The following is a 56,199-nucleotide window of genomic DNA, read 5'->3' as shown; positions in this document are numbered from 1 at the left end:
TTGCATTGAGTTACTATCCAGCACGTACCGGTCGTAATCCGCAAACAGGCGCAGCAATTGAAATAGAAGGCGCTAATAAAGCGGTTTTTAAGCCTGCTAAAGCGTTAAAAGATCTACTTTAATTCTATTTAAGGTTTTAAACCCCGTATTGATAGATAAGTTACATGAGCGCGAAGTAAATTCGCACCTACGGGTATATGTTGTAGGTGAGGTTTTACACCTCGCGTTTGGTGGCTTTAAATTATATGAGCTGGAAATAAATTCGCACCTATGTAGATTATTCATAATCTCTAAATGATTTACATGGTATTATAAATCCCACTTACATTAAATCCTTTATTTTCAATTGCTTGCCATCGGCATGCATTATGCTGTTTAACTGTGTGTTTCGAACATATTTTTAAATAATACCAGTCCGCTTATATATGGGGTCTATTGAACGTTAAGAAAATTACGCTAGAACTAGGCAAAAATTTTTCGTATTTAGTTGTTCTAAATGAAAGGTTTTTAACGACGTTATAGTGCGATTTAATTCGTTAAATTGCTCAAAGATTTATGCAGGTTGGTATCAAATAAGGAGATCTCAATGAGTACATTACAAACAAGCACGCGTTTACAAGGCAAAAAAATTGCAATTTTAGCCACTGATGGGTTTGAGCAAAGTGAGCTTTTATCTCCACGCAGCGCATTACTTGATGCCGGTGCAAACATCGAAATAGTATCAATTAAAGAAGGCCAAATTACGGGCTGGGATGAAGACAAGTGGGGCGATAAAGTAACAGTAGATAAACTAGTTACAAACGCAGACCCTGCTGATTACGACGCGCTTATGCTTCCTGGTGGTTTATTTAACCCAGACAGTTTACGCCAAGATAAAGATGCTAAAGCTTTTATTGATGGCTTTTTTGGGGCAGAAAAAAATAAACCCGTTGCTGCAATTTGCCATGCTCCGTGGTTACTAGCTGAAATTAATAAATTGCGCGACCGTACCATTACCTCTTTTCCAAGTATTAAAAGCGATTTAATTAATGCAGGTGCCAATTGGGTTGACCAAGAAGTATGTGTAGATAAAGGCCTAGTAACAAGCCGTAGCCCAGCCGATTTAGAAGCATTTAATGCTAAATTTATTGAAGAGATTTTAGAGGGTAAACACCAAGCTCACTAATTTTTTTAAAACGTTTGGATATTGCTATAGCGTTTGATTTTTAAAAAACAAAAAAGGGCATTTTAAATGCCCTTTTTTAATGCATATAAAACACGCCTTAGTTAGCTTAAAGCGATGTCGCTGTTTTCATATCAGCTACAAATGCTTTTAGCTGAGCGGTCATTGTTGGTAAATCATTAAGGTTAGCTTCAATAATTTTAACCACAGCAGAGCCTGAAATAGCACCGGCTGCTCCTGCATTAAGAGCCGCTTTTACATCATCTGGCGTTGAAATACCAAACCCTAAAAGAGCAGGGGCTGCGTGGTATTCTTTTAATTTAGTAACAATGTTACCCGCTGGCATTTGTGCTTTAGTATCGGTACCGGTAACACCAGCGCGCGATAGTAAATACGTATAACCACGACCGTACGAAGCACACTGGCGAAGTGTGTCGTCATCTGCATTTGGTGTTGCAATAAAAATTGGGTCTACACCGTTATCCATTGCTGACTTTCTAAACATTTTAGATTCATGCAGAGGCACATCGGCCACTAAAATTGAGTCTACGCCTACTGCTTTTGCATCTTTATAAAATGCTTCAATACCACGTTTAAACACAAGGTTTGAATACAATAATAAGCCAATTGGAATATCAGCGTTATACTCACGTATTTCTTTAATAATATCAAAGCAATCTTGTGTGTTAATGTGCACATCGAGGGCGCGAATATTAGCTTTTTGAATTACTGGACCATCTGCAATTGGGTCAGAAAACGGAATACCAAGCTCAAGCGCATCTGCTCCGCCGTCAATTAGACTTTTAACAATCGCAATACTTTGCTCTTTACCTGGGTCGCCAATCGTTACAAATGGTACAAACGCACCTTGTTTTTGCTCGTTAAGCGCTGCAAACATTTTGCCGTAACGATCCGTTTTTACTTGGCTCATAGCTGACCTCTTTCAGTTAGTACATTGTGAACGTGTGCTAAATCTTTATCGCCACGACCACTTAAATTAATCACTATAACACTCTCCTCGGTTAGCTCCTCTGCGTACTTAAGGGCATAAGCTAATGCATGGCTTGATTCAAGTGCCGGAATAATCCCTTCATTTTTAGCAAGCGACTGGAACGCATCAAGCGCTTCTGTATCGGTAATACCCACGTATTGAGCGCGACCAGTTTCGTGTAAAAATGCATGCTGAGGACCAACAGCTGGGTAATCAAGACCCGCTGATACAGAGTAAGACTCTTCAATTTGGCCATCGTCATTTTGCATAATATACGTATAAGTACCGTGTAATATGCCTTTAGTGCCTTTACAAATTGTTGCACCGTGCTCATTTGTATCAAGACCTTTACCAGCAGGCTCAACACCAATTAATTTAACGCCTGGCTCGTCAATAAAGTCAGTAAACATACCAATTGCGTTTGAACCACCACCAACACAGGCAATAACAGCGTCAGGTAAACGACCTTCTGCTTTAAGTACTTGTTGCTTAGCTTCTTCACCAATAATTTTTTGATACTCGCGTACAATTGTTGGGAATGGGTGAGGACCCGCAGCTGTACCTAGTAGGTAATGTGCGTCTTGGTAATTTGCTGACCAGTCGCGCAGCGCTTCATTTACTGCATCTTTTAATGTGCCAGAACCCGCTGTTACCGGAATAACCTCTGCGCCCATTAACTTCATTCTAAATACGTTAGGTTGCTGACGTTCAACGTCTTTTGCGCCCATATAAATACGACATTTTAAACCCAGTAGTGCACATGCAAGCGCGGTTGCAACGCCGTGTTGACCAGCACCGGTTTCAGCAATGACTTGTTTTTTACCCATACGCTTAGTAAGTAACGCTTGGCCAAGTACTTGGTTCGTTTTGTGTGCGCCGCCGTGTAATAAGTCTTCACGCTTTAGATACAGTTTTACTTTTGGGTTTTTAACTAAATTGCGCGTTAAAGTAAGTGGGGTAGGGCGACCCGCATACTCGTTTAATAATTTACTTAGCTCTGCCTGAAACTCAGGATCTTTTTGTGCTTTGTTAAATTCATTTTCTAACTGCTTAAGCGCAGGGACAAGTAACTCGGGTACAAACATACCGCCAAACTCGCCAAAATAAGCTGGATTTTGCATTTTAACCTCAATAATTTCTGATGCTTGTAAAAGCATTATGTAATTTGTTAGGGCACTTTTTACCCGCAGATTCTTCAACGCCTGAGTTCAAATCAAGGCCTAAGGCACCTTTAAAAAGCGCATCTTTAATATTGTCTGGATTTAAGCCTCCAGCGAGCATAAATGGTGTAGTTGCGCCGCTAAGCACCGACCAATCAAATGCTTTACCAGTACCGCCAGCTTGTGTATCACTGTGCGTATCGTAAAGGTGTCGATCAACCCCATTTACAGGCGTTGGCAATGCATCTTTTATTGCTTGGGCTTTCCAAATTTCGCAGCCGGTTGGTAACTGTGTACGCAAAGCGGCGATGTAATCGTCACTTTCTTGGCCATGTAATTGAACTGCAGCTAATTTTAGCACACTTGCGTATTGAGCAACTTGCTCAATGGGGGCATCTACAAATACACCAACAAAGTTAAGTGGTGCGCTTTGGCTCAGCTCTCTTGCACAATCTAAATCGACATAGCGAGGCGATTTAGGATGAAAAATTAAACCACCATAAACAGCACCGTTTTGATATGCCGCTTGTGCATCTTGGCTACGTGTTAAACCACATACTTTATTGTCACCTAAAATAACACGGCGACATGCTTGCTCTAAATCACGCTCGCCCATAAGTGAGCTGCCAATTAAAAAGCCATCGCATAGAGGAGCTAAACGTTTTACGTCTTGATGGGTGTAAATACCCGATTCCGAAATAACCACTTTATCAGCCGGAATAAGCTTTCGTAGTTTTTCAGTAGTGGCTAAGTCGGTGCTTAAATCGCGTAAATCGCGGTTATTAATACCAATAATTTGTGCATCAAGCGCAAGTGCGCGGTGTACTTCTTCTTCGTTGCTTACTTCGGTTAATACCGACATATTCAGAGAATCGGCAACCGCATGTAGAGCTTTGTAGCTTTCGTCATCAAGTACCGAAAGCATCAGTAATATAGCATCACCGCCATAAATACGCGCCATATACACTTGGTACTCATCTATAAAAAAATCTTTACAGATAAGCGGTTGCTCTACTTGGCTGCGCACAAATTCGAGGTAATCAAAACTGCCTTGAAAATATTTAGCATCAGTTAACACGCTCATGCAGGTGGCGTATTTTTTATAAACCGAGGTGATTTCGGTTAAATCAAAAGGCTCTCTAATTAACCCTTTTGAAGGAGATGCTTTTTTACACTCTAAAATAAACTGTGTGCCAGGCGCTGCAAGCGCTTTATAAAAGCTACGGCTGGTAGGCACTGCAAGGTGCTTAAAGCTTTCAAGCGGGCGCGCGGCTTTACGCTCAATCAGTTCTAATTCTTTATCAGCAACAATTTTGTCTAATACGTTAGCCATGACTTACCTCAATAATTGCATTTAATGTGTTCATGGCCTTGCCTGAACTTAATAATGTGTTTACTTGCTGCGCACCTTCTTTTAAAGATTGTGCTTTACCTGTTAGGTATAACAATGCAGCTACGTTAACCACAATGGCGGCATTGTGTGCACCTGTGCCTTTGCCTTGCAAGATGGCGAGGCTAGCATTTGCGTTGTATTGTGGGCCTTCACCAGCGAGTTGTTCAAGTGAATAGTTTGCAAGGTCAAAGTCGCTTGGGTTTAGTGTGTACTGCGTAATCTCGCCATTATTTAGCTCAACTACCGTTGTTGGGCCGTGTAGGGCTATTTCGTCAGTGCCCGAGCCGTGAACAATCATAGCGCGCTTTGTGCCAAGGGTTTTAAGTGTTTGTGCCATTGGCATACACAACGCTTCGTTATAGACGCCGAGTAATTGCACTTCAGGTGCAGCAGGGTTAGCAAGCGGACCTAAAATATTGAAAATAGTGCGTGTTTTAAGCGATGTTCGTACGCCCATCGCATGGCGTACGCCACTGTGATAGTGCGGTGCAAACAAAAAGGTAAAATTGGTTTGCTCAAGACATTTTGCTGCTTGCTCTGGACTCATATCTATATTAATGCCCAGGGCTTTGAGTAAATCGGCTGAGCCTGAATTACTCGATACACTGCGATTACCATGTTTTACCATGTTAATACCGGCAGCAGCGGCAACAATTGCAGCCGTTGTACTTATATTAATTGTGTTTGAGCCATCGCCACCAGTGCCACAGCTATCGGCAAGTTGCGTACTGCTGGTAGTAAAAGCAACGGCGTTTTCGCGCATTGAGGCTGCAGCGCCTGCAATCTCGTCGCTTACTTCGCCTTTAATTTTAAGGCTTATAAGTAGGGCGGTTAGCTCAATTTCACTCATATTACCTTGCATTATTTCATCAAACAGCGCTTTGGCGTCTGCGTAGCTTAATGATTGCCCAGTAATTAGTTGCTCAATCGCGTGTTGAACATTTATGGGTTGTTCTGGTTGTGTACTCATAATGTCCTCTTTTATTTAGCGCGTGTTAAGTAAGCGACACTTTGCTGAAGTAGCATTGCGCCGTTTGGCGTTAGTATTGATTCTGGATGAAACTGGTAACCCAATGCGTTGTCATCATGATGATAAATAGCCATAGGGATATCTTCGTATTGGGCAATAACCTCAATATTATCAGGCACCTTTGTTGCCATTAATGAATGGTAACGTGCTACAGGCATTGTATTGCCCATACCATCAAATACAGGATGCTCGCCTAAATTAATAATTGAAGACTTACCATGTACGGTTTCACCCGCGTGACCGATTACTCCGCCATAGCTTTGGGTTAACGCTTGTTGACCCAAACAAATACCCAGCATAGGGAAGTGGCCTTTAGAGAGTTCAATAAGCTCCATTAAACAGCCTGCATCGCTTGGTGTTCCAGGACCAGGCGAAAGTACTAATAGCACTTGGCCTTGCTCTTGGCGCATTTTGTTAAAAATAACCTCAGCGCTAATGTTGTTTCTGTAAACAACCAGTTCGCAGCCAAGCATCGTCAGCTCATCAACAAGGTTATATGTAAATGAGTCAAAGTTATCTAAAAAATAGATTTTGATAGGATTCGCTTTACTCATTTTATACCGCCTTATACGTAGATTTTATGGCGGTGATAACCGCTTGTGCTTTAGCGCGAGTTTCGTTTGCTTCTGAAATAGGATCTGAGTCAAACACTACACCTGCACCTGCTTGCACATACGCTTTATTATTTTTAACAAAAGCTGAGCGAATAACAATACAGCTATCCATTGCGCCATCACCGGTTAAGTAACCTACTGCGCCGCCATAACTGCCACGGCGCTTCCCTTCAGTTTGACGAACAAGCTCAGCAGCACGAACCTTTGGTGCACCAACAAGCGTGCCCATGTTCATACACGCTTGGTAAGCATGCAGTGCATCAAGCTCGGGTTTTAGTGTGCCAACAACGCGTGACACTAAATGCATTACTTGTGAATAGCGGTCTACTTTTAATAGCTCTTTGGCAAAACGAGTACCTGCAACACTAATACGTGCTACGTCGTTACGGGCTAAATCGACAAGCATTAAATGCTCGGCGCGCTCTTTTTGATCGTTTCTAAGTTCAAGCTCAATGCGGCTGTCTAGGTCTGGATTTATTTGCCCATTAGCAAATTTGCCACGTGGGCGGGTGCCAGCAATCGGGTATACTTCAACTTGCTGAGATTGCACTGTGTATTTAAGTGCTGATTCAGGCGATGCGCCAAATAAAGCAAAGTCTTCATCGCGCATATAAAACATATACGGGCTTGGGTTTTGCTTTTTAAGCTGGCTATAAGCGTGCAGAGGATCAGGACAAGGTAGTGAAAATGTACGCGACGGCACTACCTGAAAAATATCACCGTCTACAATATTCTTTTTAAGCTTAACTACTTGCTCGCAGTAAGTGTCATCGTCAATATCAACGCTTACCTCACATTCGCCACTTTGCATATCCGCACTAAATTCTGAAGCGTTATCGCACAGTGTATTTAATCGCTCTAGCTCTTTGCCTACTTCAAAGCAATTTGCATGTACGTCTGGACCGTTAAATACATTACCAATGAGTTCGGTTGTTTGTTTTTGATGATCAATAACAACTAAGGTTTCGGCTAAATAAAATACGTAATCTGGGCAGGTATTTTCGCCATCTGGTACATCACTTAACTGCTCAAAGTTTGCTACCATATCGTAGGCAAATACACCGCCTAAAAACAACGAAAATGGATTGTTAGTTGTGCTTTTAATACTGTTAATACAAGTACGAAGGGCGCTAAATGCATTATCTGCAACTAGTTTACTTGCTTCGTCAGTATCGCCGCTTGTGTCTAAATAACACAGGGTAAGCGTTGCGCCGTCTAAAGTGGCATCACAGCTTTTAACATTTGCCTGCAAGTAGCTAAGTAGTTGTTGCCCATTATTAGATTGAGCAGTAATAGTAACTGTTTTACCTTGGCATACGATGCGTAGGGCACAGTCGACTAAAATTAAACTTTTTACACTGTCTTTAGAATCAATCTCAGCCGATTCAAGCAGTAGTGAGTTAGGCTTATCAAGTGCCGCGTATAATGCAAGTGGACTACTAATATAGTCGCGTACTTGCGTAATGCTTGTTACTTCGCCTGGTGTGGTAGTTATATGACTAAAAATCAAACCTCATTCCCTCAAAAAATTAAACCCCGCAATGCTTTAGCAATGCGGGGTTTGAATAACGATATCTAAATTACAAACAGATCATTACCGTCCCGCTATATCAGGCGCCACCACCAACGATGTGTAAGAGTAAGACCGTTATTCATGTTTTTCTGCCTCAAAATTTATTAAATATTTTTAACGTATACGTTTCGTAAAATTTAGTTATAAAAAAACCCGCATAGTTGCGGGTTTTGAATTTTTGTTAGACACGACAATTCATCACCCGATAATTACGAGTGCCACCACCAAATAGTGTTTAAGTTTGAATTGATCATTATTGTTAATTCTTAATGTGTCTGAAAGTGGCTACAGTAAAACGTATCTTATGCTTTTGTGTCAAGTGTTTATTTAAAACAATTTAGTCAAAAAAGTTGTTATACTTACATAAACACTAGTAACCCTTAATTTTAAGCAGTTTTCTTTTGATAAAATATGATTTACATAGCCATACCACACATTCAGACGGGCGTTTAACGGTTGAAGAATTATTGCATCGCGCTGTTGATAAAAATATTGATGTGTTTGCTATTACCGATCATGACACTGTGGCGGCTATTAAGCCTGCGCAGCAATTTATTAAAACCGAAAACTTACCGCTTTCATTAATAACGGGTACCGAAGTGTCTACTAAATGGGAAAGCTTCGAAATTCATATTGTAGGTTTAAATATTGATATTAATAATATTGACCTTACCTCTTTATTATCAGCTCAGCAGCAAAAGCGAGAAGAGCGTGCACTAGAGATTGGTGTTCGCCTTGCAAAAAATGGCTTTGATGGCATTTACGAGCAAGCTAAAGAGCTGGCAAAAGACGCGCAAATAACGCGTGCACATTTTGCACGCGCCCTTATTGAGCGCGGTGTTGCTAAAAATTTCCCGGGTGTTTTTAAAAAGTACTTAGGGCGTGGCAAAACAGGCTACGTACCAAGTTGCTGGTGCACCATGCAAACCGCTATTGAGGCCATACATGCCGCTGGTGGTGTTGCTGTACTTGCGCATCCAAGTAGTTATCAAATGTCAAACAAGTGGCTACGCAAATTATTAGTAGAATTTAAAAGTGTAGGAGGGGACGCAATGGAAGTTGCACAACCTCAACAGGCGCCAAGCGAACGTCAATTTTTAGGTGAACTCAGCCGTGAGTACGAACTACTTTGCTCGCAAGGGTCTGATTTTCATTTTCCGACAAGCTATTTAGAGCTTGGCAAAAATTTATACCTACCAAAAGACTGCCAAGGTGTTTGGCAAGCTTGGGAAGGAGAAGGGGCATTAACATGAGTCAATTATTTCATATTCATCCTGATAACCCGCAACCGAGACTAATTAGTCAAGCCGTTGATATTATTAAACAAGGCGGCGTTGTTGTTTACCCAACAGATTCGGGCTACGCCATCGGTTGTAACATTGGTAATAAGCAAGCCAAAGAGCGCATAGAGCGTATTCGTGGTATTGAAAAAAACGATAATTTTACGCTAGTTTGCCGTGATTTATCGGAGTTATCTACTTATGCACGCGTAGATAACCAGCTATTTAGACTCATTAAAAATAATACGCCAGGGCCTTATACCTTTATTTTTAAAGGCACAAAAGAAGTCCCTAAACGTTTATTAAACGACAAGAAAAAAACCATTGGCATGCGTGTAATTGAACACCCAATAGCCTGTGCGTTACTTGCCGAACTTGGTGAGCCGTTAATGTCGTGTTCTTTAATTTTACCAGGTGAGCAGTTTACAGAATCAGATCCTGATGAAATATTGGATCGATTAGATAAACACGTTGATTTAATTATTCACGGTGGCCACTTAGCCGAGCAAGCAACCACGGTAATCGATTTGTCGGAAGATGAAGTCAAGATTTTGCGTGTTGGCTGTGGTGATACAAGCCCGTTTGAGTAATAGCGAGTGAGCGAAAGCAATGCGAATACAAAAAATAGTGAAAAGCCAGTGCAGCAAAAGCTGCCACTGGCTTTTTTGCATGGTAAAGCGGTTGTAGACAAACCAGAAGATTTATACATTCCACCTGACGCGCTCGAAATAATATTAGAAACCTTTGAAGGCCCGCTCGATTTACTGCTCTATTTAATTAAAAAGCATAAGCTTGATGTACTCGAACTTTCTATTTTTAGTATTACAGAGCAGTACGTAAGTTATGTAGAAATGATGACAGAATTTCAACTCGAACTTGCTGGCGAATATTTAGTAATGGCTGCGTTACTTGCGCAAATTAAGTCGCGCTTATTATTACCTGTACACGAAGAGCTTGAAGAGGAAGAAGATCCTCGCGCTGAGCTTATTAAACGCCTGCAAGAGTATGAGCTGTTTAAACAAGCCGCCGAAAACCTCGACGATATTCCCCGTGTTGGTCGTGATATTTTTATAGCGCATGCCGCTATGCCAATAAGTGAAGATACAAGTCAAAATCTCCCCGATATTGAACTTAAAGACTTAATGCTAGCGTTGAGTGAAGTTATGGCGCGAGCAAAAACGTTTGAGCATCATCAAATTACTGCTGAAGTACTCTCAACCCGTGAGAGAATGAGCCAAATATTACAGCAACTATCGCAAGCAAACTCGGCAGTGGTATTTAATGCGCTTTTTACCCCAAATGAAGGGCGAAGTGGTGTAGTGGTTAGTTTTATAGCTATGCTTGAGCTTATTAAAGAAGGACTTGTTACTTGTTTGCAAGTAAGCCCTGAGAGCTTAATTTATGTCAGCTTAAGCGAACAATCCACCCTATAAACTTATCTGTCTAATCATCTATTTGCAAAACTGACTTTAAATAATAAAGTTCTGTGCGTATACGCACGTAAAGTGTTTGTAAATGTTATTTTCATTTACGGCTGTGCACTATATTGTAACGTCATAGCATTATAGGAACTTACACATGTTTAAAAATACACCTTCATCTTACGGACTTGTCGCCATTATTTTACATTGGCTCATGGCGCTGACTATTTTTGGCCTGTTTGGTTTAGGTTTATATATGGTTGAGCTTACTTATTACGATAGCTGGTATAAAGGCTCGCTCGATTTACATAAGAGTATTGGTATTACGCTTGTGGCCGTATTTTTATTTAGAATTTTATGGCGTGCTTTATCTACACAACCAAAACCATTAGGCGAAAGTAAAGGCATGAACCAATTGGCGCATACGGCGCATATTGCTATGTATATTATTTTGGCTGTTATTGTTGTTGCAGGGTATTTAATATCAACCGCAGACGGGCGTCCAATAGAGGTATTTACTTTATTTAATGTATCAGCGCTTGATTTTGCTTTTGATGACCAAGCCGATATTGCAGGAAAAGTACATTATTACGGCGCGTGCACATTAATCGGGTTTGCAGTATTGCATGCACTAGGGGCGTTAAAACATCACTTTATCGATAAAGATAAAACCTTAATTAGAATGATCAAACCATTAAAGGATGATTAAAATGAAAAAATTATTAGTAAGCACAGCCGTTTCGGCTGCAATGATGTTATCGGCAACAGCCGCCAATGCAGCTGATTATGTAATTGATACAAAAGGCGGGCATGCATCTGTTAACTTTAAAATTAAACACTTAGGTTACAGCTGGTTATATGGTCGTTTTAATACTTTTGACGGCACATTTAGCTACGATGCTAAAAACCCTAATACGTCAAAAATTATGGTAAACATTGATACCACAAGTCTTGACTCTAACCATGCAGAGCGCGATAAGCATTTACATGGTAAAGATTTTTTAAATGTAGATAAATACCCAAAAGCGACATTTAAAAGCACGAGTATTAAATTTGATGAAGACGGCGAAGAGGCTGATGTAACCGGTGAGTTTACGCTGCACGGCGTAACTAACACTATTACCTTTGAAATAGATAAAGTGGGCGAAGGTAAAGATCCGTGGGGCGGCTACCGCGTAGGTTTTGAGGGCGAAACCAGCCTTAAACTTACCGATTACGGTATTGATTACAACTTAGGACCTGCATCTACTCATGTTGATATTATTTTATCAATAGAAGGTGTTCGTCAGTAATAGCATTATTAAATATAAAAACGCCACTTACTGTGGCGTTTTTTTTGCTTAACAGAAACTCAAATTAAGCGACTTCGAATTTGCTTATTTTGCGCTATTAATACGTGACTGTAATAGCGGCCTTAAATGCTCGGGCAACCAGCGCATGAGTAAATCATTATAAGCCTGCGTTTTTTTAATAACTTTAAGCTGCTTATTAAGAGTAGCAATGTTTTCTGCGCCTTGCTCGTTTTTAGTACAGCCAATAAAACCATAACTTAACGCAGGTGATTCGGTTAATGGACGCTGCGTTAAGTTCTCTTCAAAGTGCATTGATTTAGCTAAATAGTAATGCTCGCTTGGGTAACCCAGCAAAATATCAATTCGTTTTAGGTTAAGCATATATGTGAGGCTCGCTAGGCTATCGCGAGTGGGTCTAATTACTAAATCTATATTAGGCGTACTGTTTATCAATGTATCTATCTCTTGGCCATAAGAGCGGCTCATAGAGATCCCAAGAGTTAGTTTTTTATCTTGTATTAAATCTAATAGTGATACTTCTTTTGATTCCGCTATATTTAGCGCTTTGGCGAGCCTTTTGTGCATTGCTATTGAAGGCGAGAGGCCCGTTGTTGAGCTTTCGTCTGTAAAATAAATATGCTCTTTTCTGTAATCATTTTTATAAAGCGATAACGCACAAACATTATTTGAAGTATTAGACAGCTCTTGGATTACCTTACCTGAGGGGATAAGCATGCGGTTAAAGGTAATATTAGGAAGTTGTTTTTCAAGTAAATAAATTATGCTTTCGTCACGGCCTTGGTGTTGATATTGACCATTTAAAATATAATAGGGTGCAAAGTCGTGCGCTAGCCAGTTTATGGTTCTAGCATTGCCTATTGAGGTCAGACAGAAAAAAAGTAAGAAAGTTAAAAATATACGGAGCATTACAACAGCTGCCAGTAATTATTATTGTAAAACTATTGTAACCAATAAAGAGCTAAAAAGTAAAATGCCAGCAACGAGGCTGGCATAATATCTTATCAATAATTGCAATAATAAAAGGGCAATTAAAGTTATGTGTTGCTTAGTTAGCTTTTAGCCACTTAACAAACTGGCGTGCATCACTCGCTTTTTGAAACAATGCATTTTTTAAACCTTGTGTATCACTAAAGATTACACGATGTTTGTTTACTGAAATTGATTGCACTGGATGTGCGATTTGGATCATAGACCCATTATATTTATAAGACATAATAAAACTCACTTTATTCTTGTTATTTATTCTGCGCTATATTTTTATAGCAAATTGCAGTTAATAAATTAACGATGTTGTGTTTAGCTTCATTACAGTGTTGACGATCTTTATGACACTTTTGCGATGATAGTAAAAAATCATCTCGGTATTATTCAAGGGGTTCTCGCCGTACAATAACTTAGCTTTCAAATATACGTTTTGCGGGGCTTACTGGATCAGGGTAAATGGTTAACCGCGGCGGTTTCTTTAAACCAGAGAGGGAAGGTAACTTATATATAAATTGTGTGCAAGCTATTTTTGTAAAAATATTTATAATAAATCTTATCAACTGCTTACAAAGCCCGTTTTTAGTTACCAAAGGATAAGTATGAATTACCTAATAGTGAGTGATATTTATGGTTTAACCCCTGCTTTAAGGAGGTTATCACAGGCAATTAGTTCAAATTTAGTTATTGTTGCCCCTTACAATAACAAGTATCAAGCCATTGAAAGTGAACAAGATAGTTACAACAATTTTATACAGCAGTGTGGCTATGATAAATACACCGACAAACTTCAAAAATGCTTTGAGAGTTTAAAATTGCCAACGACGTGTATTGCTTTTAGTGCAGGGGCAAGTGCAGCATGGCGGGCACAGTTATTAACAGGCAATACACACCTTAAAAAGTTAATTGGCTTTTATCCGTCGCAAATTAGACATAACTTAAATTTAAGTGCAAAAGTACCCTGTGAGTTCATATTTCCAGCAAGTGAGAGTCACTTTAATGTTGATGAAGTTATTAAAGCTTTAAGCACCAAAGCGGATGTTAAGTGCTATAAAACCAATTTTTTGCATGGTTTTATGAACGAGTACTCAACCAATTTTAATGCGCAAGGGCTTGTTGAATATAGTAACTATATAAAACTGAGCAGCCGTTAAAGCGTGTTTAGCTGCTCTTTACTAATATCAGGAAAATCGGTGCGGGTATTATATTTTGCATACAGCGTTGTAAAAACGCTACTACCGGATAGCTTATCTAACTCTTTTATAAAGGTTTTCGCACTAGATCGAGCGGGTCTACAGCATACTTGATACTGTTTTATTATACCCGCGACAGATAAACCTTGTTTTTGTAGCTCCAAATCGGCCTGTGCAAAAAAAGCCGCACCTGTCCAATAAACACGTTGCTGGGCTTGTTGTTTCCACATATCAGCAGAGAGCTTATTAAGTGGCTGTGTTTTAGTTTTAGTTTGCAGGCGGGCACGATCAAATCCTGCATTTAAACGTTGTACAAATTGCGGCTGGGTAATTATACCGCTGTCACGCATTATTACGTTTTGCATGTAACTAGCAAAACCCTCGCTTAGCCAAAAACCGGAGTAGGGAAGTAGCGGCAAATATAAATGCGAAAGTTCATGGTATAGCGTCCAATCTTTAGTGAATGCATTTAAACTGGCATAGCGATCTATATGTAGTTCAAGCCCATCGGGGTTATTGCGCTTAACTGTAGCCCAAGGTACAGGCTCAAAAGCAAAGTATTGCGGTTTTAAATAAATAGGCAATGTGGTTTGTTTTAAAGGTCCCAGTGTATTTTGTGTTTTTTCAGCACTTTGATTAACCCATGTAGACACCGTATTTTGAGCATTACTTGAGAGCGAGCTAAGGTTATGTATGACTACTTCAACGGCTAATGCGTTAAAAGAGCTGATTAATAGTAGCAGTACAAAAAAGAATTTCATTAAAATGCTCCACTGTAATTTAATAACTGGTACGAAAATTCTAATATACAAGACCAACTAAATGGATAAATAATCACGCCTAATTCTTTATTTTTTAAAATGATAGTAACTATAAAAGTACAAATACAGACACTCCTAGCTAAGCATGGTTTAATCAATTAATCGTTATTTTAAGTTAGGTTTAGCCATGACGTATCAGCATATTCAAGTTCCTGAGCACGGCCAAAATATCACTATTGATGCACAAGGACACTGGCAAATACCGTTAGAACCTATCATTGCTTTTATTGATGGCGATGGCGTGGGGCTAGATGTTATGCCGGTAATGCGCCATGTTGTTGATAGTGCAATTGAACATTGTTATAAAAGCGCACGGAAAATTCATTGGATGCAGGTTTATAATGGCGAGCAGGCCGCAAAGCTGTATGACGGTGATTGGTTTCCACAAGAAACAATTAACGCGGTACGTGCCTGTAAAATTGCCATAAAAGGGCCGTTAACCACACCGCTGGGTGGTGGCTTTCGATCTCTTAATGTTGCACTCAGGCAAGAAATGGATTTGTTTGTAAATATGCGCACTATAAAAGGCTTTAGTGCGCTCCCTTCTCCTTTAAAAAAACCTTTTTTAACAAACATAACAGTGCTTCGTGATAGCAGCGAAGACGTGTACTCAGGTATTGAGTGGCAAGCAGGCAGTGTAGAAAGCGAAAAAATGCTCGATTTTTTATGTGAGGAAATGGGCGTAACCCGCCTAAGGTTTTCACAAGAGTGCGGAATTGGTATTAAAAATATATCTAAAGAAGGCTCTGAGCGACTAATGTGTTTTGCAATTAACTATGCACTTAAAAACGATAGTGAATCATTAACGCTAGTACACAAAGGTAATGTACTTAAATTTACCGATGGGGCATTTAAGCGTTGGGGGTTTGCACTTGCACAAAACGAGTTTAATGCCACTGCACATGAAAATGGGCGTTGGTTGCAAATAGAGCGAGCACACCAATCGCCCTTAATTATTAAAGAAGTCATAGCTGACAACATGCTGCAACAATGTTTAATGCATCCAGAGCAATTTGATGTAGTGGTGACGACTAATCAAAATGGTGACTTTTTAGCGGATATGCTCAGTGCACAAGTTGGTGGTGTTGGCATAATGCCTGCTGCAAATTTAAATAACGATGTCGCATTTTTTGAGCCTACACACGGCACGTTTGAACGTATAGCAGGGCAAAATAAAGCAAACCCCAGCAGTAGTATTTTAAGTGCGGTATTAATGCTTAAATTTATGGGGTGGGACGAAGCCGCATTACTCATAGAAAATGCGTTAGAGCAAACATTTAAAAGCGGTGAAGTAACCTTTGATTTAGCGCAAGAGCAGAGCGATAACTCAACAACCTTAACTTGTACTGGCTTTGCAAAGAAGGTTATCGAGCACTTTTAAATACATCCATTATTAAGCTGCTGAGGCAGTTTTTACTCTGTGCATACAAGGGCGGTTGGTTAACTGCGCTGCACGATGGTAAATCTCGTGTGCTTGGGGTTCATCGCACTGTGTACCACTAAGCGTATCCATTAACGCAACAACAATAATTGCAGGAACCTGGCAGCAATACTCGTCTAAAACGGCTTCCGTAGTTTGTGCATCAACATGGCAAAGTGGATGATTTTTAAGTTGGTATGCATTTAATAATGTATCAACTTCTAATACATCATCTGGTTGATGCTTTGTTTTACGGCATTTACAACCAAACTCGTCAACTAAAGTAGCTAACGCTTGGTAAGTTTCAGTGGTGTTAGCCTTAGTGCATAACTGCTCTTCAATGAACTGATGCAAGTTAGCATCGATGAATAATCCGTCTTGGCGTGTGAAAGAAGTTGTTGTCATAATAATTACTCTTAGTTTGTTGGCTTAACTTCACTCTAGCGCTAAGTGTATTATTAATAAAATTGTTGTTTTCAATAACTGATATTGATTTTATCAATAGTAAGTTTTAAAACTAAATAAAAAATAGAAAACATATCTAAATAATACTAATTAATTTGGTGCAATGCGGTGAAAGTGTGCACAAAACTGGAACAAGGGGAGGAGTTAAGGAATAAAGAAGGAATTTTAGTTAATTGTTTTTATTGAATTTTAATTATTTTATGAAGTTGGTACTAAGCTTGCTAATAATACGCTGTAGGTAGATTCCTATATCGACGATTTCCAAAAGCGCCACGGTATTTTCCCAAAGTTGAATACCGTGGCGCTTTTTTATTTTTCGCGTGTATTTTATTTAGCCGTCACAATAGCAATAACAATGTTAAATTTTAATAAAGTAGGGAATAGCCACTAAAATAGCGCCTACAATCAACAGCATGCTAACACTGGTCATAAAGTACGGAAAAACCAATAATGACAAACCAATACAAAGTGGCACTACGGCTTTTTTTCTTCGCCCGTAAGTAAGGTAGCCAATACCTATGCCGCCAAACAAAACACTCCACGCAATTATTGATGCACTATCCATTTATAAATTACCTATTTTGAAATACTGATTTAAATTACGACCGACATAGCCAGTTTTTCAATACCATGTGAAGGAGTCCATCTTTTGAATTCCACGAAACCATGCTTTTTATATAAACTTATTGCAGGAGTATTAGCAACTGCAGTCTCAACTCTTGCATGAGATAAATCACCGATTGCTAGAACATAATTTATTAGCTTACTTGCGATACCTTTTTTAAAATAGCTAGGATCAACGGTTAAACTACAAATATCTAAACACTCGTTGTTTGTATCTACTTCAATAACAGCTACTAAACATTCATTTTCGCTGTAGCCATAAAAGGTTGTTTCTGATTTTTTAATATCTTCAGTATTACGTGTTAAAGGAGGGAAGTTATGCGCGCCGATCAGTTTAGCCTCAATAGCATAGGATTTTTGAAAGACAGCAAAAATTTTATTTGCAGTATCGTTATTCTTATTATTAAGTTTGTTTATCATTGTCTTCTTTTTTAGAAAATAAAGCATGAATACCATATGCCGTAATAAAACCTCCGGCACTAATTGTGAAAAAAAGAAATAAATAAAACTTTTTCGGGTTATTTTCTAAAGATGCCACTGCCGGCTCATTGTATCTCTTATAAATAACACCACTTTCGTAATTAAAATAGCTGCGCAAAAGAATAAACAAACCTAGAACAATACACAGGAGCGCTTTACTTGTTTTCTTAGTGTTCTTTTTAGCTATTACTATTTGTTGCGCAGCTTTTGGCTCAGTACGACTTGGTTTAGCTAATTCATCTTTAAGGCGTTTGTAGTTCTCTGGATATTTATGTGAGTCAATACTTTCAATTGCTTCGTTTAATTCACTAAGTGAATAAGCAGAGTAATCAATATTTATAATAATCTTCCTTAAAAGGCTCTTAAATAACACTTACACAGCAAGGTTTTTAAATTGTTGTTATTTAATGGTATTTTTATAATCCGATTAAGTTTATTTTAATGTAGCAAAGACTTGAGGTTAGTCACTTTTACTTTCATATTTAAACTCGAATGAAACTATTGCAGCCAATATACCTCCAGTCGCTAATATAGCAGCGCTAAATAACATCTCCCATAATAATTTTTTCAACAGTAGAGTCTGATGAATATTTGTAAATATTACGCTCCAAGTTTGTTCAAAGTTGTATAAAATAACAACTTCATGAACATCATATAAAAAAGTACCTAACCCATTCAAAAAGTATGCAAGAGCTATATAAACAAAAAGTCGTGCAGTAAATAAGAGGGTTTTTAAATTATCAGTTTCAACTTTAGAGAAAGGAAGAAAGCTAATTTTGGTGACCTTGCTCATTATAAGTGAACACTTCAAATATAGGTATTGGTACATAAAATTCCATTTTTTAATATGTCTTAGGTTATTGATAACGAGTATCTAAAGTTATTGACTTTATATTACTAATTAAGAATAACGCAGTACCTATTTTGATTCAATTCTTCAGCGAACATTGTATTTGAGTTCTAGCTTTTTCATTAGGTAGTTTTTAACTCAATGTATTTAAAATGCTAACCAAGCTATTAGCTCAAAATAAGATGATTCAGTACATAGCACAGGCACTCTCATTAGGCTCTTGAGTACTAATCAAAGGTTTGCTCTTAATTACCTATCTGCAATCGTTTTAGCAAACGCTAATAATTCACGCCTTAACCATTGGTGTGCAGGCGCGTGGTGTAGTAGCGGGCTCCATATCATTTTTACCTCAATAGGCACTATTTGAAATGGCACAGGGCTGATTACTAAATCAGTATGAGAAGTTAATAACTTAGCTTGCCTGCGCGGTAGGGTGGCAATAAGTTGCTCTGATTGGCAAAGCAGGCTTGCGACCATGTAGTGGCGAGTAAAAACACGTATTTTACGGGTTTGCTCTAGTTGCCAAAGCGCTTCGTCTACCCAGCCTAATTTTTGCTTACCTGATTTATTAGTAACAGCGGCCTCTGGTCCCCAGCCTGCACGGTTTACCCAAATATGTTCTTTTTGTAAGTAGTCGTCTAACCCTGAATGTTGTAAAAATGTATTTTTAGGATGCGTTAAACAACAGTAGTTATCGCGCCAAACACTGGCCTGATGAAACGAGCGAGGGAGACCGTTAAAGCGGTTTATAGCTAAATCTATAGTGCCTTTTTCCATGTCTTGTAGGTTTACGTCGCTTGGGCTCAATACATCAAAATTAATACCGGGGTTTTTACTAAGCTGCGCCGTTATAAAAGGGGCTATTAAGGTCGACTCTATATAGTCGTTTGCCATTATTCTAAAGGTAACTTCAGCGGTTGTAGGGTTAAACTGCTCACTAGGCTGCGTAATAGCTTCAGCCATTTTTAATAGGGCCTCAACTTCAGGCTTTAATGCAAGTGCCTTTGCCGTTGGCGTCATAGAGCCTGCGGCACGCACAAGTAGCGGGTCGTCAAATAAATCGCGCAAACGTTTTAGCGCATTACTCATAGCCGGTTGCGTAAGAGCAAGTTTATTTGCAGCTTTTGACACACTTTTTTCATCTATTAACACATTTAAATAAACGAGAAGGTTAAGATCGACATTTCTTATATTCATATGGGCGTGTTGGCCTTTCAGGGTTGAAATTTGTTCAATCTAGGGGCGATTTAATCGCGGCGCGAGGTTTGCCACCTAGTGGGCTAAGTAAAAATCGAGCAAAGCTTCCGCGTCCTGCTCACGCCCCTTACCTACATCCATGTAGGCAACAAAGAGTTAATTGTCCCTAGAAAGAACCCTATGGGCAGTGTGTATTTGGCCTTTATATAGCGTTAAAGTACATTTATGGGGAGTCACAACACTACATGTACTTTGCCTTGCTTAAAAACCAAATACACGGCTGCAAAATTAACCTCGAAAGGTCAATACGCCCAATAAATTCTATTTATATGCTTTATTAATTATCTAAATTAAAGCCTGCTTGCTAAGGTGTAAACCATTAATAAAAAATAACCGCCATAACTGGCATCAATATAAGTGCTGTATTTATGCAAAATAAGCTAACAAATCAATCTAATAATGCGCTACAACACGTTGTAGCCAGTAAGCTTGCACGATCTGTTTTTGCTGGATTTGAGGCGATGTTTTCGCAATTTTTAAATATTACACTGGGTGCACAAAGCCGGTTTGAGCAACGACAGTATCACAGTGTACAAAGTGCTATGCGTGAACGTTTACAGGTGTATGAGCGCGAAGTTAAAAACGTGAGTGAAGCCGTCAGAGTTATTGCTTATGCTGAACTTACTTGCCCGCAAACGTGGCAGTTAGCTAAAAATATTTATGGCGATATGGTAGAAAATCACGAAAATAAACCTATTGCGCATACCTTTTTTAACTCAACGTTTGGCGCAATTTGGGACGATAAAAAAATTCGTACTGTGCATTTGTTTGTATTAAAAGCAAAGTATCGTAGTGAGCCACGCTCTTATGAAAGCTTAGTGAGCAGGGTATCGCTACATAATGGGTTTAATAACGCCGTTAAAACGCTTATCACTAATCAAGTATTTAGAGTGTCGTTTAGTCATTTAGAACGCGATGTAGCCACATTACAAAGTACGTTAATGCAAGGCTCTAAGCAGCAATGCAAACAGGTGTACGAACTTATAAATTTAAACGATGGGTATATTGAATACGCCAACTCATTATTTTTTAGAAACAAAGCCTGTTATTTAATTGGGCGCTGCATTGCTAAAAATGGCGACAATATGCCTTTTGCTATCGCTATTTTAAATACCGATGAGGGACTAAAGCTTGATGCTGTAATGATGGGCGCCGATCAATTAAGTTTATTATTTGGTTTTGCACGCACCTATTTTATGGTTGATACCGATAAGCCCGCTCGTTATGTAGATTACTTAAGTGTGTTAATGCCACATAAACAACGCTTTGAGTTATTTAACGCCATTGGTTTTATAAAGCACGCCAAAACTGAGTTTTATCGACACAAGGTTGATACGACTAAAAATAGTCCAGCCAACTTTAAGTATGTTACAGCACCAGGGACGCCAGGTATGGTAATGCTGGTATTTACTATTGAAGGGCTAGATTACGTTTATAAAGTAATTAAAGACAAATTTAGTGCGCCAAAAACAGCCACCAAAGCACAAGTGAAAGAAAAGTATAACTTTGTAAAACAAGCCGATAGGGTTGGTCGTTTGGTAGACACACACGAATTTAGATATTTAGCGTTTGATTTAAGCCGTTTTAGCGACGAGCTGCTTGAGCAGATGAAAAGCCAAATTGGTAGCAGTATGGTTATATCGGGCAAGGCACTTATTTTAAAGCACGTTTACGTTGAGCGTAAAATGACCCCACTTAATTTGTATATTAACCAATGCGATAACAAAACCTTAGAAAGAGTGATGCATGATTACGGTAAAGCAATTAAAGAGTTAGCCGGCGCTAATATATTTCCGGGCGACATGCTAATGAAAAATTTTGGCGTAACGCGATGGGGGCGAGTGGTATTTTACGACTTTGACGAAATTTGCCCACTGACCGATTGTAACTTTAGAGAAGTGCCACAAACCCAAAATGCACTTGAAGAGCTAAGCAGTCACTCGTATTTTGATATAGCCGAAAACGATATATTTCCGAGCCAATTTAAGGTGTTTTTTAGTGCCAATGAGCTTGCGTTTAACTATTTTAATAACGAGCACAGTAACTTGTTTTTAGCGATATTTTGGCAAGGCTGCCAGCAACAAATACATAATGGCTATCTACCCGATGTGTATCCTTATAAACAAAGTTGGCGCTTTTGAGGTTGTTTGAATCTGTGTTCATCCCCATCTATATGTTATTACAGTTTTTAAACTTGGAGCGACAATGAAATATATTTCTTATGAAGATGGTAATCTTGCATTTAGTGAAACCGAAAAACCGGTTTTAAAGAGCCATGAAGTACTCGTAAAAGTAGAAGCTATAGGTGTGAACCGTGCAGATAGCATGCAGCGTCAAGGAAAATACCCGGCTCCTGCGGGAGATAGCCCAATTTTAGGTTTAGAATGCGCTGGTGTAGTTAGTGATATTGGCGGTAAAGTTGATAGAGTTTGGCTTAATAAACGTGTTTTTACCTTGTGCTCAGGCGGCGCTTATAGTGAATATGTAGCCGTTGATGCAAAGCAGCTTATGGAATTACCCGATGATGTAACAATGGCTGAAGGCGCTGCAATAAGCGAAGTGTACCTAACAGCATTTGGCGCGTTATTTGAGCTTGGTAAATTGCAAAAAGGACAAACAGCACTTATTCATGCAGGTGCGAGTGGCGTAGGCGGTGCTGCAATTCAAATGGCTAAAAGCGCAGGTGCTACCGTTGTTGTTACTGCCGGTACGGATGATAAATGCCAACATGCAAAAGAACTCGGTGCCGATCATGCAATTAACTACAAAACTACCGACTTTGTAGAATACATGAAAGCACATGAGTTAACAGCAAATGCAATTGTAGATCCTGTTTCGGGTAGTTATTTAAATAAAAATGCCGCTATTGCAGCGATGGATTGCCAAATTGTTATGCTTGCATTTTTAGATGGACGTTTTGCAGAAGTGGATTTTGCCGCGCTTTTACGCAAACGTATTTCGTTTCATGCATCAACGCTTAGAAATCGTAGTATTGAGTTTAAACGCCAGGTGCGCGACGACTTTGTAGCGCGTTTTTACAATGATATTGCTACTAAAAAGTACGACTTTAACCTGTATAAAACACTACCATGGGGCGAAGCAAGCGAAGCTCACGCTATTTTAGAGCGTAATGAAAACGCAGGAAAAGTGGTTTTACTTGTAGAATAACCATGAGATGTAACACTGGGACGTGTATTGACGTTGTTAATGCATGGCTCAGCTAATATAATTTAGTAATATAAAATACGTACAAAACACACAAGGTTAAAAATGAACCCAATACTAGCAATACTTAAAGAGCACAATGTAAGCGATGAAAAAGTAAAAGCATTGTTTGAAGCGTTTACTCAAAACCCAATGATGGCAATGGCGCTTGTTCAAGAGCTTGGTATTCCGCCAGAGAAACTACAGCAACTTATGGCAGTCGTAATGACTCAACCGCACCTTATTAAAGAAGCGACTGACGAACTTGGTTTAGATTTTGAAAAAGTAAAAGAAGCGAAAGAAAAACTAAATCAATAATTTTTTATGTGATGAAACAAAAATAAATAAAAGAGCATAAGTATTTACTTATGCTTTTTTATTTGACTTATTCTTTTATGACTACTCTTTTGGAAGTAGTACGGTGTCGATAATATGAATTACGCCGTTGCTTGCTTTTACATCAGCTTTTACAACTTTAGCATCATTTATCATTACGCCCATGCTGTCGGCTTTAACCATAACTGATTGGCCTTGTAGTGTTTTCGCACTGTCTACCTTCATTACATCGGCTCCCATCACTTTTCCAGACACTACGTGATAAGTTAATACCGCCGTTAGCTTGTCTTTGTTTTCAGGCTTGAGTAGCATTTCAACAGTGCCTTCAGGTAATTTAGAAAATGCAGCATCTGTTGGTGCAAAAATAGTAAATGGTCCTTTACCTTGCAGTGTTTCAACTAAACCTGCGGCTTTAACAGCAGCAACAAGAGTAGTGAACGAACCATTTTCAACGGCTACTTCAACAACGTCTTTTTTCATACCATGATGATCAGCATAAGCCATTGTAGTAAATCCAAGGCTTGCAGTTGTAAACAATAATGCAGTAGTAATTTTCTTAAACATTTTATTTTCCTTTAAGTTAATACCCGTTGGTTTCGTTAAATGTTACGACGCTCTAAATTTAATCGATCAATTAAAATTAGTAGTCAACATGTTTTGTTACATCATTGATTGAACTGCAGCTAGTTAGCAAAGTCATATAAATAGTTACTCAATTAAAGACTTGTTCAATTGAAGGGAATAGGCATGAAATTAGTTTATAAGTTTTGGAAAAATAACCGCTCTCTTATCGTATTTATTGCACTGATGAGCGTATTTAGAAGCGCTGTTGCCGATTGGTACGAAGTGCCAACAGGCTCAATGAAACCGACAATTCAAGAAGGTGACAGAATACTTACCGATAAAATGGCCTACGATATTCGCGTCCCATTTACGCACATAAAATTACTTAAATTAGCGGATCCACAAGCTGGTGATATTATTGTTTTTGACTCACAAGCTGCCGATAACCGTTTAATTAAACGTGTAATTGGTGTGCCAGGAGACACCGTTGCGCTTGAAAATAATGAGCTCATTATTAATGGTAAAAAACTTAATTATGCAGATCAGCGAAGCAACATAGACTCGCTTGATAAAATTGAAAATTTAAACGGATTAGAGCATTCGATAAGAGTGGCAAATATTCCTTCACGTTTATCGGGGTTTGATGCAATTACAATTCCTGATGATTATTACTTAGCAATGGGCGATAACCGCGACAATAGCGCTGACTCGCGTGTAATAGGTTTAATTCCGCGTAACGAGTTATTAGGAAAAGCAGAACGCGTTATAGTGTCACTTGATTACGATAATTATTACCTACCAAGAAAAGATCGCGTATTGAAAAAGCTGAATTAATTAGTAGTAATTAATTTTGTATAGCGCCCAATCAAATTTTATGAGCACACATTTGGCTATTTTATAAATAAAATAAACTGCCTATTTAGGCAGTTTACTTATATAGTTTTTTACAAGCTTGGTAAGGTGGCTACGCTCTTGTTCGGTATTTAATACCTTACAAAAATCGCCACTTACTGCCGCGCCACAAGCACCTGCTTCAAACCATTGTGATAAATTATCTAAATTCACACCACCAACAGGTATTAATTGTGCTTCTGAAAATGGACCTGTTAATGCTTTAAAGTAACCAACGCCCATACTGCCCGCAGGAAATACCTTAATAATATCTGCCTTATATTCAATTGCATTTGCTACATCGGTAGGTGTTAGCGCGCCCATTAATACCGGCAACCCGTGCTGGTGGGCAAGTTCGACAACCGATTTGTTGGTATTTGGCGTTACAATAAACTGCGCGCCTGCATCAATTGCTTGCTGAGCAAGGGTGGTGTTAATTATTGTGCCTGCACCAATAAGTGCGTTTTTATGAGCTGCGCGTGCTTTTGTTATTTCTTGCTCAAAGCCAGGCGTGTTTGAAGTGATTTCGAGTGCGTTTATGCCTGCATTAACTAAGCAATCAATTAATGGAGCTACGTCGCTTTGTTGTTTTAAGCGTAAGATTGCGAGTAACTTATATTGCTTGATTAGCGCACTGGTATTTAGTCTTTGGGTATCAAGGTTGCTGGTCATGGTTGTTGATCTAAAAAATATTTTAATACACTGATATTATTTAAATAATGCTTATAAAGCAAATAGGGAAGCCCATAAAAAAACCGCTGGTGTATCAGCGGTTTTTATTGTATGAGTAATATTACATTACGCGCATACCAGGCTCTGAGCCGTCATCTGGGTTAAGAATATAAATTTCTTTTCCGCCAGGACCTGCTGCTAATACCATGCCCTCAGACATACCAAAGCGCATTTTACGAGGCTTAAGGTTAGCGACCATAACGGTTAACTTACCTTCGAGATCCTCTGGTGCGTAAGCTGATTTAATACCTGCAAACACTTGGCGAGTTTCGCCGCCTAAATCAAGTGTTAGCTTAAGTAGTTTATCAGCGCCTTCTACGTGCTCTGCTTTAGCAATTTTAGCTACGCGTAAGTCTACTTTTGCAAAGTCATCAAATTCTATTTCGTCGCTAATCGGCTCTTTTGCAAGTGGGCTGTTAGGGTCAATAGTTACTTTTGGCGCTAAGCTTTCTTTAGATTCTTCAACCATTTTATTTACTTTATCCATTTCAACACGCTGCATTAACGGTTTAAATTTATTGATAGGGTGGCTTACGAGAGCATTTTGAACGCCGTCCCATGCAAGGTCGTCATTTAAAAATGCTTGTACGTTGTCGGCCATTTCTGGTAGCACTGGTTTTAAGTAAGTAATTAAAACGCGGAACAAGTTAAGACCAAGAGAACACACTTCGTGTGCTTCTTGTTGCTTAGTTTCGTCTTTAATTAATACCCAAGGTGCTGCGCCATCAATAAATTGGTTTGCTTTGTCGGCAAGCGCCATTATTTCGCGAATTGCGCGGCTGTAATCGCGGTTCTCATAGTGTGTTGTAATGCTAGGTGCAGCCGCTTGAAACTCTGCTAACAGCTCTGGTTGCATAATAGTGCTGCTTAGCTTGCCATCAAACTTTTTAGTAATAAAGCCAGCACAACGGCTCGCTATGTTTACTACTTTACCTACTAGGTCTGAATTTACGCGTTGTGCAAAGTCTTCTAGGTTTAAATCAAGATCAACAATACCGCTGCTTAATTTTGCTGCGTAGTAGTAACGTAAGTACTCTGGGTTTAAGTTATCTAAATAAGTACGCGCTTTAATAAACGTACCCTTTGATTTAGACATTTTTTCGCCATTTACAGTAACAAAACCATGAGCGAATACGTTAGTTGGCTTTCTAAAATTAGCGCCTTCTAACATTGCTGGCCAAAATAAGCTGTGGAAATAAATGATGTCTTTACCAATAAAGTGATAAAGCTCAGCGTCTGAACCTTCAGCCCAAAACTCATCAAAGTTGATGCCTTTTTTATCACATAGGTTTTTAAAGCTCGCCATGTAACCAATAGGTGCATCTAACCAAACGTAAAAATATTTGCCCGGTGCATTTGGAATTTCAAAACCAAAGTAAGGCGCATCACGGCTAATATCCCACTGCTGCAGGCCATCGGTAAACCATTCGTCTAGCTTGTTAGCCATTTCTTGTTGAATAGTGCCCGAGTGTAACCACTCTTTTAGCATGCCTTCAAATGCTGGCAGGTCAAAAAAGTAATGTTCAGAATCTTTAAGTACAGGCTCTGCACCTGACATTACAGAACGCGGATTAATGAGTTCGGTAGGGCTGTATGTAGCACCACACGAATCACAACTGTCGCCGTTTTGGTTTTCAGATTTACACGTTGGGCAAGTACCAGTTACAAAACGATCGGGTAAGAAAATACCTTTTTCTGGATCGAATAATTGCGAAATAGTGTGCTTTTTAATATGACCGGCATCGTTTAGGCGGTTATAAATAAGTTCGCTTAATTCTTTGTTTTCTTGGCTATGCGTGCTGTGGTAGTTATCAAATTTGATATTAAAGTCAGCGAAGTCGCGTTGGCGCTCTATGCTCACTTGTTTTACCATTTCTTCAGGCGTGATCCCTTGCTTTTGCGCATTAAGCATAATTGGCGTGCCGTGGGCATCGTCTGCGCAAACATAATAAGCTTCGTGGCCCTGTAGTTTTTGAAAACGTGACCAAATATCAGTTTGAATATATTCCAATAAATGACCTAGGTGAGTAGGGCCATTTGCATAAGGTAATGCGCTGGTAATCAGGATCTTTCGCTGCGTCATAATCATTCCGAATTGAGGATAAAACGCCGTTTTTATTATACAAACGGCAATTATCATTAATTTATCTACAAGCTATCTGCTTAGAGTGCGCACAGCTTATGGATTTTTATTAATTGACTGGTGTTAATGCCCTGAATGTTACATAATTCCGTGGCACTTTTCATCAAAGAAACGCTATTTAATTGCTATGTTTGGACTGTCGAAACTATTCTCTTCTAAATCGGTGCAAAAACAACCGATTATTACTGCCTTAGCGGCATATCGTAGTGCGGCTTTTGCCGTCGGTATTGACGAAAGCTTCATTAATACTATTACTCAAAATGACGATAAATCACTACAAATCAAATTAACTCTGCCATTTGCTGGGCAATCAGAAATGCCTTTAGTTGAGCAACACGTATGTGAAAGCTTAAATGTGCCTGTAACTATTAGCGCCAAGGTTATCATTAAAGAGGCGGCTAAGTTTAAAGCGATTAAACATATTGTACTTATTGCCTCAGGCAAAGGTGGGGTAGGTAAGTCGACTACTGCTGTTAACTTGGCAGGCGCGCTTAAAAATGAAGGCGCAAAGGTGGGTATTTTAGATGCTGACATTTATGGCCCATCTATCCCAATGCTTTTAGGATTAGTGGGCGCAGAGCCCGTCACTAAAGATAACAAACAGCTACAGCCTTTTGATGCCAATGGCATTAAAGCGCAGTCAATTGGCTTTTTAGTCCCAAGCGATGATGCCACCGTATGGCGCGGGCCAATGGCTTCAGGCGCGCTTAGCCAATTGCTTAACGAGACTGATTGGGGCGAGCTTGATTACTTAATTGTAGATATGCCACCGGGCACTGGTGATATTCAACTTACAATGAGCCAAAAAGTACCAGCGAGCGGCACTGTTATTGTCACTACGCCGCAAGACTTAGCCCTTGCCGATGCGCAAAAAGGCATTGCCATGTTTAATAAAGTAAACGTGCCAGTGCTGGGCTTAATTGAAAACATGAGTTATTACATTTGCAGCCATTGCGGCGAAGCTAACCACGTATTTGGTAAAGACGGCGCACAAAAACTTGCGCACAAGCACGGCGTACCCGTACTTAGTCATATTCCTCTTGCAATAGATATACGCGAGTATTCTGAGCAAGGAAAACTTATTGCCAACGATAACGACGCGGCAATAAGCAAAACATACAGCGCAGCAGCGAGGCTTATAGCCAGCACGCTTTATTATCAACAGCATCACAATGCGATTGAAATTGTGATTACAGAAGATTAGTAAATAATGAGACTTTCAGACACACATATTAATGAATACCTAAGCGATGGTCGCATTGTTATTGAGCCTGCGCCAACAAGTGACATGATTTCAGGCGTAACTGCCGATTTACGTTTAGGTAATAAATTTAGAACTTTTAATGCACACAACGCGGCATACGTCGATTTAAGTGGTCCAAAAGATCAGCTAAATAAAGCCATGGAATCAATCATGAGTGAAGAAATAGTGCTTGATGAAGGTGAAGCATTCTTTTTACACCCAGGTGAACTTGCACTTGCTATAACACACGAAAAAGTAACTCTGCCAGCAGACATAGTAGGCTGGTTAGATGGACGCTCATCGCTTGCGCGTTTAGGTTTAATGGTGCATGTAACTGCGCACCGAATAGATCCAGGCTGGAGCGGTAATATTGTTTTAGAGTTTTACAACTCAGGTAAATTACCACTCGCGCTTCGCCCACTGATGAAAATTGGGGCTATGAGCTTTGAAATGCTATCGGGCCCGTGTGAAAACCCATACAACATCCGTAAAGATGCAAAATATAAAGATCAAAACAGTGCAGTAGCAAGTCGTATTAGTGACGATAAGTAACCACTAAATAAAGCTTTTATTCGTCCATTTTATGAAGCGCATAACCCAGTAGTGCAAAATACTGGTTAAGCGCTTCATTTGCTTTATTAAGTGGGTGCAACAAGTTTGCTAAGTATAAAGATGAAAGCTTTATACCTTTAATTCAATATTTACAATAATAGCCATTTATTTTAATAGTGAAGTGAGAATACAACGGTAATTAATGATTCTTCCCTTTGGTACTATCTATTCAAACAAATCTTTCTTTAAACGCCGTAGGGCTTAATCCGATTATCTTAATAAATACTTTGCGAAAACTGTTTACATCGTCATAGCCAATATTCAGAGCCACTCGCTCAAAACTGTGAGTGGTCGATTCTAATAGCTCACATGCCTTTTGCACTCTTATTTTTTGAATATACTGTATCGGCTTTAATGTTGTGGCATGGGTAAATTGTCGAAGAAATGTTCGCTCGCTCATACAGGCCAAAGCTGCTAGTACAGAAACATTCAGTGTTTTACTATAATTTGCTTGAATGAAATGCTGAACTAGTAATATTTGTTTATTCCCGTGATTAAGTTTTGGCGAAAAACTACCGTAATAGCGTTGTTCTCTTCTACCCGTATCAACGATAAGAAACTTTCCAAGTGTACGCATAACGTGTGGTTTTGTGAATTGAGCCACGATTTCTAGCCCTAGATCAATCCATGACATCAGCCCACCTGCGCTAATAATATCACCGTCATTAATTAGTAAACTTTCAATCTCAAGAGATACTTTAGGGAATGCCTCATGAAATTCATCAGCTAATTGCCAATGTGTTGTAGCAACACGATTATTTAATAAGCCTGTTTTGGCAAGTATAAATGCACCAGCGCAAGCAGAGCATAATATAGTCCCTTTTTGATGAGCCTCGTTGAGGTATTGCAACAACTTGGGTTGAGGCGTGAAGAAATAATCACCATCTAAGTTTGGTGGGAGAATAATAATATCATTTTGGCTCATCCCATCTAAATCTATATCGGGCTGAATGACCTTTACAGAGAACTGAACTTCAAGCTGGCTTTCTATAACTATCCTGTTTGCCAAAAAAAATAACTCTTTAAAGCCTTGTACTGCACTTTGTAGGGCGTTGGGGTAGTCGATAATTGTGATCTGAACATGCTTTGTCATTTTTAAACTGATTTATGGCTATTTCGCCATCGGTGTAATGAGTTGATGTTTTGCATAATAGTCTCAACAGATAACCTAAACAACATAAGAGAGATTATTATGTCTAACATAGCATTACTACTTATTGATTTACAAAACGATTATTACTCTACATTCGAAGGAGCTAAATGGCCTCTGTCTGGAACTGAAAAAGCCTCAGAAAATGCAGCAATACTACTAGCTCAATTTCGTGATAATGGTATGCCTGTAGTTCATGTTCGTCATGAGTTTCCTTCTGACGAGGCTCCGTTCTTTGTGCCTAACTCTGATGGTGCGAAAATCCATCCTACGGTTACTCCAATTGAAGGTGAGCCGGTCGTTTTAAAGCATCAAATAAATAGTTTTCGCGATACAGATTTACAAAGAGTACTAGAAGAGCTCAACGTTGAAAGGTTGATTATTGTTGGTGCTATGAGCCATATGTGTATTGATGCTGTCACTCGTGCTGCAGTAGATTTTGGCTATGAATGTCATGTAGCACATGATGCTTGTGCTACATTAGATCTTGAATTTAATGGGGTGGTAGTATCTGCACATAATGTTCATCATGCATTTATGGCTGCATTGAGCTTTGGTTATTGTAATGTTCAGAGCACAGATAAATTACTAGATTTAGTTCGCTAACCATTAGTACAGGTAATGGTTTAGCTAAGCATCACTTTAAGAGCTGATTTAATCCATTTTATGAAGCGCATAACCCAGTAGTTCAAAGTACTGGTTAAGCGCTTCATTTGCTTTATTAATATGCCCAATATTTGGGTATATTAAATTACTACTTTGTAAGCCCCCCACTAAAAAGCTATTTTTTATATTTGAATGCTGCTCAATACAGGCTTCAAAACACCGTGCTGCAAGCTCTTCTGGCATGCTCATATAATTCATATTGTGGGCTTTATCGTGTTCTATACACGTTTGTACAAAGTTATTTGCATCAACGCCGTGCTCATCTAAAAATACATGTTTATAAAAACTGTTCAAAGCATTATTAAGTGGATGCGATAAATTAGGCGTGTTTGAAAGCCATAATTTTGAGGCAAAACCAAATCGTGGTTTTGCTGCAAATAAATGCTCGCTTATATGATGGTCAAACGCATGAAACCATTCGTGAGCAAGTGCACCACCGCCTGCATTTTTTGCAAGGGCAAGCGTTTGAGAAGCTGCATTATAATGCGCTTGTACACCTTTTTGACCGCCATGCCCAAATGCAAAATTAAGTTTGCCACGAAGACCAATAGCTTTGGGCGGTAAATGCAGTATTTGTGCAAGGTCGGCCAGTGCATCGTAAATTAAATTAGCGCTAATGTAGCGCTCTTCTTTAGTTACCCATTTACCGACGACCATTGATCTAAAGCCAAAGGTATCTCTTATATCGCTAAAGTCGACTTGGTCGTCAAAGCGATAGTCGGGGCCTTGGCGAGTAAAGCCACGTTTTAGCCTGTTAGGGTAGTTACGCATTGCAAGTTTCATATAGTAACGAATTTAATCTAAGTAACGTGCTTTTACGTGCTCGGGCATGTGTTGGGTTTGTTTTTGTATTAATTCATCAAGCACATTATAAAGTGGTGCAGGATTTAGCTGCTCTATTAAAAACAAACTATGCGCTACGGCTTCAAGTGTGGATAGGCTGTCGGCCCTAGGGGCTTTACGAATAGCATAACGATTTTTAGGTAACTGTTTAAAACTGACCGTTTTGAATTGATTTAGCAATGTGGTGAGCTGCAAAATTTTGTAGGCTTTTTTCCATGTACCATCAACCACGATTAAATGGGTGATGTTTTTTATATTAGATTGCTCAGCGCTATCGTCTAAATTAATAGCGTTTTCGTTAGGGTAGAGCAAAACAGTTGAGCTTACGGGCAGTGATTTAAGAATAGAAAAGTCGTCATTATTTTCGCCTTTGACTATTTGGCAATCAGTTAGACACAAATTGAGTAGTTTAGCGGTATTTTTTGCTATTTTTTCTTCGCTTGGGTGCTGTAGAATAATAACCTTAACTTTGTTGTTTATATTTGTAATTGCGCTGCAAATACAGGTGTTAAGTGCAAAGTTACAATGATTACAAAGTGTGCGTGCCATTTAATAAACTTTTTGTTGCCAGTATGATCCTCGCAATTATACATTTATGAGGTAATTAAGTTGGTTTTTTTTACGCATCAATATAAAGTAGTACTATTAAACTGTAATTTACATGGATTGTTTTAAGGGCTTAAAATATGACAGAAATAAATATTGATACATCAGCATTAGAGAGTATGGAATCGTTATTGGGTGAGCAGTTTGCTGATACACTTGATTTTTGCTGCTCGGAGTTTGAGCGTTTAGGCTCTGAAGTTTTAGCAACCATTGGAAAAGACAGAGAAGCGGCGATTCGTCATTCTCATAGCTTAAAATCTAACGCTGCTCAGTTTGGTGCTTCAAGCCTTGCTGAAGTATCTCGCGTTATTGAACAAAATTTAAACCTAGATAACTTAGCTGAAGCCATCGACGCATCTAATAGCTTAATGGCTCAAGTAACAGGCTCTCAAGCTAAGCTAAATGAATGGTTAGCATCTCGTTAATTATTGAAACTGAAACGTGAATTTATTTCAGTATTAAGCGTTTAAATAGGCTGGCATTTTACGCCTTTACTAGGTTAGTCTAAAGACTCACTAGGGCGTGTTGATCTTTCGGGATTGAATTTGCAACGAGTGTTTGGTTTTTAGGTTAGGCAGAGCCTATGCAGTGTGGTTTTCCCACATAAATAGGCGATAACAACACATAAAATCCAAACACGCATTGCCCAGAGGGTTCTTCCTAGGGGCTATTTTCTCTTTGTTACTCAATTTTTACTTAGCCCACTAGGTTACAAATCTCGCGCCGCGATTAAATCGCCCCTAGGTTGAACAAATTTAATCCATAAAGTCAATACGCCCTAAAGAGGTAAAAATGTCTGATATTAAAAAGAGTCACAAATTAGAAGGTGTATGTTATGACATTCGTGGGCCGGTTTTAGCGCAAGCTAAAAAAATGGAAGACGAAGGTCAAAAAGTATTAAAATTGAATATAGGTAATCCGGCTGCTTTTGGTTTTGATATGCCAGAAGATATGCACCGAGATATTATCCGCAACTTATATTCAGCCCAAGGTTACTGTGACTCTAAAGGCCTCTATTCAGCCCGCGTGGCTATTTATCAACACTATCAACAACGTGGATTACATAATTTAGATGTAGATAACATTTATATTGGTAATGGCGTAAGCGAACTTATTCAGATGATCACCCAAGCGCTATTAAATAATGGCGACGAAGTGCTTATTCCTGCTCCAGATTATCCACTTTGGACTGCTTCGGTCACGTTATCGGGTGGTAATCCCGTGCATTATTTATGTGATGAAGAGCAAGATTGGTTTCCGGACATTGCAGATATAAAAAGTAAAATCACGTCTAAAACTAAAGCTCTGGTATTAATTAATCCTAATAATCCTACTGGTGCGGTTTACAGTGATGATTTGTTAATGCAATTAATTGATATAGCGCGTGAACATAAACTGCTGTTATTGAGCGATGAGATTTACGAAAAGATTTTATACGATGGTATAACGCATACTTCAATCGGCTCACTTTGCGACGATGTGCCTATTATTACTTTTAATGGTTTAGCAAAAACATACCGTGCAGCGGGGCTGAGAATGGGGTGGATGGTTCTAAGCGGTCGTACCTCGGTAATGGATGATTTACGCAAAGGCCTAGAAATACTTTCATCTATGCGTTTGTGCGCCAATGTACCTGCGCAGTATGCGATTCAACAAGCACTTGGCGGCGTGCAATCAATTGATAGTCTAATAAACCCGGGTGGGCGCTTATATGAGCAGCGTGATATTGCATGGCGTGGATTAAATGATATTGAAGGCATTAGTTGTAAAAAACCTAAAGGCGCACTCTATGCGTTTGCCAAAGTAGATACAGCACTTTTTAACGTCAAAGATGATGAAAAGATGATGTACGATTTGCTAAAAGCCGAAAAAATATTACTTGTGCATGGCAGGGCGTTTAATTGGCCAGATCCTGATCATTTTAGGTTGGTCTTTTTACCAAGCAAAGATGATTTATCGGATGCGATGTTAAAAATGAAGCGCTTTTTTAAAGATTATCGCCAAGTATAGTTATTAAAAAATAATAAAAAAACGAGCCAAATTTGGCTCGTTTTTTACTTTAGTCATGAATATATTAACAGGGCGTGTTGATCTTTGTGGATTGAAATTTGTTCAATCTAGGGGCGATTAAATCGCGACGCGAGGTTTGTAACCTAGTGGGCTAAGTAAAAACCGAGCAAAGCTTCCGCGTCCTGCTCACGCCCCTTACCTACATCCATGTAGGCAACAAAGAGTTAATTGCCGCTAGGCAGAACCCTTCGGGCAGCGCATGTTTGGCATTTATGCTGCGTTATCGCCTATTTATAGGGAAAAACCACATTTCATAGGCTCTGCCTTGTCTAAATACCAAACATTCTGCTGCAAATTCAACCACCAAAGTTCAGCACGGCCTAGTACGCTTTATCTACACGCACTGTGTTGTCGTTCAAGTACACTAATCTTACGTTATCGCCTTTGCTAAAACGCATTGATTGGTCCTGATCTTGAACAACCATAAACTGGTCGCCATTTTCAACTTGTATTAATAACTCTACAAAGTGATTTTGCTGATAATGACTTTGCTGCTGCCTATTATGTGCAACACTGCCGCCAATTACCGAACCTAATATTGTTGCTACTGTACGGCCGCTACCACCACCAAACTGGTTGCCTACTACGCCGCCGAGTAATGCACCACCAAAGGTTTGCCAGCCGTTGTTTTTGTCTTGAATGATTTCTTGCTCGGTAATATTGCGTACCGATTTTACGTCACCAAATAAAACTTGCTGCACAGGGACTGCTTTATTGCGCTCGTATTTAGCAAACGTAGGCGCGCTTATTGTAAGTAAAGCGCACATAATTACTGTAATTGCTTTCATAACTTGCTCCTTTTATACCAACCTGCATAAATCTTTGATCAATTTAACGAATTAAATTGCGCTATAACGTCGTTAAAAATTTTTTATTTAGAACAACTAGATACAAAAATTTTTGCCTAGTACTAGCGTAATTTTTTTAACGTTAAATAGACCTCATATATAAGCAGATTGGTATTAGCTACCAGCCAAAGGTTGATTTTTCTTTCGTTTTACGAATTTCAGTTTCGTCTGCCCACTCAACTAGGCCGCTTTCCATATCCATTAAACGCATTGTAAATTTGTAGTATACGTCTGATTTATCGGCATTTGATTTAACGATGCTTGATAAGTTTCCGTATAACATATATTGCGCACCAATTTGTTTACCAAATGCAACGGCTGTTGCAGGGTTAACAAGAGCATCTTCATTTTGAAACGTTAATTGCTCACGTACTGACTCAACACGGGTCATATCTACAAAACGGAACTTACCGCTGCGTAGCATTTGTGTTGAGATTGAATCGGTGATTGATTCTGTATCAATGTGCTCGCTGGTTTTATTTTTAATACGCTCAACAAATACTACAGGGCGTTTATTAGCGGTCATTGTGCCAACAACAGGTGAGCTGAGTAATGAGTCGGTCATTTGGCTCGCTACTTTTTGTAAGTCGGTAGAACCAAAATTAATATCTGTTGTTTCTACTGCTTGTGCATCGCCATAACTTACTACGGCTTTATTAGCACAGCCACTTAATACTAAAGCGCTCAAGCCAACTAAAGCGTAAGTTGATGCTGTTTTAAATTTGTTACTGATGATCATGGTTGTTTCCTTTAATCTTTAAATTCTTGTGATTCGGTAGACACTTCTCTTACTGCTAAAGAAAAGGTAACCGCATCAGAGCTAGGTGCTAAGCCCGGTAATTGTGTTTTTGCAAAACCAAATAAGGTGAGTGCTTGCCAAGGTGAATGATTGCCTTTAATAACAAAGCCGTCTTTATCAAACCAATTAAATTGATACTGCAAATACTGTGATTTTTTATACTGGCTCGAAAGTGTCACTACTACATCGGTTAACTGGTTGGTTTGACGTGTTTTAACATCAGTAATGGCCAGCTTTTTACCGAGCTCTGGATTATCTACACGTAATTGCTCATTAAACTGATTTTTATTTTGTTCAACGGAAATACCCGATGTAACCGGTTTACTGGAACATGCACTGAGCATTAAGACTGCTAATAATGGCGCTATGTATTTCATGATGGCTCCTAAAGTTGAACTACGTGGTAATTAAAGTAGTTATTAACGGAGGTTAAGTAAATTAACGTTAACCCTTGCTTACTAACGGTAAAATTTATAGGTGCTTGTGTGCCTATATGCAGAGAATGCTCACCTGTATTTAGGCTTTGCCTTGCAACACTTATTTGATTTGGAAGTGTAAGCCAGCTACGTGTATCAGCTTGCTCAGACGCCAAATTATAAATATTAGCAAGTATGTTACCTACATCACCGGCACTGCGAGCAAGTTCTGCACGCACTTTCTCTTTAGCTACTAATCTGAGTACTTGGCGAGCTACTTTTGCAGGTATTTGATCTTCTAATGTTTTTGCTGCAAGTGCTTCAATGTGTACTAATGGGCTCAGCTCTATGCTTTGTGCATCTATGTTTATATTATTAAGGCGGCGCACATAGGCATTATCTTTATACACTGGCATTGCAAGGCTGTAAAAGCGTGCATCGCCGCGTGATGAATAAATTGGTAAGCGCAGTTTAAATTCATCTTGTTTTGGTACTAAGCCTTGTTCAAATAAAACAATTACTTCGCCTTGCGTTGCAGAAATTGTGGGTGCATCACTAAAACGTTTTTTAAATTCACTTAGGTCTTGGTCAAACCCTTGTTTTTTAGCAAGGCGCATTACGTCCTGCTGTAAATAAATATTGTTAGGTTGTATAGCCAGTGCTTTTTTATAATCAATATAAGCATCGTCATACTGTTTAGCACTTTGATAAAGCAAAGCAGATAAATAAAATGTGTAGGCATTTTGAAAGCCATTTTTTACATCTCTGGTTACATTGCCCATGCTAGGGTAGTGCTGCTGCGCTTCTTTAACTGTTGAGTCGCCATCTGTTTTATTTTCGCTTAGTGCATCAACTTGTACTTTATTAGCGCGGCGAATTTCGACCAAAGCGCCTTCTACATCATTTTTATACACGTAGTTAAGTGCTTTATAACTATGAAGCATACTCATTTCGTAAGCCGGTGGCACATAAGTTATGGCTGAGTCGTTAGTAAATAACGCATTGCTTTGCTCAAGCCCCGCACTTACTTGTATTTTGGCGGCTTCACGTTTTTTTTGCATTTGCGTATACACGTTCTCAAATTTACCTTGTGCCTCTTGTGGCATATTGGCTAAGTCGTTTAAGCGAGCTTGCTCAAGTTGGTTGAGTAAGTAGCTGCTGTGCATGGTGCTATTATCGGCAATAAGGGATTGCGCTTCTTCGATATTGTTTTTCTCGATCGCATTTCTTATTGGTGTCATTTGCGTGGCATAGTCATTAAATAGGTCATTAAAGCCCATTGTGCTACACCCACTTAAAATACAACAAAAGCTTAAAATTATACTTAGGCGCACTGCGCACTCCTCTAAATTCACCTGTATACATTAACATATTATTTTTAGCTAAATGTGTGAAATATTGTAAAAAATCGTAGAGTAAAACTGCCTGCTAATAAAGAAATATAAAATGACATTGGTGAACAAAGTGTGAATTTTCTTGTTGGGTAACAATATTGAAATACTTAAGGTACTTTATTGGTCTTATTGAATACAATGATCCCTAAAGCGTAATGATAAATGAATTTTTTAAATGAAGTAATTGATATTCACTAAGTCGTATACGAAAAATACTAAAAGGATATCTTGTGTTGTAGACACCGTATTTTGCAAATGCGGCTAAGATTTTAGTATAAATAATCTAATTTATTAAAACTAAATACTCCCTTTGCACAGTTATACCAATCCTGTTTAAATGTGCTGCTCAGTAAGCGGTTTTATAGGCGCTTATGACAATGTTTTTAGCTTAGTAGGTTAATTAATTAATTGAAATAACGCTGTAATTTGTTTTTATTGCTAAGGAATTTTTTTGAAAGCTACGTTGTACACAATAATTGCTTTAATTGCGTTTGCTGCAAACTCTCTTTTTTGCAGAATGGCTTTAGCCGAGGGCTATATAGATGCTTGGAACTTTACAGTTATTCGCTTACTCAGTGGTGCTGCGTGTTTGGGCATTATAATGGCTATTTATACTCATAATTTAAAACGAAAAGGCACTTTTAACCCCGCTATTTTAAGCGATAAAGGAAGCTGGCGAAGCAGTATAAGCCTATTAGTTTATGCACTTTGTTTTTCGATTGCATACGTAGAGCTGGATACAGGCACCGGTGCACTGATTTTGTTTTCAGCCGTGCAACTCACTATGATTGGCTGGGGTATATATCAAAAAGAGCAGTTGAGTGTGCTTCAGTGGTGCGCGTTTATAGTGGCGCTAGGTGGGTTTGTATATTTAATGCTGCCATCTGCTGCTGTACCTTCATTATTAGGTGCATCACTTATGGCACTCAGTGGTGTGGCATGGGGTATTTACAGTATTCGCGGTAAAGTGTGCGTATCGCCACTGCGTACTACGGGGTTTAACTTTATAAGAAGCTTAGTGGCTATCCCTGTTTTATTACTTGTTGGTATGAGTTATTTAAAAAATATGAGTATTGAAGGGGTTTTGCTTGCATGTGCCTCGGGTGCGATAGCGTCTGGAATTGGTTACAGTGTTTGGTATGTGGCTATGCCACTGCTTAAAAGTACCCAAGCTGCTGTTGTGCAGCTTTGTGTACCTGTACTTGCAGCCTTGGCCGGGGTCTTGTTTTTATCAGAGCAGGTCACAATGGAATTTATTGTAGCAAGCTCATTAATATTAGGCGCTGTGCTGGTATTTATCTTAAATAAAAAGAAGGTGTGATACCACTTAAACAAGTTCTTTATGGCGGACTAACGTTCGTTACAAAGCGTGTATAAATAGCGGGTAAGTTATCAAGTATTGCCTGCTTACCCTGTAGTTCACTGTTTTTTATGCATTCAAAAAGTACTTGTTCACTAAGCTTATTCACTAATAATTGCGATTGCTTAATATGGCTTATATGCCAAAGCTCAGGTGCGACACCACCTAAATCATGCTGGTAAGGGCGATAAAAGCCAAATTTATCTAAGTTAGTATCAAGCCAATTACTTAAAGGCGCAAACGGCCCACCTTGCAGATATTCATCGGGTGTTAGCTGTAGTTTATAATCATCACTTACCGCAGCTTTATCAAACACGTCTAAATCGGTGCCTAAATGGTGCCTGCTTGCCCCAGGTAATGCAGAGTAGAGCATTATTGCTATGCATTTATCTACATCATTTAATTTAGTTAAATCTACAACCTTTTGCTGGTTATTGAAAACAGGTCTAATACCTAAAAACTTATTATTCCAAATAATTGATTGACGATTAAAGTCGCGAAAACTTGAGGCAATAGTAAGCTCAAATCCTGCTTTTTGTGCTGCACTTTGCAGCGCTAAAAAGTCGCTGATAATAGCGCTGTGCAAGCGATGATTTTGTATATCAGTTAAATGTGTATCACTTTGCCCTGTGATACACATTATTGGTGTTGGTTTAGTTACATCCATTATGCTAAAAGTTGCTCTAATATTTGCTCGTAAATGTCGGTAAGGGCTATTAAATCATCGGTACTTACGCATTCATCTACTTTATGGATAGTGGCGTTACGTGGTCCAAGTTCAATTACTTTAGCCCCTGTTTGTGCAATAAAACGACCATCTGATGTACCACCCGTGGTTTCTAGATTAGTGGTTAAACCGGTTACTGATTTAATAGCTGTAACAGTGGCATCAACAAGCGGCCCGTGCTCGGTAATAAAAGGTAAGCCATTTACTATCCAACTTAATTCATAATTTAAGTTATGCTTTTGTAGAATGTCATTTACACGCTGTTGGAGTTGCTCATGTGTTACTTGCGTGCTAAATCTAAAGTTAAACTGTACTTCTAGATCACCCGGGATCACGTTACCAGCACCTGTGCCGCCATTAATATTCGAAATTTGAAAGCTGGTAGCAGGGAAGTATTCATTTCCGTTATCCCACACAGTTTGGCTAAGCTCAGTAAGGGCAGGCGTTGCTAGATGAATTGGGTTTTGTGCTAAATGTGGGTAGGCGACATGACCTTGTACGCCTTTAACCGTTAGGTAAGCGGTAAGTGAACCTCTTCGGCCATTTTTAACAACATCACCTAATACATCTCGTGATGAGGGTTCGCCTACTAGGCACATATCAATTTTTTCACCGCGTGCCTCTAGCGTATCTATTACACGTGTTGTGCCGTTTATAAACGGTCCTTCTTCGTCAGAAGTGATTAAAAAAGAAATCGAGCCTTTATGATCTGGATGTTTAGTAACAAAACGCTCTGTTGCTACAAGCATTGCGGCTAATGAGCCTTTCATATCGGCAGCGCCACGCCCATGTAATAGGCCATCTTTTATTAATCCTGAAAACGGCGGGTGTTGCCAATTTTTTTCAGGGCCTGTTGGTACAACGTCGGTGTGACCAGCAAAACAAAAGTGCGGCGATTGTGTGCCTTTTCGAGCCCAAGTATTAAGTGTGTCGGTAAAAAATAATGATTCTATATTAAAACCAACCGCAGCAAGGCGATCGTTTATCATTTGTTGGCAGCCAGCATCTTCGGGCGTTACCGATTCACGTTGGATTAGCGCTTGGGCGAGTTGAGTTACGTCATTAGTCATTATTTAAAAATCTCGTCGTATTGGGCTGCTTTAAAACCTAAATGGTAACTGCCATTGTTTACCAGTACTGGACGTTTGATCATGGCAGGTTGTTCAACCAACAATGGGATAGCACTTTCTTTAGTTAGACTCTGTTTTTGCTCATCAGTTAATGCGCGATAAGTTGTTCCACGTTTATTAACGATTTGTTCCCAATCGAGCTTGTCTGCAAATTCACTCACCATTTGCTCATTTACACCATCTTTGCGGTAGTCATGAAACGTAAATTCGATGTTGTTATCAGTTAAATGTTTTTTAGCTTTTTTTATCGTATCGCAGTTGCTAATGCCGTATAGAGTGATCATAAATCTAGTTCTTCTTAATAATAGTTAATAGTGTGTCTTCACCCGCATTTACATGCGAGTGCGAGTAATGAAATGTGCCAAGGTTATGGCCGTTTAGTAAAATTAAACTAGCAAGCATTGGAGTATCAAGTTCTCGTAAATCAAAATAAGCAAGGCGTTGACCTTTGCATATTTTGCTACCATTGAGTTGCGCAATATGGGTATGCGTAATTGATTGCGAATCAAAAATAGTTAAGTTAATCAAGACTTTTAGACCATTATTAGCTTGTAGAATAAACTCAGTACCTGCATTTTTTACTTGTAATAAAGTTCCATCAAACGGTGATAAAATTTTATGACTTGTTAGTTGCACCATAATACCAGGGCCCAGAGTGCCAAAACGAAAAAAAGGTTCTGGATGCTCTTTCAGTTCAATTACTTTACCTGTAAATGGGCTGGTAATATTTATTGCATTAAGAGGCGTTTTATTTTGAGCTAAATAGTCAATTTTTTGAGCTTTCATAAGTTAGTTTACCACCACGTTATAACCCTCTTTTTTTAAAGCGGAAATAGCATTTTCTGCAGTGTGTTTTTTTATGAGAATATAATCAGTATCGTAGGTTGAGATTGAAAAGATAGAAATTTTAGCGCGCGCTAATACCCCTGAAATATTAGCCATAATTCCGGTTAACGAAAAGCCAAGTGGACCTACAACCTCTAAAGCTTGCCAGTCGGGTTCGGTATCCAGGCTTTTTACTTCAAAATCGCTTGGGCATACAATTGAAAGTTCATCATGGGTTTTAGAAATAAAAAACAAAGATTGCTTTAAAAGTGCCGCAGGTATGTCGGCATCTACATCTAAACTGTGTATAGATAAAATGGTGCTGTGTAATTGTAATGTTTGTTTTGACATTAAAAGCCTGCGAACAGCAATATTGATAGCTTTATAGTATAGATTATTGGCTTTAAATTAAAGGTGTAACAACGACTAACTCAGCAGTAAATAAGTAGATAAAAGAAGGGAGTAAAAACTTACCCACAATTTCTGTGGATAAGTATGGGGGTTGCAGGGTATAAATAACCTAACTAGTTAATTATTAAATAAATAATAGCTAGGCTATAAAAAGCACACGTTACGTTTAATGAGTAATTAGCGCTTCTGTTTGAGCTGCCTGAATGGCAGTTAAGGCGATTGTATACACAATATCATCAACTAATGCACCACGGCTTAAATCGTTTACAGGTTTACGCATACCTTGCAGCATAGGGCCAATACTTATCAAGTCGGCACTACGTTGTACTGCTTTATACGTGGTATTACCCGTATTTAAATCTGGGAATATAAATACGGTCGCTTTACCGGCTACAGGGCTGTTAGGTGCTTTTTTAAGTGCTACGTTTTCCATTATAGCTGCATCGTATTGTAGTGGGCCGTCGATAATTAGATCAGGACGTTTTTGTTTTGCTATTTTTGTGGCTTCACGTACTTTTTCAACATCGGCACCTGTACCAGAAGTGCCCGTGCTGTAGCTGATCATGGCAACACGCGGCTCTATGCCAAATGCAGCTGCAGAGTCGGCAGATTGAATCGCTATGTCTGCAAGTTGTTCAGCATTAGGGTCTGGGTTAATCGCACAGTCACCGTAAACTAACACTTGGTCAGGCAGTAGCATAAAAAATACAGATGATACTAGTGATGACCCTGGTGCTGTTTTAATCAATTGCAGTGGTGGGCGAATTGTATTTGCCGTAGTGTTTACTGCACCCGATACTAAACCGTCTACTTTACCTTGCTCAAGCATCATTGTACCCAGTACGACGTTATCTTGTAGTTGCTCTTGTGCTACTACGGCAGTTAGGCCTTTGCTTTTACGAATTTCGACCATAGGCGCAATATAATCATTAATAATGCTTTGAGGCTCGATAATACTTACATGTTCGTTTAGCTCAATACCTTGCTGCTGTGCAATGCGCATTATTTCTTCGCGATCGCCTAGTAATATAGTTTTAGCAATTCCGCGTTGACCACAAATAGCAGCCGCTTTAATTGTACGAGGTTCATTACCTTCTGGTAGAACCACGGTTTTACCTGCTTTACGCGCTTTAGTGGTAAGTAAGTAACGAAATGCGGGTGGTGATAACTTACGAGTTTTACCTACACTTTTAGCTAGAGTATCTAGCCAGCTTGAATTGATATGCTCTGCGTTGTGATCTTTTACTTTTTCAATACGCTGGTCATCATCATTTGGTACTTCCATATTAAAGTTATGCAGTAGTAATGATGTACGCCACGTGTCTGCATCGGTTGCGAGTATTGGTAAGCCGGTTTGCATGGCTTGCTCACACAAGGCCATAATACGTGGCTCTGGCTCAAAACCACCGGTGAGTAATATAGCACCAAGTTTAGTGCCGTTCATAGCAGATAAGCACGCAGCAACAAGTATGTCAGAGCGATCGCCCGGTGTTACTAATAAAGCGCCTGGCGTAAAATAATTTAAAATATTTGAAACCGTACGAGCACAAAAAGTAATACGGCGCAGACGACGATGAAGCATATCGCCTTCGTTAATAATCGTGGCTTTTAAGTATGCGCTTAAGTCTTTTACGCGCGGCGCTACTAAGTCAAAATCCCACGGGATTGCACCAAGTAACATAAACGGATTTTTTTTAAAAATAGGCAGGGAGGCTAAACGATTTAACTCGTTTTCAAGCTCTTCAGGTTTATAGGCATCGACTAAATCGGCGCGTGCACGACCTTCTTCATCAAGTGGCGCATTTACTTTATTAAAAATACAGCCCAGTACGCGAGGATGATCGATACCACCGTAGTTACCTGCTGCAATTTCAAGGCGGTCTTCTATTTGAGTAATGGTGTAATTACCTGGGGTAAGTACAAATACAATTTCGGCGCCGAGTGTTTGCGCAATTTCGCGGTTTACACGCCCAGCATAAGGTTGGCGACGAGTAGGTACCATACCTTCAATAATAGCGACTTCGTTATCGTTTATTTTACTTTCAAAGCGTTCAACAATTTCCTCTAGGAGGTCATCACCTTTACCGTCGCCAATCATTTGCTCAGCATAATCAAGTGCAAAAGGCATTGGTGGGTTGATAGGTGAGCCTTGAGTAACTATTTGCGTTGATTTTTCAGGGCCTGTTTCACCAGAACGTGGCTGAGCTATTGGTTTAAAAAAGTTAACTTTAACTGTTTTTTGTTCAAGTGCACGCACTAAACCAACTGATACCGACGTCAAACCCACACCGGTAGAAACAGGAATTAACATAATACGACGTGCCATATTAAAGCTCCTTTACAATATTTGCAGCATCAAGGGCAATAACCCATTCTTCATTGGTTGGCATTACAACTGCTTTGACGTGTGAATTTTTACAGCTAATAACGCCTTCTTGACCAAAGCGCGCATTGAGGTTGGCTTGCGGATTACAATTAATGCCTAAAAAGGCAAGTTGTGTAATTACTTTTTCACGAATAATATCTGAGTTTTCACCAATACCACCAGTAAATATAACAGCATCAAGGCGCTGTAATGGCACCATATACGCCGCGATTTGTTTTGAAAGTCGGTAGCAAAACATTTCAATTGCGAGTATCGCTTTTTTATCACCGGCTATAGCGGCTTCTTCAATGGTACGGCAATCGTTAGAAAGCTCGCTAATACCTAACAAGCCACTTTTTTGATTTAGTAGGTTATCTATTTGCTGGGCTGTGTAATCAAGTTGAGTGGTTAAAAAGTTAAATAAACCAGGGTCAATATCGCCGCTACGTGTGCCCATTATCAGCCCCTCTAGAGGCGTTAGTCCCATGCTGGTATCAACACTCTTACCATTTTTAATAGCGCATACAGAACAGCCGTTGCCTAAGTGGGCACTAATAAAATTGCTTTGCTCGATAGGTTGCTCAAGTAACTTTGCTGTTTGCCCTGCAACATAAAAATGACTTGTGCCGTGAAAACCATAACGCCTAACACCAAACTCGGTGTACAACTTATATGGAAGAGCGTAAAGAAAGGCAACTTCATTCATAGTTTGGTGAAATGCAGTATCAAACACCGCGACTTGTGGCAAACCTTCAAACGATGCCTGCGCCGACGATATACCTAGTAAATTAGCGTGCCCATGAAGCGGCGCAAGCGTTGCCGACTGTGTAATGCCTGCAATTACTTTTTCGTCAATCAATACCGATCGCGTAAAGTGCTCGCCGCCATGTACAACACGATGGCCCACTGCGATAAGTTGCTCGTCTAAGTTGTGATCTTTTATTAAGCTTACAAGCGTATTTATAGCCTTAGCATGTGCTTGATTAGCCGCTAAGTCGATAACTGTTTTAGTACCATTAAATTTGTATTTAATAGAGGGTGCTTTAGCGCCTAAGCGTTCAGCAAGGCCTGAAATAATTTCGTGACCATCGTTCGCATCAATAATGGCAAACTTTAAGCTAGAGCTACCACAATTTAAAACTAAAACGTGTTGTGATTCAGGAGAGGTTGTTGGCATAGATTCAATTTCCATAAACAAATTTAGTAAGTAAACGTTAATTCGTAATCGTTACACTTACGGTATTAAGTAAAGCTAAAACAATTGAATGTTCAATTGCAAAGTGGTTAACGCAATGTTAAATACTTTACCTTAATTGAGATGTTTAAGTTAGGATTGTTCGCCATTAAAAGGTAAATTTAAGCTGTTTTACTGAGAAAGTGTAACTCTTTCATTTTGTGTTACACTTTGCGTATAGCTCGTTTTTCCATTGTATTTAAAAGCAGTATCTGTGAGGAGTCATGATGCAAAAAAGTGTGATGTCACAACTACAAACTGGCCGTTTGTATGGTAAAAAATGGCCAATGCGCAAAGAGCTTGCGCCCTTATTTTTAGAGTTTAGAGTAATTAGAGCGACTGAGCTTGCCATTACAGTAATGCCAATCTTAGCCATGCTAACATTGTTTTTTCAGCTAAATTACTTGGGTTCTGATTTTTTACCGCAAGCCATTGCAAGTGCATTATTTTTTATATCGCTACCATTACAAGGTTTATTTTGGTTGGGTAAGCGAGCGCAAACGCCTTTAGAGCCTGCGATGCAAAAATGGTATAACGAGCTGTACACTAAAATGGCAGCTAATGGATATCAAACGCAGTTAAGTGAAAACAAGCCCCGTTATATGGAGCTTGCCAATTTACTTAAAGATATGTTTGATAAAATGGACAGGGCGTTTACTAAAGAGCAGTTTTAGAGAGTTACATCATTATCTATTTTGGTAAACTGAGTAATATAAAACGATAAGGTGACAGTGTGTTCACCTTTTTCTTCGAGTGCTGTCCAGTGCTCGGGTCTAAATTTCCATGCAAATGGCGTCATCATTATTAAGTTTTTAATATCAGTAAAGCTAAGCGCTACATGCTCTGTTAAAAGGATCTGCTCTGATTTTTGAAACCCTTTTGGAGTGGCTATTTCAGTATGTTCGTTTACTTCTGAATATATATACGATTTTAGCTCTTTTAAATGACAGGGTCCTGGGCTTGCAACCACTAATGTTGCGTTTTGATTTGCTAGGCGTTCAAGCTCTTGCTCAAATAGAGGTGCAAATACGCTAACAAGTACATCAGCAAATTGGCTTTTAAAGGGAGCTTGGCTGATTGATGCCACACTAAAATGGCAATTAGGGTAGCGCTTTGCTGCATATTTAACCGCTGATTTTGAAATATCGACACCGTATACAACAGCATTTGTTTTATTCGCTATTGCTTGGGTATAAAACCCTTCACCGCATCCTAAATCAATAATAGTTTTTGCACTTATATTACTGATTATATCACTAAGGCTTTGCTGTAAAAAACGATAATACCCACGCTCTAAAAATGCACGTCTGGCTTGTACCATTTCAAGTGAATCACCCGGCTGTTTTGAATTTTTCTGTTGCACAGGCAGTAAATTAACATAGCCTTCTTTAGCAAAATCAAAGCTGTGGTTGTTAGCACAACGAAGTGTTGAATCAGTTTTCAAAAGTGCTAGGTTACACAGGGGGCATTGATATTCAAGACTCATGAGCCTAGGTAGTCCTTATCGTAAAAAGTTTTTACCCAATGCGGGCGATAGGTGATCATAATTGTTATAGCCATGCCGTTGAGCATTGCTTCAGGAAACCAAATTATGGCACTTAAATAAACGTAGTTATCTGCAAGTTCTTGCCAATTGTATTGCCCTATAGCTAAGTAAAATAAAGCACCTAGGCTTATTTTTATACAGGCTATAAATCCTGCGGTTATAAACGCACAAACAAATATATAGACAAAAAAATGACGAGGTAAATATTGGTAACTAATTATAAAGCCAAGATAGCTCAATAAAATAGGAATAAACGCACCAATAAGCAGTTGTACTGGTAACAGCTCAAGTTCAATTTGACCAAAGGCAGCGAGTAGGGCTGTGGCAAGTAGGCTACTTAAAATAGTCAACCGCCAGCCTAAAATTAATGTAGCAGCCGTAACACCTAGTATGTGTAAATCAAGGCCAGTTAAAATGCCAGCCTTTATTCGCCAAAGCACTGCAAACACTAACGCACACGCAAGTACGCCAGTTTGACGGACTGGCGTATTAAGCAATGTTTTATATGTTTTTTTATCAAAGCTTAATAGAGCAATAATAATTACAAGAGCCAAAAGTAGCCCCTGCATTGTTAGGCTGAGCATAATAATTACTTAAATGTTGACCATATAGGGGCATGATCTGACGGTTTTTCAATACCGCGAAGTTCGTAATCAATACCTGTATCTATGCAGCGTGCTGCAAGCTCATTGGTTGCAAGCACTACATCTATACGAAGTCCTCGATTATCTACAAACCCTTTAGAGCGATAGTCAAACCATGAGTATTGATCGTCTGTTTCGGGGTTTTGCTCTCTAAAGGTGTCTTTAAAACCCCAATTAAGTAATGTTGCAAGCCATTCACGCTCTACCGGTTGAAAAGAACATTTACCCGTTTTTAACCAACGTTTAGCATTTACTTCGCCAATACCAATATCTAAATCGGTAGGTGATATGTTGATATCACCCATAACGATGACGTCTTGATCGGGTGTGTGATTGGTTTCAAGGTGTGTCATTAAATCTTTATAAAATTGACGTTTATAAGGGAATTTAGTTTCGTGATTAATATTATCACCTTGTGGGAAATAGCCATTCATGACAGTAAGGTCGCGACCGTTTTCTTGTTCAACAGTGACGCTTATCATGCGTTTTTGCGATTCATCTGTATCGGTGGCAAAACCTTTTAAGACCGATTTAGGCTCTTTTTTGCATAACATAGCTACGCCATAATGCGCTTTTTGACCATGAAAGTAGACGTGATATCCCATTTTTTGAACATCTTCTAATGGGAATGCTTCGTCGTGAACTTTAATCTCTTGCAAGCCAATAACGTCTGGTTGATGTTTGTCGATAATTGCTTGTAATTGGTGAAGACGAGCACGCAGACCATTGATATTGAAAGAAATCACTTTCATAAAATTTACCTTAAAATTGGTTCTATTTAATAGATTAAATTGTATCAGTAAATACGCGCACATAACATGACTGAATTGAGATAATAGCTGCGCAAATGTTGATCAAATGATGGGTAAAGTTTAAACATTGTGAATACAATATTAATTATTTAAATAAATAAAAAATTCAATTGAACTTAACTTTATTGAATATATAATGCGCGAAATTCACTTGTTTAGCTCGTTCAAATAGGATCTCTCATGAAAACTCAACTACTTTTAGCCACTGCTTTACTAGCATCTGCAACTGCGTCAGCTCAAAGCAATACTTACTTTAGCCAAGATAACAAAATTGAGTCTAAGTTATGTGTACTAAGTGCAAACGAAGGCTTTAGCGTTGCTCGTAAAGAAGCTGCCCAGCACGGTGTTTACCTATCTCGTTTTTCTAAAAGCATTTTATGTAATGGTGAAGATATTCGTGATATTGCTAAAAAAACGACATTAAGCAACGCATCAGTTGAGAAAGTAGAAGTATTTGCAAAAGACGCTCAACAAGAAACTCAATTATGTATGACGGCTTTAAAACAAGGTTTAGCACCTGTTCGTCAAAAAATTGGTAACCTAAACTCATTAAAATGTAATGGTCAAAACGTTACTGAGTTTGTTAAACGCTACCAAAACGCAGCAATCTAATTATTAGCTTAACTATAATAAGTAAATTTGAAATGCCTGGTTTTTACCGGGTATTTTTTTGCAAAAATTACAAGGTTGTTTGCAAAGCTTGCAAGCTTAACTTATTGAAACTGTTTAATAAATATACCGATCGAGATTAAGTTATTGATTATTATAAGTTAACTATTATTGGCATTGGATTTGTATTAGTTAAAGTGACATTTAATTAATTACGAAGGATACGTCTTATGAAAAAGTTAACATTAGCAGCCACTATTTTAGCATCATTAAGCTTAGCGGCTTGTTCATCTAATCAAGGTCTTGAAAGAATAGACAGTGACTTTGCAAGTTTAGATAATGATAGCGATGGCTACATCTCAAAAGTTGAAGCTGATGACGATAGCATTTGGGGCCATTTTTCAAATATTGATACCAATATGGATAACGAAATTAGCCGCAAAGAATTTAACACTTATATGAAGCTTAATAATGGCAAAGTAGCCACTGATTCTGAAGTAAGTGAGTCGGCATTTAAAGCTGAAATTGCTAAATTCGATAAAATTGAAAGCAGCTTTGCAAGTCTAGATAACGACAGCAATGGCTATATCTCGGTAGTTGAAGGTAACGATGATGATATTTCAAATCATTTTGGTTACATGGATAAAAACCAAGATAAGCGCATCAGTAAAAGCGAGTTTATGGGTTACATTAAAAAATACGGTAACGCAGTAGCTGAAGATGATGCATTAGAAGCTTTTAAAAGTAACTAATAGTTACCATTTTAGTAAGTAAGATTAAAGCCAGTGCTAGGCACTGGCTTTTTTGTGTTTTAAATTTAGTTATTTGATAGATATATTTTCCTAGTTTGGTGTTGTTCTGTCATAATAGATGGCTGTGTATTTTTATTTGTTAAGAGTGTGTATGGCGGGTCGGCGAATTAGTGATGAACAACTAGTTGAGATCATTGAAGCAGCTATTTTTGTTGCAGATAAGCCTGTTAGTAAACGCCACCTTAAAGACATCGTATTAATAGATTTAGCTATTTCTATGGCACGAATAAATGACGCAATAGATACAATACAAGAGCATTTTCAAACTCGTGGTATTCGCTTAGTTGAAGTTGGTAGTGGGTATCGGTTTCAGGCATGCAGTAGTTTAAGCCCTTGGTTAAATAACTTGTGGCAAGAACGCGCACCAAAATACTCGCGTGCTTTACTGGAAACATTATCACTTATTGCATACAGGCAGCCCATTACACGCGGCGAAATTGAGCAAGTAAGGGGTGTTACTACGGGTTCGAATATTATTAAAACCTTACTCGAAAGAGAGTGGGTTAAAGTGGTAGGGCATAAAGAGGTTCCGGGAAAGCCGGCTTTATATGCAACTACTAAGCAATTTTTAGATTATTTTTCGTTAACTGGACTTGAAAATTTACCTGCGTTGCCAACAGAGCAGCAAAGTAAAATTAACCAGTTATTGAGCGATCCTTCTGTGAGAGAACCATCCGAATGAGTATTATACAAGGTGAAAAGTTACAAAAAGTCTTAGCCCGTGCAGGCGTAGGCTCACGCCGTGAAATGGAAAAATACATTGACGCAAACCGCGTTAGTGTAAACGGTAAAGTGGCAAAGTTAGGTGACCGTGTTGAAGAAACCGATTTGATTCGTGTTGACGGACACAGTGTAAAAATCGAAGAAAAAGCAGACCGAATCTGTCGTGTGATTATGTATAACAAACCAGAAGGTGAGTTAAGCACACGTAAAGATCCTGAAGGGCGTCGTACTGTATTTGACCGACTTCCTCGTATTGATGGCGATCGCTGGATTGCGGTTGGTCGACTAGACGTTAATACATCGGGTTTAATGCTTTTTACAAACGATGGTGAACTGGCAAACCGTTTAATGCACCCAAGCTATGAAGTAGAGCGTGAATACTCTGCACGTGTATTTGGTGAAGTAACCAACGAGACGGTTAAAAACTTACTACGTGGTGTTGAGCTTGAAGATGGTCCAGCCAAATTCACGACTGTAACCCCTATGGGTGGCGAAGGCGTTAACCGTTGGTTTAACGTAACGTTAAATGAAGGGCGTAACCGTGAAGTTCGTCGTTTATGGCAGTCTCAAGATGCGGAAGTATCTCGTCTTATTCGTATTCGTTACGGTAAACTAGAGCTTGATAAGCGCGTGCCACAAGGTGGTTGGATGGAGTATGATTTAGAAACAGTAAACTACTTGCGTAAAACCGTTAAATTAGGCCGCGAAACACAAACTAAGCTTTCTGTTATGCCTGAAAAACGCAAAGATAAACGCGCTAAAATCAACCAAATTCGTAAAGCAGTTAAAAAACACAATCAGCGTGTTAAGCCGACTAAACGTAAATAATCAATTAGTTATTTATTGAACACAAAAAAGCCGCTAATTGCGGCTTTTTTAATGTGAGTTGTTTAAACTATTTAAACTCCAAACTACTTTTTTACTTGAGCATCTAACGATTTGCCATTCACTTCACTAGAATCATCGCTCATCAAGTATAAGTAGGTTGGCATTAAATCCTCTGGTGTAGCAAGGGTATCTCTATCTTCGCCAGGATATGCAGCTGCACGCATAGATGTACGCGTTGCACCTGGATTAATACAGTTTATACGAATATTCGTTTTACCTACTTCACATGCCCATGTTTGCATCATACCTTCTACTGCAAATTTTGAGATGGCATAAGGCCCCCAAAATTCACGACCTTTGCGGCCTACACCTGATGACGTGAATACTATCGATGCATTATCAGATTTACGAAGAACGGGAAAAAGTGCTTTAGTGATCATAGCTTGTGCAGTGACGTTTACTTTCATTATGTTTTCGAACGTAGATGAGCAAAAATGTTCAAGTGGACCAAGCGACCCTAAAATACCTGCATTATTAAGCAACCCATCAAGGCGTCCAAACTGATATTCGATTGTTGCAGCAAGGTCACGGTAGTTTTGCTTCGTTGCGCCTTTAAAATCCATAGGGACTATTGCAGGTTTAGGGTAGCCAGCATTAACAATTTCATCGTAAACACATTCAAGTTTATTAGTTGTTTTTCCTAATAAGATAACTGTAGCGCCGTATTTTGCATACGTAATTGCTGCAACTCGGCCAATACCATCACCGGCGCCTGTTATTAAAATAACTTTATCTTTAAGTGCGTTTTCAGCTGCTTGATATGTGTGCATAAAAGTACCAATTCATATAATTTTTTTGATTTTAACATAGCGAAACGTGAAGTAATCGAATTTATTGTAAAATTAGGTGGCGAAAATAGAAACTTTACGTTAAGTTTAACTGGTCTAATGTCTCATTAATAACCTGATTACATTGTTTTAACTTAATACACTGATTAAACACACTATAAAAATAAAATACGTGCGGAGCCAACAATATGAAAAAAATGCTACTTTCACTCTCGGTTACAGCTGCTTTAGCAGGTTGTGGCGGTGGAGAAACGTTAACAGATGTCAAGAACGACACAGCACCAGTTATCCCAACAGCAACAGTTACATTTGATCCAGCAGCAGGTATCTTATCGGTACCTAATGATTTATTAATGAGTGGAACTCAAGACGGTACACTTAATATTCCTGGTGAATTAGATGACAACAATGTGTCTATTTCGCGCGCAGCTTATGCAAACCCTCAACTTGCACTAGGTGCACTTGATGGTTGGTCTTCGCAGGTTCCTTATAAAATCGATTTAACATTCCCACCAAATGTGAGTTTAGATGAAGCGTCTGCTGGGACCCCTGGTACAGTAAGAATTTTTGAAGTTGTAATGGGTGCAAGTTTAACTGATGCAGAATGTTCAGTTGTAGCTGCCGGTACTGCTTGTAAATTGGTCGGTGAGCTTACTTTTGGTGTTGACTTTGTTACTCAAGCTTCAGGTGATGGCGTTGCAATTATTCCTTTAAAACCATTTACGGCAGGTAGCTCATACATCAATGTATTAACTACTGGTCTTAAAGATTCATTAGGGCGTTCTATTGAGCCTTCTTCTACTTATGGGCTGGTTAAACAAGAAGCGCCATTAATTACAGAAGCTCAACTTGGTTTGCAGGGTGCTGTTAACAGTTACGAAAATGTAGTTGTAAGTTCAGGAGATATCGCAAAAGAAGATATTATTTTTTCTAGTGCGATGACTATTCAATCAGCAGGCCCGGTACTCGGGACAATTAAAAAATTGCTAGCTGCAAGCTTGCAACAGCCTGCGTTACCAACTCCTGCGCTTCAAGTTCCTGAACAGCCTATGGTAAATGTACAACAAGTATTTGCTTCTCAGGGTGTAGAAGTCTCTGCTGCTTTCTCTGGTGTGCAATATCAAAAAGGTAGCATTATGTTACCGATGTATTTAGGTACGCCAACGGGTACTGATATTAGTGATTTAAGTGATACATATTGGCAAGGTATGTGTGATAACGCGGTGGCAATAATTGGTTATAAGGCCGTTGCAGGCGATGCATTTCCGACAGATCCTATTAGTGAAAATGATGGTTTATGTTCTGCATTAAGTGACGGACAATTACGTGACTTAGGACTAGACAGCACACGTCATTTAACAAAATACAACTCAATTCCAAAAGTACAAAGCATGGCAAATGTGCCAGTGCAAGTTACTAAACCTATTTTACCGATAATTAATGGTGTCCGTGCACAGTTACAATTAGATCCTATCGCTATGCCTGAAGGTGGATGGCCTGTTGTGATTATGCAGCACGGTATTACAACACAAAAAGAAAGTATGCTTGCTTTAACTGCGCAGCTTTCTATTCAAGGCTTTGCAACGGTTGCTATTGACCATCCAAGACATGGTGAGCGCGGAATAGATGTTGATGGTGATGGAACAGACGACTTTAATGCAACAACGGGTTCTGTGCTTAGTTACATGAACTTAAGTTCATTACTTGTTGCACGTGATAGCTTACGTCAATCGGCTGCTGATTTATTAGGCCTTCGTTTAGGCTTAAACTTTATTAACGATACAACTATTAATAGTAAAGACGTTACCTACATTGGGCATTCGCTAGGTTCTATTGTTGCTCCAGCATTTATTGCTCAAGCTAATACGCCAATGGCAGAAACGCTTGATCCGCTATTTAATGTAAACACGGTAGCTCTTGCAAGTGGTGGTGGCGGTATAGCAAGCTTCTTACTTGAATCTGCTGCGTTTGGTCCATTTATTCAAGGTTCAGTACTTTCACAAGCGGGTACAACAGAAGCTGATGAATTTACTGCATACTTACAAGGAGATGCAGTTTCTAACTGTGGCTCATTAATACCAGACATGGAAGCTTACTTGACATGTGGTTATAACGAATATATTGCATCACTTATCACTGCGGGTGAAACGACTAAACTTACTAACATTCAAGGTGTATTTACACAGTTTGCTTTTGCGGCGCAAACTGCGCTAGATAGTGGTGATCCAACTAACTACGCAGCCACTGTGAAAGCATTAGGTACTCCTGTTTATACTAATGTTGTTGTGGGTGATGGTGTTGATAACAAGCCTGACCAAGTGATACCACCAATGGCAGCTAATAATCCTATTTCTGGCACAATTCCATTAGCTAACTTGATGGGTCTTGAGACAGTAAGTTCTTCGCAAGCATTGAGTGAAACACCAGCAAGCTACTTAGTTAAATTTACTAAAGGGCATCATGGTTCTATATTAACACCAGCTCAAGATGCTGCACAGGCTGCAACTGTTGAAGGCAGTGCTGCCGCTAATGCAGAAATGCAGTTGCAAGTAGCTACTTACTTAGCTGCTCGCGGACGGATGTTATTAGTTTCCAACCCTGAGGTTGTGACTGATTAATAACCAGTAAAATAATTAACCTTTAAAAGCCACTGAAAAGTTAACACCATTCAGTTAAGCATGTTTTGACTTAATGGTGTACCGAGTTTTTGAAATTCGAACGGTCCTACTTTTGGGCCGTTTTCTTTTTTCTGGAAGAATATAACGTTTCACTCGTTCTCG

At 39.1% G+C, this 56,199-nt stretch carries 61 protein-coding genes (1 of these 61 only partly in view); 25 read left to right on the top strand and 36 right to left on the bottom strand.

Features of this window, described 5'->3' with window-relative positions; all coding sequences use genetic code 11:
- Together I6F48_RS15160 and I6F48_RS15155 are read left to right on the top strand one after the other, a co-directional pair.
- Window positions 1-122, top strand: the end of a protein-coding gene (locus tag I6F48_RS15160; RefSeq protein WP_007375441.1) for an HU family DNA-binding protein. The gene continues 148 nt to the left of window position 1, outside the view; only the last 122 of its 270 coding nucleotides appear in the window; its start codon lies beyond the left edge, outside the window; it ends in the stop codon at window positions 120-122.
- Window positions 123-586: 464 nt separating this feature from the next.
- A complete protein-coding gene (locus I6F48_RS15155) occupies window positions 587-1,165 on the top strand; it encodes a type 1 glutamine amidotransferase domain-containing protein (RefSeq protein WP_007582489.1) in 579 nt (192 codons plus the stop codon).
- A 106-nt stretch (window positions 1,166-1,271) separates the two neighbouring features.
- Here the strand turns inward: I6F48_RS15155 and trpA are convergent, their stop codons facing one another.
- The 6 genes from trpA to I6F48_RS15125 are packed head-to-tail and all read right to left on the bottom strand — an operon-like array spanning window position 1,272 to window position 7,860.
- Window positions 1,272-2,093 (bottom strand): tryptophan synthase subunit alpha, encoded by an 822-nt coding sequence (trpA, locus tag I6F48_RS15150; RefSeq protein ID WP_197119745.1) that lies wholly within the window; start codon window positions 2,091-2,093, stop codon window positions 1,272-1,274.
- Window positions 2,090-3,274 (bottom strand): tryptophan synthase subunit beta, encoded by a 1,185-nt coding sequence (gene trpB / locus I6F48_RS15145; RefSeq protein ID WP_010554212.1) that lies wholly within the window; start codon window positions 3,272-3,274, stop codon window positions 2,090-2,092. The genes trpA and trpB overlap by 4 nt, the downstream gene beginning before the upstream one ends.
- Window positions 3,275-3,281: 7 nt before the next feature.
- Window positions 3,282-4,646, bottom strand: a complete 1,365-nt coding sequence (trpCF, locus tag I6F48_RS15140) for a bifunctional indole-3-glycerol-phosphate synthase TrpC/phosphoribosylanthranilate isomerase TrpF (protein WP_197119744.1) — start codon at window positions 4,644-4,646, stop codon at window positions 3,282-3,284.
- Window positions 4,639-5,676: an anthranilate phosphoribosyltransferase gene (gene trpD / locus I6F48_RS15135; protein WP_197119743.1), complete on the bottom strand. Its 1,038-nt coding sequence runs from the start codon at window positions 5,674-5,676 to the stop codon at window positions 4,639-4,641. Before trpD ends, trpCF begins: the two co-directional genes overlap by 8 nt.
- 11 nt (window positions 5,677-5,687) lie before the next feature.
- The gene (locus tag I6F48_RS15130; protein WP_007582498.1) at window positions 5,688-6,290 is read right to left on the bottom strand and encodes an aminodeoxychorismate/anthranilate synthase component II; all 603 of its coding nucleotides are present in this window, start codon (window positions 6,288-6,290) and stop codon (window positions 5,688-5,690) included.
- A gap of 1 nt (window position 6,291) precedes the next feature.
- The gene (locus I6F48_RS15125) at window positions 6,292-7,860 is read right to left on the bottom strand and encodes an anthranilate synthase component 1 (RefSeq protein ID WP_165727366.1); all 1,569 of its coding nucleotides are present in this window, start codon (window positions 7,858-7,860) and stop codon (window positions 6,292-6,294) included.
- A 464-nt stretch (window positions 7,861-8,324) separates the two neighbouring features.
- Between I6F48_RS15125 and rnm the strand changes: the two genes are divergently transcribed.
- The 5 genes from rnm (at window position 8,325) to I6F48_RS15100 (ending at window position 11,916) form a co-directional block, all read left to right on the top strand.
- Entirely contained in the window at window positions 8,325-9,176 is an 852-nt protein-coding gene (gene rnm / locus I6F48_RS15120; protein WP_165727367.1) for an RNase RNM, read from the top strand.
- Window positions 9,173-9,793, top strand: a complete 621-nt coding sequence (locus tag I6F48_RS15115) for an L-threonylcarbamoyladenylate synthase (RefSeq protein WP_165727368.1) — start codon at window positions 9,173-9,175, stop codon at window positions 9,791-9,793. Before rnm ends, I6F48_RS15115 begins: the two co-directional genes overlap by 4 nt.
- A 6-nt stretch (window positions 9,794-9,799) precedes the next feature.
- Window positions 9,800-10,636 (top strand): segregation and condensation protein A, encoded by an 837-nt coding sequence (locus tag I6F48_RS15110; RefSeq protein ID WP_197119742.1) that lies wholly within the window; start codon window positions 9,800-9,802, stop codon window positions 10,634-10,636.
- Window positions 10,637-10,781: 145 nt separating this feature from the next.
- Window positions 10,782-11,333 carry a cytochrome b gene (locus tag I6F48_RS15105; protein WP_002961572.1) on the top strand — a complete coding sequence of 184 codons (552 nt, stop codon included), beginning with the start codon at window positions 10,782-10,784 and terminating at the stop codon, window positions 11,331-11,333.
- A 1-nt stretch (window position 11,334) separates the two neighbouring features.
- Entirely contained in the window at window positions 11,335-11,916 is a 582-nt protein-coding gene (locus tag I6F48_RS15100; protein WP_165741701.1) for a YceI family protein, read from the top strand.
- Between the two features lie 84 nt (window positions 11,917-12,000).
- Here the strand turns inward: I6F48_RS15100 and I6F48_RS15095 are convergent, their stop codons facing one another.
- Window positions 12,001-12,843: a transporter substrate-binding domain-containing protein gene (locus I6F48_RS15095; RefSeq protein WP_197119741.1), complete on the bottom strand. Its 843-nt coding sequence runs from the start codon at window positions 12,841-12,843 to the stop codon at window positions 12,001-12,003.
- A gap of 139 nt (window positions 12,844-12,982) precedes the next feature.
- On the bottom strand, window positions 12,983-13,150 hold the full coding sequence (locus I6F48_RS15090; RefSeq protein WP_002961566.1) for a hypothetical protein: 168 nt from the start codon (window positions 13,148-13,150) through the stop codon (window positions 12,983-12,985).
- Between the two features lie 370 nt (window positions 13,151-13,520).
- Between I6F48_RS15090 and I6F48_RS15085 the strand changes: the two genes are divergently transcribed.
- On the top strand, window positions 13,521-14,072 hold the full coding sequence (locus I6F48_RS15085; RefSeq protein ID WP_197119740.1) for a hypothetical protein: 552 nt from the start codon (window positions 13,521-13,523) through the stop codon (window positions 14,070-14,072).
- Here the strand turns inward: I6F48_RS15085 and I6F48_RS15080 are convergent.
- Window positions 14,069-14,872, bottom strand: a complete 804-nt coding sequence (locus I6F48_RS15080; protein ID WP_165741763.1) for a M61 family metallopeptidase — start codon at window positions 14,870-14,872, stop codon at window positions 14,069-14,071. The genes I6F48_RS15085 and I6F48_RS15080 overlap by 4 nt on opposite strands.
- 187 nt (window positions 14,873-15,059) lie before the next feature.
- Between I6F48_RS15080 and icd the strand changes: the two genes are divergently transcribed.
- Window positions 15,060-16,313, top strand: a complete 1,254-nt coding sequence (gene icd / locus I6F48_RS15075) for an NADP-dependent isocitrate dehydrogenase (RefSeq protein WP_197119739.1) — start codon at window positions 15,060-15,062, stop codon at window positions 16,311-16,313.
- A gap of 12 nt (window positions 16,314-16,325) precedes the next feature.
- Here the strand turns inward: icd and I6F48_RS15070 are convergent, their stop codons facing one another.
- The 6 genes from I6F48_RS15070 to I6F48_RS15045 all read right to left on the bottom strand — a co-directional run bounded on the left by I6F48_RS15070 (window position 16,326) and on the right by I6F48_RS15045 (window position 19,968).
- Window positions 16,326-16,757, bottom strand: a complete 432-nt coding sequence (locus I6F48_RS15070) for a hypothetical protein (protein WP_007582519.1) — start codon at window positions 16,755-16,757, stop codon at window positions 16,326-16,328.
- A gap of 418 nt (window positions 16,758-17,175) precedes the next feature.
- Entirely contained in the window at window positions 17,176-17,382 is a 207-nt protein-coding gene (locus I6F48_RS15065) for a hypothetical protein (RefSeq protein WP_008169332.1), read from the bottom strand.
- Between the two features lie 29 nt (window positions 17,383-17,411).
- On the bottom strand, window positions 17,412-17,861 hold the full coding sequence (locus I6F48_RS15060) for a GNAT family N-acetyltransferase (RefSeq protein WP_165727377.1): 450 nt from the start codon (window positions 17,859-17,861) through the stop codon (window positions 17,412-17,414).
- Window positions 17,845-18,294, bottom strand: a complete 450-nt coding sequence (locus tag I6F48_RS15055) for a hypothetical protein (protein ID WP_101163613.1) — start codon at window positions 18,292-18,294, stop codon at window positions 17,845-17,847. The genes I6F48_RS15060 and I6F48_RS15055 overlap by 17 nt, the downstream gene beginning before the upstream one ends.
- 87 nt (window positions 18,295-18,381) lie before the next feature.
- Window positions 18,382-18,714, bottom strand: coding sequence for a hypothetical protein (locus I6F48_RS15050; RefSeq protein WP_197119738.1), 333 nt, complete (start codon window positions 18,712-18,714; stop codon window positions 18,382-18,384).
- 306 nt (window positions 18,715-19,020) lie between these two features.
- Entirely contained in the window at window positions 19,021-19,968 is a 948-nt protein-coding gene (locus I6F48_RS15045; RefSeq protein ID WP_101216732.1) for a LysR family transcriptional regulator, read from the bottom strand.
- Window positions 19,969-20,396: 428 nt separating this feature from the next.
- On the opposite strand from I6F48_RS15045, the gene aceK reads away from it, so the two are divergent.
- The 3 genes from aceK to I6F48_RS15030 all read left to right on the top strand — a co-directional run bounded on the left by aceK (window position 20,397) and on the right by I6F48_RS15030 (window position 23,550).
- A complete protein-coding gene (gene aceK / locus I6F48_RS15040; RefSeq protein WP_197119737.1) occupies window positions 20,397-22,169 on the top strand; it encodes a bifunctional isocitrate dehydrogenase kinase/phosphatase in 1,773 nt (590 codons plus the stop codon).
- A 64-nt stretch (window positions 22,170-22,233) separates the two neighbouring features.
- Complete coding sequence (locus I6F48_RS15035; protein WP_197119736.1) at window positions 22,234-23,196, top strand: zinc-binding dehydrogenase; 963 nt, start codon at window positions 22,234-22,236, stop codon at window positions 23,194-23,196.
- Window positions 23,197-23,298: 102 nt separating this feature from the next.
- Window positions 23,299-23,550: a DUF2999 family protein gene (locus I6F48_RS15030; protein ID WP_007582532.1), complete on the top strand. Its 252-nt coding sequence runs from the start codon at window positions 23,299-23,301 to the stop codon at window positions 23,548-23,550.
- Between the two features lie 81 nt (window positions 23,551-23,631).
- On the opposite strand, the gene I6F48_RS15025 is transcribed toward I6F48_RS15030, so the two are convergent.
- Window positions 23,632-24,132 carry a fasciclin domain-containing protein gene (locus I6F48_RS15025; protein ID WP_197119735.1) on the bottom strand — a complete coding sequence of 167 codons (501 nt, stop codon included), beginning with the start codon at window positions 24,130-24,132 and terminating at the stop codon, window positions 23,632-23,634.
- A gap of 183 nt (window positions 24,133-24,315) precedes the next feature.
- On the opposite strand from I6F48_RS15025, the gene lepB reads away from it, so the two are divergent.
- A complete protein-coding gene (lepB, locus tag I6F48_RS15020) occupies window positions 24,316-24,966 on the top strand; it encodes a signal peptidase I (protein WP_165727381.1) in 651 nt (216 codons plus the stop codon).
- Between the two features lie 81 nt (window positions 24,967-25,047).
- On the opposite strand, the gene I6F48_RS15015 is transcribed toward lepB, so the two are convergent.
- Together I6F48_RS15015 and metG are read right to left on the bottom strand one after the other, a co-directional pair.
- Window positions 25,048-25,695, bottom strand: coding sequence for a bifunctional 4-hydroxy-2-oxoglutarate aldolase/2-dehydro-3-deoxy-phosphogluconate aldolase (locus I6F48_RS15015; RefSeq protein ID WP_165727382.1), 648 nt, complete (start codon window positions 25,693-25,695; stop codon window positions 25,048-25,050).
- A gap of 121 nt (window positions 25,696-25,816) precedes the next feature.
- On the bottom strand, window positions 25,817-27,838 hold the full coding sequence (gene metG / locus I6F48_RS15010) for a methionine--tRNA ligase (protein WP_007582537.1): 2,022 nt from the start codon (window positions 27,836-27,838) through the stop codon (window positions 25,817-25,819).
- A gap of 187 nt (window positions 27,839-28,025) precedes the next feature.
- Between metG and apbC the strand changes: the two genes are divergently transcribed.
- Together apbC and dcd are read left to right on the top strand one after the other, a co-directional pair.
- Window positions 28,026-29,102 carry an iron-sulfur cluster carrier protein ApbC gene (gene apbC / locus I6F48_RS15005; RefSeq protein ID WP_165741044.1) on the top strand — a complete coding sequence of 359 codons (1,077 nt, stop codon included), beginning with the start codon at window positions 28,026-28,028 and terminating at the stop codon, window positions 29,100-29,102.
- Window positions 29,103-29,108: 6 nt separating this feature from the next.
- Window positions 29,109-29,693, top strand: coding sequence for a dCTP deaminase (gene dcd, locus I6F48_RS15000; RefSeq protein ID WP_007582539.1), 585 nt, complete (start codon window positions 29,109-29,111; stop codon window positions 29,691-29,693).
- 229 nt (window positions 29,694-29,922) lie between these two features.
- Here dcd and I6F48_RS14995 read toward each other — a convergent pair whose 3' ends face one another.
- On the bottom strand, window positions 29,923-30,846 hold the full coding sequence (locus tag I6F48_RS14995; RefSeq protein ID WP_166421413.1) for a GlxA family transcriptional regulator: 924 nt from the start codon (window positions 30,844-30,846) through the stop codon (window positions 29,923-29,925).
- A gap of 99 nt (window positions 30,847-30,945) precedes the next feature.
- Here I6F48_RS14995 and I6F48_RS14990 point away from each other — a divergent pair, with 99 nt between their 5' ends.
- On the top strand, window positions 30,946-31,509 hold the full coding sequence (locus tag I6F48_RS14990) for a cysteine hydrolase family protein (protein WP_024592527.1): 564 nt from the start codon (window positions 30,946-30,948) through the stop codon (window positions 31,507-31,509).
- Window positions 31,510-31,557: 48 nt separating this feature from the next.
- On the opposite strand, the gene I6F48_RS14985 is transcribed toward I6F48_RS14990, so the two are convergent.
- Together I6F48_RS14985 and I6F48_RS14980 are read right to left on the bottom strand one after the other, a co-directional pair.
- A complete protein-coding gene (locus tag I6F48_RS14985) occupies window positions 31,558-32,340 on the bottom strand; it encodes a CLCA_X family protein (RefSeq protein WP_165727525.1) in 783 nt (260 codons plus the stop codon).
- 24 nt (window positions 32,341-32,364) lie between these two features.
- Complete coding sequence (locus I6F48_RS14980; RefSeq protein ID WP_024590433.1) at window positions 32,365-32,961, bottom strand: tRNA-uridine aminocarboxypropyltransferase; 597 nt, start codon at window positions 32,959-32,961, stop codon at window positions 32,365-32,367.
- 137 nt (window positions 32,962-33,098) lie between these two features.
- Between I6F48_RS14980 and I6F48_RS14975 the strand changes: the two genes are divergently transcribed.
- Both I6F48_RS14975 and I6F48_RS14970 read left to right on the top strand, forming a co-directional pair.
- Complete coding sequence (locus I6F48_RS14975) at window positions 33,099-33,443, top strand: Hpt domain-containing protein (protein WP_007582543.1); 345 nt, start codon at window positions 33,099-33,101, stop codon at window positions 33,441-33,443.
- A 367-nt stretch (window positions 33,444-33,810) separates the two neighbouring features.
- Window positions 33,811-35,028, top strand: a complete 1,218-nt coding sequence (locus I6F48_RS14970) for a pyridoxal phosphate-dependent aminotransferase (protein WP_010554238.1) — start codon at window positions 33,811-33,813, stop codon at window positions 35,026-35,028.
- Between the two features lie 380 nt (window positions 35,029-35,408).
- On the opposite strand, the gene I6F48_RS14965 is transcribed toward I6F48_RS14970, so the two are convergent.
- The 4 genes from I6F48_RS14965 to I6F48_RS14950 form a co-directional block, all read right to left on the bottom strand.
- Entirely contained in the window at window positions 35,409-35,876 is a 468-nt protein-coding gene (locus I6F48_RS14965) for a glycine zipper 2TM domain-containing protein (protein WP_197119734.1), read from the bottom strand.
- A 178-nt stretch (window positions 35,877-36,054) separates the two neighbouring features.
- Entirely contained in the window at window positions 36,055-36,675 is a 621-nt protein-coding gene (gene lpoB / locus I6F48_RS14960) for a penicillin-binding protein activator LpoB (RefSeq protein ID WP_007375407.1), read from the bottom strand.
- 11 nt (window positions 36,676-36,686) lie between these two features.
- Complete coding sequence (locus I6F48_RS14955) at window positions 36,687-37,112, bottom strand: YcfL family protein (RefSeq protein ID WP_007582549.1); 426 nt, start codon at window positions 37,110-37,112, stop codon at window positions 36,687-36,689.
- 8 nt (window positions 37,113-37,120) lie between these two features.
- The gene (locus I6F48_RS14950) at window positions 37,121-38,485 is read right to left on the bottom strand and encodes a COG3014 family protein (RefSeq protein ID WP_165727387.1); all 1,365 of its coding nucleotides are present in this window, start codon (window positions 38,483-38,485) and stop codon (window positions 37,121-37,123) included.
- A 511-nt stretch (window positions 38,486-38,996) separates the two neighbouring features.
- Here I6F48_RS14950 and I6F48_RS14945 point away from each other — a divergent pair.
- On the top strand, window positions 38,997-39,866 hold the full coding sequence (locus tag I6F48_RS14945; protein ID WP_197119733.1) for a DMT family transporter: 870 nt from the start codon (window positions 38,997-38,999) through the stop codon (window positions 39,864-39,866).
- 19 nt (window positions 39,867-39,885) lie between these two features.
- Here I6F48_RS14945 and I6F48_RS14940 read toward each other — a convergent pair whose 3' ends face one another.
- The 7 genes from I6F48_RS14940 to I6F48_RS14910 form a co-directional block, all read right to left on the bottom strand.
- Window positions 39,886-40,572 carry a M15 family metallopeptidase gene (locus tag I6F48_RS14940; protein ID WP_165740189.1) on the bottom strand — a complete coding sequence of 229 codons (687 nt, stop codon included), beginning with the start codon at window positions 40,570-40,572 and terminating at the stop codon, window positions 39,886-39,888.
- Window positions 40,572-41,702 (bottom strand): succinyl-diaminopimelate desuccinylase, encoded by a 1,131-nt coding sequence (gene dapE, locus I6F48_RS14935; RefSeq protein WP_197119732.1) that lies wholly within the window; start codon window positions 41,700-41,702, stop codon window positions 40,572-40,574. Before dapE ends, I6F48_RS14940 begins: the two co-directional genes overlap by 1 nt.
- Entirely contained in the window at window positions 41,702-42,046 is a 345-nt protein-coding gene (locus I6F48_RS14930; protein WP_165727391.1) for an ArsC family reductase, read from the bottom strand. Before I6F48_RS14930 ends, dapE begins: the two co-directional genes overlap by 1 nt.
- A gap of 4 nt (window positions 42,047-42,050) precedes the next feature.
- Complete coding sequence (locus I6F48_RS14925) at window positions 42,051-42,548, bottom strand: PTS glucose transporter subunit IIA (RefSeq protein ID WP_165740194.1); 498 nt, start codon at window positions 42,546-42,548, stop codon at window positions 42,051-42,053.
- Window positions 42,549-42,551: 3 nt separating this feature from the next.
- A complete protein-coding gene (locus I6F48_RS14920; RefSeq protein ID WP_007582563.1) occupies window positions 42,552-42,938 on the bottom strand; it encodes an ACT domain-containing protein in 387 nt (128 codons plus the stop codon).
- Between the two features lie 226 nt (window positions 42,939-43,164).
- Window positions 43,165-45,324 (bottom strand): phosphate acetyltransferase, encoded by a 2,160-nt coding sequence (pta, locus tag I6F48_RS14915; protein ID WP_165727393.1) that lies wholly within the window; start codon window positions 45,322-45,324, stop codon window positions 43,165-43,167.
- A 1-nt stretch (window position 45,325) separates the two neighbouring features.
- Window positions 45,326-46,540 (bottom strand): acetate kinase, encoded by a 1,215-nt coding sequence (locus I6F48_RS14910; protein WP_165727394.1) that lies wholly within the window; start codon window positions 46,538-46,540, stop codon window positions 45,326-45,328.
- Window positions 46,541-46,824: 284 nt separating this feature from the next.
- On the opposite strand from I6F48_RS14910, the gene yfbV reads away from it, so the two are divergent.
- Complete coding sequence (gene yfbV, locus I6F48_RS14905) at window positions 46,825-47,271, top strand: terminus macrodomain insulation protein YfbV (protein ID WP_007582569.1); 447 nt, start codon at window positions 46,825-46,827, stop codon at window positions 47,269-47,271.
- Here the strand turns inward: yfbV and I6F48_RS14900 are convergent.
- The 3 genes from I6F48_RS14900 to xthA are packed head-to-tail and all read right to left on the bottom strand — an operon-like array spanning window position 47,268 to window position 49,539.
- Window positions 47,268-48,083 (bottom strand): putative RNA methyltransferase, encoded by an 816-nt coding sequence (locus I6F48_RS14900; protein WP_165727395.1) that lies wholly within the window; start codon window positions 48,081-48,083, stop codon window positions 47,268-47,270. The genes yfbV and I6F48_RS14900 overlap by 4 nt on opposite strands.
- Entirely contained in the window at window positions 48,080-48,727 is a 648-nt protein-coding gene (locus I6F48_RS14895) for an energy-coupling factor ABC transporter permease (protein WP_197119731.1), read from the bottom strand. The genes I6F48_RS14900 and I6F48_RS14895 overlap by 4 nt, the downstream gene beginning before the upstream one ends.
- Window positions 48,728-48,732: 5 nt before the next feature.
- A complete protein-coding gene (xthA, locus tag I6F48_RS14890) occupies window positions 48,733-49,539 on the bottom strand; it encodes an exodeoxyribonuclease III (protein ID WP_165727397.1) in 807 nt (268 codons plus the stop codon).
- Between the two features lie 240 nt (window positions 49,540-49,779).
- Here xthA and I6F48_RS14885 point away from each other — a divergent pair, with 240 nt between their 5' ends.
- From I6F48_RS14885 to rluB, 4 genes are all read left to right on the top strand, one after another.
- Window positions 49,780-50,211 carry a hypothetical protein gene (locus I6F48_RS14885; protein ID WP_007582577.1) on the top strand — a complete coding sequence of 144 codons (432 nt, stop codon included), beginning with the start codon at window positions 49,780-49,782 and terminating at the stop codon, window positions 50,209-50,211.
- Window positions 50,212-50,438: 227 nt separating this feature from the next.
- Window positions 50,439-50,960 carry an EF-hand domain-containing protein gene (locus tag I6F48_RS14880; protein WP_165721507.1) on the top strand — a complete coding sequence of 174 codons (522 nt, stop codon included), beginning with the start codon at window positions 50,439-50,441 and terminating at the stop codon, window positions 50,958-50,960.
- 151 nt (window positions 50,961-51,111) lie between these two features.
- Entirely contained in the window at window positions 51,112-51,702 is a 591-nt protein-coding gene (gene scpB / locus I6F48_RS14875; RefSeq protein WP_024590449.1) for an SMC-Scp complex subunit ScpB, read from the top strand.
- A complete protein-coding gene (gene rluB / locus I6F48_RS14870) occupies window positions 51,699-52,571 on the top strand; it encodes a 23S rRNA pseudouridine(2605) synthase RluB (RefSeq protein WP_007582584.1) in 873 nt (290 codons plus the stop codon). Before scpB ends, rluB begins: the two co-directional genes overlap by 4 nt.
- A gap of 83 nt (window positions 52,572-52,654) precedes the next feature.
- On the opposite strand, the gene I6F48_RS14865 is transcribed toward rluB, so the two are convergent.
- Window positions 52,655-53,401 (bottom strand): YciK family oxidoreductase, encoded by a 747-nt coding sequence (locus I6F48_RS14865; protein ID WP_197119730.1) that lies wholly within the window; start codon window positions 53,399-53,401, stop codon window positions 52,655-52,657.
- 206 nt (window positions 53,402-53,607) lie between these two features.
- Here I6F48_RS14865 and I6F48_RS14860 point away from each other — a divergent pair, with 206 nt between their 5' ends.
- A complete protein-coding gene (locus I6F48_RS14860) occupies window positions 53,608-56,037 on the top strand; it encodes a VolA/Pla-1 family phospholipase (RefSeq protein WP_197119729.1) in 2,430 nt (809 codons plus the stop codon).
- The last annotated feature ends 162 nt before the right edge of the window (window positions 56,038-56,199 follow it).

This window comes from Pseudoalteromonas sp. SWYJ118 (assembly GCF_015864505.1).
GTDB classification, from domain to species: Bacteria; Pseudomonadota; Gammaproteobacteria; order Enterobacterales; family Alteromonadaceae; genus Pseudoalteromonas; species Pseudoalteromonas arctica.
This window is presented reverse-complemented; position numbering and strand designations above follow the sequence as displayed.

Excerpts from the sequence above, each read along its gene's own strand:
- I6F48_RS15155 (WP_007582489.1), top strand. The coding sequence starts at position 587 with ATGAGTACATTACAAACAAGCACGCGTTTACAAGGCAAAAAAATTGCA.
- trpA (WP_197119745.1), bottom strand. The coding sequence starts at position 2,093 with ATGAGCCAAGTAAAAACGGATCGTTACGGCAAAATGTTTGCAGCGCTT.
- trpB (WP_010554212.1), bottom strand. The coding sequence starts at position 3,274 with ATGCAAAATCCAGCTTATTTTGGCGAGTTTGGCGGTATGTTTGTACCC.
- trpCF (WP_197119744.1), bottom strand. The coding sequence starts at position 4,646 with ATGGCTAACGTATTAGACAAAATTGTTGCTGATAAAGAATTAGAACTG.
- trpD (WP_197119743.1), bottom strand. The coding sequence starts at position 5,676 with ATGAGTACACAACCAGAACAACCCATAAATGTTCAACACGCGATTGAG.
- I6F48_RS15130 (WP_007582498.1), bottom strand. The coding sequence starts at position 6,290 with ATGAGTAAAGCGAATCCTATCAAAATCTATTTTTTAGATAACTTTGAC.
- I6F48_RS15115 (WP_165727368.1), top strand. The coding sequence starts at position 9,173 with ATGAGTCAATTATTTCATATTCATCCTGATAACCCGCAACCGAGACTA.
- I6F48_RS15105 (WP_002961572.1), top strand. The coding sequence starts at position 10,782 with ATGTTTAAAAATACACCTTCATCTTACGGACTTGTCGCCATTATTTTA.
- I6F48_RS15100 (WP_165741701.1), top strand. The coding sequence starts at position 11,335 with ATGAAAAAATTATTAGTAAGCACAGCCGTTTCGGCTGCAATGATGTTA.
- I6F48_RS15095 (WP_197119741.1), bottom strand. The coding sequence starts at position 12,843 with ATGCTCCGTATATTTTTAACTTTCTTACTTTTTTTCTGTCTGACCTCA.
- I6F48_RS15090 (WP_002961566.1), bottom strand. The coding sequence starts at position 13,150 with ATGTCTTATAAATATAATGGGTCTATGATCCAAATCGCACATCCAGTG.
- I6F48_RS15085 (WP_197119740.1), top strand. The coding sequence starts at position 13,521 with ATGAATTACCTAATAGTGAGTGATATTTATGGTTTAACCCCTGCTTTA.
- I6F48_RS15080 (WP_165741763.1), bottom strand. The coding sequence starts at position 14,872 with ATGAAATTCTTTTTTGTACTGCTACTATTAATCAGCTCTTTTAACGCA.
- icd (WP_197119739.1), top strand. The coding sequence starts at position 15,060 with ATGACGTATCAGCATATTCAAGTTCCTGAGCACGGCCAAAATATCACT.
- I6F48_RS15070 (WP_007582519.1), bottom strand. The coding sequence starts at position 16,757 with ATGACAACAACTTCTTTCACACGCCAAGACGGATTATTCATCGATGCT.
- I6F48_RS15065 (WP_008169332.1), bottom strand. The coding sequence starts at position 17,382 with ATGGATAGTGCATCAATAATTGCGTGGAGTGTTTTGTTTGGCGGCATA.
- I6F48_RS15060 (WP_165727377.1), bottom strand. The coding sequence starts at position 17,861 with ATGATAAACAAACTTAATAATAAGAATAACGATACTGCAAATAAAATT.
- I6F48_RS15050 (WP_197119738.1), bottom strand. The coding sequence starts at position 18,714 with ATGAGCAAGGTCACCAAAATTAGCTTTCTTCCTTTCTCTAAAGTTGAA.
- I6F48_RS15045 (WP_101216732.1), bottom strand. The coding sequence starts at position 19,968 with ATGAATATAAGAAATGTCGATCTTAACCTTCTCGTTTATTTAAATGTG.
- aceK (WP_197119737.1), top strand. The coding sequence starts at position 20,397 with ATGCAAAATAAGCTAACAAATCAATCTAATAATGCGCTACAACACGTT.
- I6F48_RS15035 (WP_197119736.1), top strand. The coding sequence starts at position 22,234 with ATGAAATATATTTCTTATGAAGATGGTAATCTTGCATTTAGTGAAACC.
- I6F48_RS15030 (WP_007582532.1), top strand. The coding sequence starts at position 23,299 with ATGAACCCAATACTAGCAATACTTAAAGAGCACAATGTAAGCGATGAA.
- I6F48_RS15025 (WP_197119735.1), bottom strand. The coding sequence starts at position 24,132 with ATGTTTAAGAAAATTACTACTGCATTATTGTTTACAACTGCAAGCCTT.
- lepB (WP_165727381.1), top strand. The coding sequence starts at position 24,316 with ATGAAATTAGTTTATAAGTTTTGGAAAAATAACCGCTCTCTTATCGTA.
- I6F48_RS15015 (WP_165727382.1), bottom strand. The coding sequence starts at position 25,695 with ATGACCAGCAACCTTGATACCCAAAGACTAAATACCAGTGCGCTAATC.
- metG (WP_007582537.1), bottom strand. The coding sequence starts at position 27,838 with ATGACGCAGCGAAAGATCCTGATTACCAGCGCATTACCTTATGCAAAT.
- apbC (WP_165741044.1), top strand. The coding sequence starts at position 28,026 with ATGTTTGGACTGTCGAAACTATTCTCTTCTAAATCGGTGCAAAAACAA.
- dcd (WP_007582539.1), top strand. The coding sequence starts at position 29,109 with ATGAGACTTTCAGACACACATATTAATGAATACCTAAGCGATGGTCGC.
- I6F48_RS14995 (WP_166421413.1), bottom strand. The coding sequence starts at position 30,846 with ATGACAAAGCATGTTCAGATCACAATTATCGACTACCCCAACGCCCTA.
- I6F48_RS14990 (WP_024592527.1), top strand. The coding sequence starts at position 30,946 with ATGTCTAACATAGCATTACTACTTATTGATTTACAAAACGATTATTAC.
- I6F48_RS14985 (WP_165727525.1), bottom strand. The coding sequence starts at position 32,340 with ATGCGTAACTACCCTAACAGGCTAAAACGTGGCTTTACTCGCCAAGGC.
- I6F48_RS14980 (WP_024590433.1), bottom strand. The coding sequence starts at position 32,961 with ATGGCACGCACACTTTGTAATCATTGTAACTTTGCACTTAACACCTGT.
- I6F48_RS14975 (WP_007582543.1), top strand. The coding sequence starts at position 33,099 with ATGACAGAAATAAATATTGATACATCAGCATTAGAGAGTATGGAATCG.
- I6F48_RS14970 (WP_010554238.1), top strand. The coding sequence starts at position 33,811 with ATGTCTGATATTAAAAAGAGTCACAAATTAGAAGGTGTATGTTATGAC.
- I6F48_RS14965 (WP_197119734.1), bottom strand. The coding sequence starts at position 35,876 with ATGAAAGCAATTACAGTAATTATGTGCGCTTTACTTACAATAAGCGCG.
- lpoB (WP_007375407.1), bottom strand. The coding sequence starts at position 36,675 with ATGATCATCAGTAACAAATTTAAAACAGCATCAACTTACGCTTTAGTT.
- I6F48_RS14955 (WP_007582549.1), bottom strand. The coding sequence starts at position 37,112 with ATGAAATACATAGCGCCATTATTAGCAGTCTTAATGCTCAGTGCATGT.
- I6F48_RS14940 (WP_165740189.1), bottom strand. The coding sequence starts at position 40,572 with ATGGATGTAACTAAACCAACACCAATAATGTGTATCACAGGGCAAAGT.
- dapE (WP_197119732.1), bottom strand. The coding sequence starts at position 41,702 with ATGACTAATGACGTAACTCAACTCGCCCAAGCGCTAATCCAACGTGAA.
- I6F48_RS14930 (WP_165727391.1), bottom strand. The coding sequence starts at position 42,046 with ATGATCACTCTATACGGCATTAGCAACTGCGATACGATAAAAAAAGCT.
- I6F48_RS14925 (WP_165740194.1), bottom strand. The coding sequence starts at position 42,548 with ATGAAAGCTCAAAAAATTGACTATTTAGCTCAAAATAAAACGCCTCTT.
- I6F48_RS14920 (WP_007582563.1), bottom strand. The coding sequence starts at position 42,938 with ATGTCAAAACAAACATTACAATTACACAGCACCATTTTATCTATACAC.
- pta (WP_165727393.1), bottom strand. The coding sequence starts at position 45,324 with ATGGCACGTCGTATTATGTTAATTCCTGTTTCTACCGGTGTGGGTTTG.
- I6F48_RS14910 (WP_165727394.1), bottom strand. The coding sequence starts at position 46,540 with ATGCCAACAACCTCTCCTGAATCACAACACGTTTTAGTTTTAAATTGT.
- yfbV (WP_007582569.1), top strand. The coding sequence starts at position 46,825 with ATGCAAAAAAGTGTGATGTCACAACTACAAACTGGCCGTTTGTATGGT.
- I6F48_RS14900 (WP_165727395.1), bottom strand. The coding sequence starts at position 48,083 with ATGAGTCTTGAATATCAATGCCCCCTGTGTAACCTAGCACTTTTGAAA.
- I6F48_RS14895 (WP_197119731.1), bottom strand. The coding sequence starts at position 48,727 with ATGCTCAGCCTAACAATGCAGGGGCTACTTTTGGCTCTTGTAATTATT.
- xthA (WP_165727397.1), bottom strand. The coding sequence starts at position 49,539 with ATGAAAGTGATTTCTTTCAATATCAATGGTCTGCGTGCTCGTCTTCAC.
- I6F48_RS14885 (WP_007582577.1), top strand. The coding sequence starts at position 49,780 with ATGAAAACTCAACTACTTTTAGCCACTGCTTTACTAGCATCTGCAACT.
- I6F48_RS14880 (WP_165721507.1), top strand. The coding sequence starts at position 50,439 with ATGAAAAAGTTAACATTAGCAGCCACTATTTTAGCATCATTAAGCTTA.
- scpB (WP_024590449.1), top strand. The coding sequence starts at position 51,112 with ATGGCGGGTCGGCGAATTAGTGATGAACAACTAGTTGAGATCATTGAA.
- rluB (WP_007582584.1), top strand. The coding sequence starts at position 51,699 with ATGAGTATTATACAAGGTGAAAAGTTACAAAAAGTCTTAGCCCGTGCA.
- I6F48_RS14865 (WP_197119730.1), bottom strand. The coding sequence starts at position 53,401 with ATGCACACATATCAAGCAGCTGAAAACGCACTTAAAGATAAAGTTATT.
- I6F48_RS14860 (WP_197119729.1), top strand. The coding sequence starts at position 53,608 with ATGAAAAAAATGCTACTTTCACTCTCGGTTACAGCTGCTTTAGCAGGT.